The sequence below is a fragment of the Bacteroidota bacterium genome (assembly GCA_016195025.1).
Taxonomy (GTDB): domain Bacteria; phylum Bacteroidota; class Bacteroidia; order Palsa-948; family Palsa-948; genus Palsa-948.
Genome location: JACQAL010000057.1, coordinates 57,672 through 113,563, shown reverse-complemented (window position 1 = coordinate 113,563; position 55,892 = coordinate 57,672). Strand labels below are relative to the sequence as shown.

General features: G+C 41.9%; 52 protein-coding genes, 1 tRNA gene, 1 other RNA gene and 1 pseudogene (1 of these 55 only partly in view). 35 read left to right on the top strand and 20 right to left on the bottom strand.

From position 1 onward, the window contains the following. Nucleotides 1-664: 664 nt before the first annotated feature. Nucleotides 665-982, top strand: a complete 318-nt coding sequence (locus tag HY063_11580; protein MBI3502422.1) for a hypothetical protein — start codon at nt 665-667, stop codon at nt 980-982. 5 nt (nt 983-987) lie between these two features. Continuing rightward, nucleotides 988-2,346 carry a tyrosine-type recombinase/integrase gene (locus HY063_11575; GenBank protein MBI3502421.1) on the top strand — a complete coding sequence of 453 codons (1,359 nt, stop codon included), beginning with the start codon at nt 988-990 and terminating at the stop codon, nt 2,344-2,346. 124 nt (nt 2,347-2,470) lie between these two features. Here HY063_11575 and HY063_11570 read toward each other — a convergent pair. Next, a tRNA-Phe gene (locus tag HY063_11570) sits at nt 2,471-2,543 on the bottom strand. Nucleotides 2,544-2,625: 82 nt separating this feature from the next. On the opposite strand from HY063_11570, the gene HY063_11565 reads away from it, so the two are divergent. The 5 genes from HY063_11565 to HY063_11545 all read left to right on the top strand — a co-directional run bounded on the left by HY063_11565 (nt 2,626) and on the right by HY063_11545 (nt 7,659). Continuing rightward, nucleotides 2,626-3,369, top strand: a complete 744-nt coding sequence (locus HY063_11565) for a type III pantothenate kinase (protein MBI3502420.1) — start codon at nt 2,626-2,628, stop codon at nt 3,367-3,369. Then, a complete protein-coding gene (locus HY063_11560) occupies nt 3,359-4,687 on the top strand; it encodes a hypothetical protein (GenBank protein MBI3502419.1) in 1,329 nt (442 codons plus the stop codon). Before HY063_11565 ends, HY063_11560 begins: the two co-directional genes overlap by 11 nt. Next, nucleotides 4,680-5,291, top strand: coding sequence for an LPS export ABC transporter periplasmic protein LptC (lptC, locus tag HY063_11555; protein ID MBI3502418.1), 612 nt, complete (start codon nt 4,680-4,682; stop codon nt 5,289-5,291). Before HY063_11560 ends, lptC begins: the two co-directional genes overlap by 8 nt. 40 nt (nt 5,292-5,331) lie before the next feature. After that, complete coding sequence (locus HY063_11550) at nt 5,332-6,261, top strand: UDP-3-O-(3-hydroxymyristoyl)glucosamine N-acyltransferase (protein ID MBI3502417.1); 930 nt, start codon at nt 5,332-5,334, stop codon at nt 6,259-6,261. A 135-nt stretch (nt 6,262-6,396) separates the two neighbouring features. Then, entirely contained in the window at nt 6,397-7,659 is a 1,263-nt protein-coding gene (locus tag HY063_11545; protein ID MBI3502416.1) for a PP2C family protein-serine/threonine phosphatase, read from the top strand. 27 nt (nt 7,660-7,686) lie between these two features. Here HY063_11545 and HY063_11540 read toward each other — a convergent pair whose 3' ends face one another. After that, complete coding sequence (locus tag HY063_11540) at nt 7,687-8,571, bottom strand: T9SS type A sorting domain-containing protein (GenBank protein MBI3502415.1); 885 nt, start codon at nt 8,569-8,571, stop codon at nt 7,687-7,689. Nucleotides 8,572-8,761: 190 nt separating this feature from the next. Here HY063_11540 and HY063_11535 point away from each other — a divergent pair, with 190 nt between their 5' ends. From HY063_11535 to HY063_11495, 9 genes are all read left to right on the top strand, one after another. Beyond that, the gene (locus HY063_11535) at nt 8,762-11,212 is read left to right on the top strand and encodes a UvrD-helicase domain-containing protein (protein ID MBI3502414.1); all 2,451 of its coding nucleotides are present in this window, start codon (nt 8,762-8,764) and stop codon (nt 11,210-11,212) included. Between the two features lie 118 nt (nt 11,213-11,330). Continuing rightward, complete coding sequence (locus tag HY063_11530) at nt 11,331-12,005, top strand: DUF4290 domain-containing protein (GenBank protein ID MBI3502413.1); 675 nt, start codon at nt 11,331-11,333, stop codon at nt 12,003-12,005. Between the two features lie 96 nt (nt 12,006-12,101). Then, on the top strand, nt 12,102-13,406 hold the full coding sequence (gene murA / locus HY063_11525) for a UDP-N-acetylglucosamine 1-carboxyvinyltransferase (protein MBI3502412.1): 1,305 nt from the start codon (nt 12,102-12,104) through the stop codon (nt 13,404-13,406). A 20-nt stretch (nt 13,407-13,426) separates the two neighbouring features. After that, complete coding sequence (locus HY063_11520; GenBank protein MBI3502411.1) at nt 13,427-13,969, top strand: TlpA family protein disulfide reductase; 543 nt, start codon at nt 13,427-13,429, stop codon at nt 13,967-13,969. Between the two features lie 149 nt (nt 13,970-14,118). Further along, the gene (locus tag HY063_11515) at nt 14,119-14,670 is read left to right on the top strand and encodes a nucleotide exchange factor GrpE (protein MBI3502410.1); all 552 of its coding nucleotides are present in this window, start codon (nt 14,119-14,121) and stop codon (nt 14,668-14,670) included. A gap of 113 nt (nt 14,671-14,783) precedes the next feature. Continuing rightward, nucleotides 14,784-15,947: a molecular chaperone DnaJ gene (gene dnaJ / locus HY063_11510; GenBank protein ID MBI3502409.1), complete on the top strand. Its 1,164-nt coding sequence runs from the start codon at nt 14,784-14,786 to the stop codon at nt 15,945-15,947. A 34-nt stretch (nt 15,948-15,981) separates the two neighbouring features. Further along, nucleotides 15,982-16,851 (top strand): YicC family protein, encoded by an 870-nt coding sequence (locus HY063_11505; GenBank protein ID MBI3502408.1) that lies wholly within the window; start codon nt 15,982-15,984, stop codon nt 16,849-16,851. Further along, nucleotides 16,848-17,420: a guanylate kinase gene (gene gmk / locus HY063_11500; protein MBI3502407.1), complete on the top strand. Its 573-nt coding sequence runs from the start codon at nt 16,848-16,850 to the stop codon at nt 17,418-17,420. The genes HY063_11505 and gmk overlap by 4 nt, the downstream gene beginning before the upstream one ends. Beyond that, entirely contained in the window at nt 17,417-17,959 is a 543-nt protein-coding gene (locus tag HY063_11495; GenBank protein MBI3502406.1) for a nicotinate-nucleotide adenylyltransferase, read from the top strand. The genes gmk and HY063_11495 overlap by 4 nt, the downstream gene beginning before the upstream one ends. Nucleotide 17,960: 1 nt before the next feature. On the opposite strand, the gene purQ is transcribed toward HY063_11495, so the two are convergent. Then, nucleotides 17,961-18,653, bottom strand: coding sequence for a phosphoribosylformylglycinamidine synthase subunit PurQ (purQ, locus tag HY063_11490; protein MBI3502405.1), 693 nt, complete (start codon nt 18,651-18,653; stop codon nt 17,961-17,963). A gap of 149 nt (nt 18,654-18,802) precedes the next feature. On the opposite strand from purQ, the gene rpsO reads away from it, so the two are divergent. From rpsO to HY063_11470, 4 genes are all read left to right on the top strand, one after another. After that, nucleotides 18,803-19,072: a 30S ribosomal protein S15 gene (gene rpsO / locus HY063_11485; GenBank protein MBI3502404.1), complete on the top strand. Its 270-nt coding sequence runs from the start codon at nt 18,803-18,805 to the stop codon at nt 19,070-19,072. A gap of 114 nt (nt 19,073-19,186) precedes the next feature. Beyond that, the gene (pnp, locus tag HY063_11480; protein ID MBI3502403.1) at nt 19,187-21,334 is read left to right on the top strand and encodes a polyribonucleotide nucleotidyltransferase; all 2,148 of its coding nucleotides are present in this window, start codon (nt 19,187-19,189) and stop codon (nt 21,332-21,334) included. 122 nt (nt 21,335-21,456) lie between these two features. Next, nucleotides 21,457-22,326 (top strand): sigma-70 family RNA polymerase sigma factor, encoded by an 870-nt coding sequence (locus tag HY063_11475; protein ID MBI3502402.1) that lies wholly within the window; start codon nt 21,457-21,459, stop codon nt 22,324-22,326. Nucleotides 22,327-22,506: 180 nt separating this feature from the next. After that, nucleotides 22,507-23,160, top strand: a complete 654-nt coding sequence (locus tag HY063_11470; GenBank protein MBI3502401.1) for a ribulose-phosphate 3-epimerase — start codon at nt 22,507-22,509, stop codon at nt 23,158-23,160. Here HY063_11470 and HY063_11465 read toward each other — a convergent pair. Next, nucleotides 23,161-24,329: pseudogene (locus HY063_11465) on the bottom strand (alanine dehydrogenase). 203 nt (nt 24,330-24,532) lie between these two features. Here HY063_11465 and ssrA point away from each other — a divergent pair. After that, nucleotides 24,533-24,900, top strand: a transfer-messenger RNA (tmRNA) gene (gene ssrA / locus HY063_11460). 67 nt (nt 24,901-24,967) lie between these two features. Beyond that, nucleotides 24,968-25,933 carry a S1/P1 Nuclease gene (locus HY063_11455; GenBank protein MBI3502400.1) on the top strand — a complete coding sequence of 322 codons (966 nt, stop codon included), beginning with the start codon at nt 24,968-24,970 and terminating at the stop codon, nt 25,931-25,933. A gap of 21 nt (nt 25,934-25,954) precedes the next feature. Here the strand turns inward: HY063_11455 and HY063_11450 are convergent, their stop codons facing one another. Next, the gene (locus tag HY063_11450; protein ID MBI3502399.1) at nt 25,955-26,458 is read right to left on the bottom strand and encodes an HAD family hydrolase; all 504 of its coding nucleotides are present in this window, start codon (nt 26,456-26,458) and stop codon (nt 25,955-25,957) included. A gap of 92 nt (nt 26,459-26,550) precedes the next feature. Continuing rightward, nucleotides 26,551-27,168, bottom strand: coding sequence for a rhomboid family intramembrane serine protease (locus tag HY063_11445; protein ID MBI3502398.1), 618 nt, complete (start codon nt 27,166-27,168; stop codon nt 26,551-26,553). 280 nt (nt 27,169-27,448) lie between these two features. On the opposite strand from HY063_11445, the gene HY063_11440 reads away from it, so the two are divergent. From HY063_11440 to HY063_11425, 4 genes are all read left to right on the top strand, one after another. Continuing rightward, the gene (locus tag HY063_11440) at nt 27,449-27,595 is read left to right on the top strand and encodes a hypothetical protein (GenBank protein MBI3502397.1); all 147 of its coding nucleotides are present in this window, start codon (nt 27,449-27,451) and stop codon (nt 27,593-27,595) included. Nucleotides 27,596-27,671: 76 nt separating this feature from the next. Further along, entirely contained in the window at nt 27,672-28,001 is a 330-nt protein-coding gene (locus HY063_11435) for a helix-turn-helix transcriptional regulator (GenBank protein MBI3502396.1), read from the top strand. Between the two features lie 20 nt (nt 28,002-28,021). Further along, nucleotides 28,022-28,681 (top strand): hypothetical protein, encoded by a 660-nt coding sequence (locus HY063_11430; protein ID MBI3502395.1) that lies wholly within the window; start codon nt 28,022-28,024, stop codon nt 28,679-28,681. A gap of 783 nt (nt 28,682-29,464) precedes the next feature. Beyond that, nucleotides 29,465-30,046 (top strand): hypothetical protein, encoded by a 582-nt coding sequence (locus HY063_11425; protein MBI3502394.1) that lies wholly within the window; start codon nt 29,465-29,467, stop codon nt 30,044-30,046. Nucleotides 30,047-30,194: 148 nt separating this feature from the next. Here the strand turns inward: HY063_11425 and HY063_11420 are convergent, their stop codons facing one another. After that, the gene (locus tag HY063_11420) at nt 30,195-32,327 is read right to left on the bottom strand and encodes an OmpA family protein (protein ID MBI3502393.1); all 2,133 of its coding nucleotides are present in this window, start codon (nt 32,325-32,327) and stop codon (nt 30,195-30,197) included. A gap of 27 nt (nt 32,328-32,354) precedes the next feature. Further along, complete coding sequence (locus tag HY063_11415) at nt 32,355-35,135, bottom strand: AsmA family protein (GenBank protein MBI3502392.1); 2,781 nt, start codon at nt 35,133-35,135, stop codon at nt 32,355-32,357. Nucleotides 35,136-35,251: 116 nt separating this feature from the next. On the opposite strand from HY063_11415, the gene HY063_11410 reads away from it, so the two are divergent. The 3 genes from HY063_11410 to HY063_11400 all read left to right on the top strand — a co-directional run bounded on the left by HY063_11410 (nt 35,252) and on the right by HY063_11400 (nt 38,338). Further along, nucleotides 35,252-36,046 (top strand): thymidylate synthase, encoded by a 795-nt coding sequence (locus HY063_11410; GenBank protein ID MBI3502391.1) that lies wholly within the window; start codon nt 35,252-35,254, stop codon nt 36,044-36,046. Between the two features lie 142 nt (nt 36,047-36,188). Continuing rightward, nucleotides 36,189-37,787: an FMN-binding glutamate synthase family protein gene (locus tag HY063_11405; protein MBI3502390.1), complete on the top strand. Its 1,599-nt coding sequence runs from the start codon at nt 36,189-36,191 to the stop codon at nt 37,785-37,787. A 44-nt stretch (nt 37,788-37,831) separates the two neighbouring features. Next, nucleotides 37,832-38,338 carry a dihydrofolate reductase gene (locus HY063_11400; GenBank protein MBI3502389.1) on the top strand — a complete coding sequence of 169 codons (507 nt, stop codon included), beginning with the start codon at nt 37,832-37,834 and terminating at the stop codon, nt 38,336-38,338. Nucleotides 38,339-38,359: 21 nt separating this feature from the next. Here HY063_11400 and HY063_11395 read toward each other — a convergent pair whose 3' ends face one another. After that, complete coding sequence (locus HY063_11395; GenBank protein ID MBI3502388.1) at nt 38,360-38,830, bottom strand: Lrp/AsnC family transcriptional regulator; 471 nt, start codon at nt 38,828-38,830, stop codon at nt 38,360-38,362. A gap of 267 nt (nt 38,831-39,097) precedes the next feature. On the opposite strand from HY063_11395, the gene HY063_11390 reads away from it, so the two are divergent. Further along, nucleotides 39,098-41,716, top strand: coding sequence for a T9SS type A sorting domain-containing protein (locus tag HY063_11390; GenBank protein MBI3502387.1), 2,619 nt, complete (start codon nt 39,098-39,100; stop codon nt 41,714-41,716). A 51-nt stretch (nt 41,717-41,767) separates the two neighbouring features. Here the strand turns inward: HY063_11390 and HY063_11385 are convergent, their stop codons facing one another. Then, entirely contained in the window at nt 41,768-42,127 is a 360-nt protein-coding gene (locus HY063_11385; protein MBI3502386.1) for an MGMT family protein, read from the bottom strand. Between the two features lie 153 nt (nt 42,128-42,280). Here HY063_11385 and HY063_11380 point away from each other — a divergent pair, with 153 nt between their 5' ends. Further along, complete coding sequence (locus HY063_11380; protein ID MBI3502385.1) at nt 42,281-44,089, top strand: gliding motility-associated C-terminal domain-containing protein; 1,809 nt, start codon at nt 42,281-42,283, stop codon at nt 44,087-44,089. Nucleotides 44,090-44,192: 103 nt separating this feature from the next. Here HY063_11380 and HY063_11375 read toward each other — a convergent pair whose 3' ends face one another. Genes HY063_11375 through HY063_11365 form a run of 3 tightly spaced genes read right to left on the bottom strand, consistent with a single transcriptional unit; the run spans nt 44,193 to nt 46,348 of the window. Continuing rightward, on the bottom strand, nt 44,193-44,513 hold the full coding sequence (locus HY063_11375) for a hypothetical protein (GenBank protein MBI3502384.1): 321 nt from the start codon (nt 44,511-44,513) through the stop codon (nt 44,193-44,195). Further along, nucleotides 44,510-44,725 (bottom strand): DUF433 domain-containing protein, encoded by a 216-nt coding sequence (locus HY063_11370; GenBank protein MBI3502383.1) that lies wholly within the window; start codon nt 44,723-44,725, stop codon nt 44,510-44,512. Before HY063_11370 ends, HY063_11375 begins: the two co-directional genes overlap by 4 nt. Nucleotides 44,726-44,752: 27 nt before the next feature. Continuing rightward, nucleotides 44,753-46,348, bottom strand: a complete 1,596-nt coding sequence (locus tag HY063_11365; GenBank protein ID MBI3502382.1) for a T9SS type A sorting domain-containing protein — start codon at nt 46,346-46,348, stop codon at nt 44,753-44,755. A 211-nt stretch (nt 46,349-46,559) separates the two neighbouring features. On the opposite strand from HY063_11365, the gene HY063_11360 reads away from it, so the two are divergent. Further along, nucleotides 46,560-46,889: a LytTR family transcriptional regulator DNA-binding domain-containing protein gene (locus HY063_11360; protein MBI3502381.1), complete on the top strand. Its 330-nt coding sequence runs from the start codon at nt 46,560-46,562 to the stop codon at nt 46,887-46,889. Here the strand turns inward: HY063_11360 and HY063_11355 are convergent. Continuing rightward, a complete protein-coding gene (locus HY063_11355) occupies nt 46,886-47,257 on the bottom strand; it encodes a hypothetical protein (protein MBI3502380.1) in 372 nt (123 codons plus the stop codon). The two genes, HY063_11360 and HY063_11355, sit on opposite strands and share 4 nt — an antisense overlap. 60 nt (nt 47,258-47,317) lie before the next feature. Between HY063_11355 and HY063_11350 the strand changes: the two genes are divergently transcribed. From HY063_11350 to HY063_11340, 3 genes are all read left to right on the top strand, one after another. Beyond that, nucleotides 47,318-48,097 carry a hypothetical protein gene (locus tag HY063_11350; GenBank protein ID MBI3502379.1) on the top strand — a complete coding sequence of 260 codons (780 nt, stop codon included), beginning with the start codon at nt 47,318-47,320 and terminating at the stop codon, nt 48,095-48,097. A gap of 106 nt (nt 48,098-48,203) precedes the next feature. Beyond that, entirely contained in the window at nt 48,204-48,608 is a 405-nt protein-coding gene (locus tag HY063_11345; protein ID MBI3502378.1) for a hypothetical protein, read from the top strand. A 182-nt stretch (nt 48,609-48,790) separates the two neighbouring features. Continuing rightward, nucleotides 48,791-50,506, top strand: coding sequence for a tail fiber domain-containing protein (locus tag HY063_11340; protein ID MBI3502377.1), 1,716 nt, complete (start codon nt 48,791-48,793; stop codon nt 50,504-50,506). Between the two features lie 42 nt (nt 50,507-50,548). Here HY063_11340 and HY063_11335 read toward each other — a convergent pair whose 3' ends face one another. The 6 genes from HY063_11335 to HY063_11310 form a co-directional block, all read right to left on the bottom strand. Next, a complete protein-coding gene (locus HY063_11335) occupies nt 50,549-51,193 on the bottom strand; it encodes a PIN domain-containing protein (GenBank protein MBI3502376.1) in 645 nt (214 codons plus the stop codon). 37 nt (nt 51,194-51,230) lie between these two features. Next, complete coding sequence (locus HY063_11330; GenBank protein ID MBI3502375.1) at nt 51,231-52,631, bottom strand: NAD(P)(+) transhydrogenase (Re/Si-specific) subunit beta; 1,401 nt, start codon at nt 52,629-52,631, stop codon at nt 51,231-51,233. 127 nt (nt 52,632-52,758) lie between these two features. Continuing rightward, nucleotides 52,759-53,067, bottom strand: a complete 309-nt coding sequence (locus tag HY063_11325; protein MBI3502374.1) for an NAD(P) transhydrogenase subunit alpha — start codon at nt 53,065-53,067, stop codon at nt 52,759-52,761. 143 nt (nt 53,068-53,210) lie between these two features. Beyond that, the gene (locus HY063_11320) at nt 53,211-54,341 is read right to left on the bottom strand and encodes a Re/Si-specific NAD(P)(+) transhydrogenase subunit alpha (GenBank protein ID MBI3502373.1); all 1,131 of its coding nucleotides are present in this window, start codon (nt 54,339-54,341) and stop codon (nt 53,211-53,213) included. A 189-nt stretch (nt 54,342-54,530) separates the two neighbouring features. Next, nucleotides 54,531-55,370, bottom strand: coding sequence for a hypothetical protein (locus tag HY063_11315; GenBank protein ID MBI3502372.1), 840 nt, complete (start codon nt 55,368-55,370; stop codon nt 54,531-54,533). Between the two features lie 39 nt (nt 55,371-55,409). Further along, nucleotides 55,410-55,892 carry the 3' portion of a M15 family metallopeptidase gene (locus HY063_11310; protein MBI3502371.1) on the bottom strand. It continues 234 nt past the right edge of the window, so 483 of the gene's 717 nt are visible here — the last part of the coding sequence; the start codon falls outside the window, past its right edge; its stop codon occupies nt 55,410-55,412.

Below are 55,892 nucleotides of genomic sequence, written 5' to 3'. Positions count from 1 at the left end.
TTTTCACGAATTTTTTTTGCTTGCATAGATGTACCCATCAAAACCCTATATGTTCCTTTCCTGCACCCTTGATGCACCCTTCATGTTCCTTTGATGCATGCTTCATACTGCATCCATATAGCTATCACATTCTTTTTGTCCTGCACCGTAATGCATCGCATTGCATCGCAATCCATCGTAATCGAATCACAGAACCATCCTAACCGAATCACATGGACTTTTAAAAAAAAATTATAGACAGTTTTTATTTTTTATAAATTTTTTTATGACAAATTGAAAAAAACATTTTGTCATAAAAGTCATATTATATGACAAACTTTCTCTGGCATCAATTAACCTTAACTAACAAAAAGTTTTCTTAGGTTACTCTAAGTTTCCGAAACTTCCCGAACATTCCCGAATGCTCCCGAATGCTTCATGGCGAACTCTGACAAAAAAATTCCTTGACAGGTTTTTGATAATGGTATGCTATAAATTTTTCACATGTCCAAATTTTATTGCTGAAACTTATTGGCTCCTTTCAAAGAGAAAGCAGACAAACTTCCTTACAAAAGTTTGGGCTGCTGAAAGAATATCCCGAAGTTCAAAGCAAAAAATAAGGGCATGAAAACACCGAAGTTGTATAGTGAATTTACCGATTCCAATATTGAGAATAAAGGAAGCGATGGCTCTGCTCAAAATCAAAGATGCAAGAACCTTCGATGCATGGTGCGAAAAGCATGGAGTAACAATTTTCAGCGATGTGGGAGGCAAATATATTTACGAGCAGGAATTTTATTTCAAAATTATGAAGCCAATCATTGAAGAGATGAAAAAGAAATATCCTGATTGGCATGAACGGTTTTTTTCTGAAGAACTTATCGGAGAAAATCCAACGGCAAAACTTTCAACAGTAAATAATAAATCAAAAAAATATCTTCCTCAAGGAAAAAACGAAGCAAAGTATCTGAATAAACTTTTGGAAATAGCAACTAAAAAATAAACACTATGGTAAAACCGCTTTACATTCCACCCTCAAAAAGTTACAGAGGGCTAACTGTATTCTGCACCAAATGCAATACCAATGTTGCCGAAACATGCAGAGACACCGATAAACCCATTCAGCGTTGCCCGTTTGCCGATAAGCATCGTTTCAAAATCTACCTTCATATTCCCGGCACGAAAAATAAAAGAGTCACCAAGATTTTTGACACGCGGAATCTCGATGAAGCAATTTCACAAGCGATTCAATTCAGAAAGGAAATGGAGGAAAATAATTTCGCTGAAATATCCTCTTCAAAAATTATCAGACAAAATAAAATTACAGAAAGAAAAATTCAAACGGAGAATAATATCCAACCGCAACTTTTACTTCAGATTCAATCAAGGTATCTCGGATTTCTTTCAGGAGATAAAGAAATCTGCCCCTCGTATATGTTTCGACCGCGCAGTAAAGAACATTTGGATGATATTTCACGAGGAATGGCTTGCCTGATTACTGCACTAAAGGAATCAGGATATTTTTTAGAGGAATTAAAAATTACGGATATCGATAAACACGCAGTAGGAGTATTCTATGACTATATGCAGCAGAAAAAATTATCGGGAAGAACAATTAATAAATATCTCGGCTACTTTACAACGATGTATAAATGGCTGATTACACAAGAAGGTTACCAGATTCAGAATATTTTTGAAGGAGTGAGAAGACATTCTGTAAAGGCAATGGATATAGAATCAATTACAGAAGAAGAACTCGAAAAAATATTAGAAGCGGTTCAGAACAAAGAATTAGGAAAAGAAAAACTCAGCACCGGAGAAATAAAATCACTTTGGAAACCCTGGCTCAGGGATGCAATTCTGCTTTCCATATTCAGCGGAAGAAGAGCCGCTGAAATTTTTCACCTGCGTTTTTCTTCCATCACAGAAGAAAAAGAGGAAATGACTTTCATAAAATCAGAAGACATCAAGGTGAATAAAATTAAAAACCTGCAAGGGGATTCTAAAAAATATGTTTCAATCCCGATTACTGCCGAACTGAAAAAACTTTTATTGAAATTGGGGTATAATGAAAACAGGGGAACAGAAAAATATATCATCGCTGATTCAGAAAGAATGAAACGCGATACAATGGCAAGGCATTTATGGAGAGCTTTCGGACATTACGCAAAGCAAATCGGGATCAATAAAACTTTCAAGTCACTCCGTAAAACGCACGCCAGCGCGCTTGCTGCAAGAATTGGCGCAGAGAACGCAAGAATAATCACCGGACACAGCGCATTAAAAGTTTTGGAAGACCATTACTTCGATAAAAAAGTGATTGGAAAAGTGGCGCAGGATTTCAGCGTATTCGGAAAGGCATCCTGAAATTTCCCCACTCCATTCCCCACTTGCCACCCCACTTGAGTCCTTTTTCAAAGTTGAAATTGAAGCCTATTAAAAGCAAAAGACGCTCGATTTCCCCTATGAAAACCGAGCGTCTTGCTGTTTGTGGCACCTGCTGGAGTTGAACCAGCGACACACGGATTTTCAGTCCGTTGCTCTACCAACTGAGCTAAGATGCCATGTCAGAAAAATTTCTTTTTCAAAAAAACGAATGGCAAATGTAAATAAATCTGTGTAATCAGCATTTGCTAATTTCGCTCTGTGAATTTGGTGATTGACATAGGAAATACACTTGCAAAAACGGCTGTGTTTGATGGAAAAGAATTAATTTCTTTTTCTTCTTTCGAAAAGATTTCCATAGACAATTTACAAGAACTTCTTTTGAAAAATTCTTCCGTTAAAAATGTGATTCTTTCCTCGGTTGCGAATTATGACAAAAATATTTTTGAATATATAAAATCAAAATATAATTCTATTGAACTCTCCCACGAAACAAAACTTCCGATTGAAAATATTTATCGAACTCCTGAAACATTAGGCAAAGACCGTTTAGCATGTGCAGTAGGCGCAAATTCTCTCTTCAGAAATCAAAATGTGCTGGCGGTTGATGCCGGCACGTGCATTAAATATGATTTTGTGAACGAGGAGAATCAATATTTAGGCGGAGGAATTTCTCCGGGAATTGAAATGCGTTTCAAAGCGCTGAATCAATTCACCGATAAACTTCCACTTCTCAATTATAAATATTTTGATAAACTCATAGGAGAAAACACCGATGAGTCCATTTTTTCCGGTGTGATGAACGGAGTGGCAGAAGAAGTGAAAGGCATTATTTCGCGTTACAAAGAACAATATCCCGATGTTAAAGTCGTTTGCACGGGTGGTTATATGAAATTCCTTGAAAAGATTTTTAATATCTCTGCGAGCGGAAATTCTAACATCTTTGCAGATTCATTTTTAGTGCTGAAGGGGCTTAACGTAATTCTAAATTATAATGTTGAATAAAAGTTTCAGTTTTCAGTTTTCAGTTTTCAGTTTTAGTATTTTTTTAATTTTTAATTTTTCTTTTTTAATTTCCGTTGGACAATCGTTCACCAATTCTCCTTACTCGCGTTTTGGTTTGGGCGAACTTCAGTACGGAGGTTTTGCCAGCAACATTCCGCTCGGAGGAATTTATAACGCGCTGCGCAATGATACCACTGCGCCTTACTTTATTAATACTTCCAATCCGGCTTCGCATTCTTCGCTGCGGCTCACGGCTTTTGATTTTGGTGTGAGAAGCAATTTCACAAAACTGGAAACCACCGGCAAAAAATTTTCTTCCAATCAAACTGCGCTTTCGCACATGGCGCTTGCGTTTCCGGTTACGAAATGGTGGGGAGCAAGTTTTGGTTTGCTACCGTATAGTTCGGTCGGATATAAAATTCACACCGAGCAATCTCAGGACAGCATCGGCACGGTGAAATATTCTTACCAGGGCGAAGGCGGTTTAAATCAACTTTACTTTGGAAATGGTTTTCGCATAAAAAATTTTTCGCTGGGAGTAAATGCCGCTTATCTTTTTGGCGATTTGGTTTTTTCCAGCCGCGATTCTTTTCCCAGCGGCTCAGGTTTTTATAATACCAGATTTTCGCAGACAACCCGCGTAAGCAATTTTTACTTTACGCTTGGAACACAATATAAAATTCAACTGAAGAAAAACTGGTCGCTCACACTGGGCGCAACGGGCGGAATGAAAAGTTATCTGAAAGCAAAGCGCTCCACTTTTGCCGCAACGTATACAAATTATTTCGGAGTGGAAGTGATGAAAGATACTATCCTCAACGATCAGGATGTAAAAGACACAGTGATTATTCCGATGATGTTTGGCGGAGGTGTTGTTTTGAAGAAAGGAGATAAATGGCTTTTCGGTTTTGATTATTCCCTGCAGCAATGGTCATCCTTCTCTTCGCTTAATCAAGCGGGACTTTTGAAAAACAGCCAGCGAATTTCTTTTGGAGTGCAATATGTTCCGAACAAGTCAGCAGGAACAAAAGAATCCTACGCAAAAAAAATATTTTACCGCGCAGGTTTTCGCTATGCCAGTTCATATCTTGATTTGAATAATGTGCAGTTGAAAGATAGAGCAATTACTTTTGGCGCAGGTTTCCCGCTGAAAAAAATTAAAGTGGGAGATACGTATTCGCAGTCCATCATAAATGTTGCGGTAGAACTCGGGCAATTCGGAACTACAGAAAATAATCTCGTTCGCGAAAAATACGTGAAAGTGATTCTCGGCTTCACGCTGAACGATAAATGGTTTATCAAAAGAAAATATGATTAGAATATACCCCTTCCCTAAAGGGAGTAAAAGCAATTTTTTATTTAATCCCAGAAGTGTAATTATTTTTTTATTTCTCCCTTTAGGGTTGGGGCTTCTTCTTTCCTGCCGCACCGATATTCAAACCATCAACCAGGTTACCATAGACAAAAATGCTCCTTTGGAAACAATGAAGGATGTTGAAATTATGTACAGCGATTCCGGAAAAGTGAAAATGAAACTTTCCGGTCCGCAACTCGACCGCTTCAACAAAGAAAAACCATATGTTGAATTTCCCAAAGGAGTGAATGTTCTTTTTTATGACGACTCCATGAAAGTAAATTCAAAACTAAAAGCCGATTACGGAATCCGCTGGGAGAAGGAAGAAAAAATGGAAGTGAAGCGAAATGTGGAAGTAGTGAATATTAAAGATGAAAAATTAAACACCGAAGATTTAATCTGGGAAGAAGGGAAAGATAAAATTTACACCGATGCGTTTGTGAAAATAACTACCAAAGACGAAGTGATGTACGGTGACGGACTTGAATCGAACCGCGATTTCACAAAATATAAAATCAAAAACATTAAGGGCACAATATCTCTGCAAGATGAAAAAGAAAATAAGTAATTGTAATTCGTAATTTCGTAATGTTTAGTTATCCGTACCTATGAAATTTTCATCACCACAGAAATTAAAAGACATTGCTTCTCTCATCAGCGCTGAAATAACCGGCAATGAAAAAATAATTGTGGAAGGAATAAACGAAATCAATGTGGTGGAAGAAGGCGATATTGTTTTTGTTGACCATCCGAAATATTACGGCAAGGCGCTCGAATCAAAAGCAGCGGTTGTCATCATCAATAAGAAAGTGGATTGCCCCGAAGGAAAAGCGCTGCTTGTTTGTGATGACCCTTTCTCCGCCTTCAACAGAATTACCGCGCAGTTTTCCTCGCGCTCGTTTTCGCAGAAACCCATCAGCGATTCTGCCGTCATCGGTAAAAACACGCGCATCATGCCGAATTGTTTCATAGGAGATAATGTTCGCATAGGCGATAACTGCACCATTCATCCCAACGTAACCATTTATGATAATTGCATCATCGGCAGCAATGTGATTCTTCATTCGGGCGTTGTGATTGGAGCCGATGCTTTTTATTACAAGAAGCGCGCAACCGGGCACGATAAACTTTTCTCCTGCGGAAAGGTAATTATTGAAGACAACGTGGAGATTGGCGCTCTCTCAAGCATTGACCGTGGTGTGACCGGAGAAACAATTATCGGGCGCGGAACAAAAATTGACAATCACGTGCAAGTGGGGCACGATACAAAAGTGGGGAAGAATTGTTTGTTCGCTTCGCAGGTGGGAATTTCGGGTGCGTGCATAATTGAAGATGATGTTGTGTTATGGGGGCAGGTGGGCGTTCCATCAAAAATAAAAATCGGGAAAGGTGCAGTGCTGCTCGGGCAATCGGCACCGGCAAAAAATCTGGAAGGCGGAAAAACCTATCTCGGCAGTCCTGCCGATGAATCCATGAAAAAGTTCCGCGAACTTGCCGCTATGAGAAAACTTCCTGAAATAGTTATAAAACTTTCGTAAATATTTTTTGTACCAAGCAACCATTTACTTTCTTTTGACGTCTTACTTATAAATCAATTTAATTTTATTCTTCAAAATACTTATTGTATATTTACAAAACTTTAGAAAAGAATTTTGAAAAACCCTGTAAAGAAAATGCCTGAAGTCACTACAAAGTCAATATCGAAATCCAAATTGCTGGAGGTGAAACTTGCTTCGCTGCTCGAGGTGACCAAAGCCATTAATTCAAACACCAAAACCCGCGAACTTCTTAAGATTTACGAATCGGTGCTGAGGAACCAGCTCAACGTTGGCAAATTGGTTTTATATGCCTTCGATGGAGAATGGAAAGCCGTTCTCAAATTCGGAATGGAAGCATCCTTCTCACCGAAAGAAGTGGAAAAATTTCTTCTTCCGCTAAAAGATATTACGCTCATGGATTTTGCTCCCGGCACAGGCGAACTCGTTCCCATTGCAAAAGCGCTCAAGCAGCACAACGTGGAAGTGGTGATTCCGGTTTTTCATAAAGACCTTCCGCTTGCTTACGCGCTGGTGGGCGATATTGACGAAGAACAATTGGGAATGAGCGCGAGCGTGAAAGAACTGAACTTCATTCAAACGCTTACCAATATTTTGGTGGTTGCTATTGAAAACAAACGTCTCGCGAAAGACAGCATGAAGCAGGCGGCAATTAAAAAAGAACTGGAAGTCGCTTCGCAGATGCAGCACATGCTTTTTCCGCGCGAACTTCCGAACGATGCGCAACTGGAAATGGATGCGGTCTACATTGCGCACCAGGAAATTGGCGGTGACTATTATGATTTTGTCCGCATCAACGAGCAGGAAGTGGCGTTTTGCATTGCCGATGTGTCGGGTAAAGGAGTTTCTGCCGCGCTGCTCATGAGTAATTTTCAGGCGAACCTCCGCATTCTTCTTCACCGCACCAGTTCGCTTGCCGACCTTGTGCGCGAATTAAATTATAAAGTAAACGAAATTGCGCAGGGTGAGCGCTTCATCACGCTCTTTATTGCAAAATATAATCTCGTTACAAAAAATTTCACCTACGTGAATGCGGGACATAATCCTCCGCTGCTGCTCGACAAAGGCGGCTCCATTGCTTCGCTGAAAATAGGAACCACCGGCTTGGGAATGTTAGAGGATTTGAAAAAAGTAAAAGAAGGAGTGATGAACATTGAGCCGGGCACAGTGCTTTTTTGCTATACCGATGGAGTGGTGGAGCAGGAAAATGAAAACGAAGAAGAGTTTGGCGTGAAGCGCGTGAAAGAAATTTTAGAAAAGCACGGGCACACTTCCAAAATAAAAGAGATTAACAAAAAAATTATTCAGAGCGTGAGCGATTACAAAGGCGCGAAAGAATACGTGGACGATATTGCGCTGCTCACATGCAGGATTTTCTGAAACCTTCAGCCGGGCGTGCATTAAACGCTAACGAATAACTACGAGTTTCTTCCCCTCGCTTGCCTGCGAGTTTGTTTGCAGTTGGTAAAAATAAGTTCCTGCGGGAATATCAGCAGTAGAAATTAAAAGATGATCAAAAGTTTTATCCACTTTGAATCGTTTTATTTCTTTGCCCTGCAGAGTATAAAAAACAATTTCGCCTTCATTTACTCCGCTGGGAAAAGTATAATCAATGCGGGTGGAGTTGATGGCGGGGTTGGGGTAGGGGTTGGAAAGAAATCGATTTGGGTTAGAAATTATGCTGGGATTTCCAGTTGCAATATTTCCATTACCAATAGAACAACCACAGTTTAATTTTGAGGGTAAATTATAAACTTTTGATTGGCTAGGAGTTATTGGGGCAAGATTGTTGTATTTTGTAAGTATCATTTTTGTTCCACTATCTGTATTAAAAATTGGCCCCCTATAATCGAATCCTCCCGGGCTTCCTGTTCCCCAATTTACAGATGCTGAATCTTCAAAAAAAAGCAAAGAACTATTCTCATTATATATTTTCACATATGGTGCAAAAGCAGAGGAAAACATACCATTTGTAATTAAATAATCTATATCTGTACTGTCATTATCAAATAACATTTCTGCTAAATACCAAATTTGATAATTAAACGTATCTACTTGAAGAGGAATCGATATTTGTCTGAAAACTGAATGGTTCAGATTATACAACGTCAATTTATTATTTGCTGCATTATTAGCAATACTCCATTTACAGTATTTATCTCCTGACGATTCTAATCTCACGAAATGTAAATAATCACTATAGTTGCTCATAGGATAACTTGTTTCATAATTAATCTGCGCCTTTGCATTTATTCCAAATGCAATGAGAGTAATAAATAAAAACTTTTTCATTTGATTAAGATTAGAAACAAAAAGTAGTCAATCCGTTTCATCCCCACAATTTTTTCAACAGGATACTTTTCTCTGTTAAATTGAGTTATCTTCGTTGACCTACTAATGTACCAATCTGTACTAATATACTAATTGAAAGAACGGCAGTTATTGGTACATTAGTAATGATTAGTAAATTAGTAGATAAGATATGAGTTACCTGAATGAACTAAACGATTCCCAACGTGACGCTGTGCAATGCACCGATGGTCCGGTAATGATTGTAGCAGGCGCGGGCTCCGGGAAAACCCGTGTTCTCACCTATCGCATTGCTCATCTTCTGCAAAAAGATGTGGATGCGTTCAATATTCTCGCGCTCACATTCACCAACAAAGCCGCGCGCTCGATGAAAGAAAAAATTACAAATCTTGTGGGCGATGGCGAGGCACGCAATTTATGGATGGGAACTTTTCACTCGGTGTTCGCGCGCATTCTCCGCTATGAGCACGAGAAATTAAATTACCCGAACAACTTTACAATTTACGATACGGACGATTCAAAAAATCTCATCAAAGATATTCTCAAGCAGAATAATCTGGATGATAAAGTATACAAGCCCTCGGGCATGCTCGCGCGGATTTCTCAGATGAAGACAAATTTGCTTTCGTTCGAAGCGTATCAGCATAATTCTACATACACCGAGCACGATAGAATGTCGGGTCGCCCGGAGTTTGGAAATATTTTTGAAACCTACTGCAAGCGCTGCTTCAAGGCGGGCGCGATGGATTTTGATGACATACTTTGCAACACCAGCATTCTTCTGCGGGATTTTCCGGATGTGTTGTACAAATACCAGAACAAATTCAAATATATTTTGGTGGACGAGTACCAGGATACAAATTTTGTGCAGTATGTAATCATCAAGCAACTCGCAGCACGCTTTGAAAATATTTGCGTGGTGGGCGATGATGCGCAGAGCATTTACGCTTTCCGCGGAGCGAACATTCAGAACATTCTCAACTTCAAAACGGATTATCCCGATACAAAAACGTTCAAGCTCGAACAAAATCACCGCTCCACAAAAAATATTGTAAACGCGGCAAACACGGTCATTGCGAAAAACAAAGACCAGATTCAAAAAACGGTGTGGACGGATAAAGAAGAAGGCGATAAAATAAAAGTCATCCGTGCGCTTACCGATAACGATGAAGGAATGAAAGTGGCGCAGATGATTTTCGAAAACATGATGCAACATCAGATGCACCCGAAAGAGTTTGCGATTTTATACAGAACAAATGCGCAGTCGCGCGCAATGGAGGAAGCGCTGCGGAAAAAAAATATTCCCTATAGAATTTATGGCGGGCTTTCATTTTACCAGCGGAAAGAAATAAAAGATCTGATCGCATATTTCCGGCTCACAATAAATAATCACGATGAGGAAGCGATGAAGCGCGTGATTAATTATCCTACGCGCGGAATCGGAAACACAACCATAGATAAAATTATTGTTGCCGCGAACGACCACAACATAAGTTTGTTCACCGTGATGGACAACCTGAAAGATTTTCCGCTGGAATTAAATTCGGGCACGCGCGAAAAAATCCAGGACTTCGTGACGATGATAAAAAGTTTTTCTGCGATGCTTCCGATTACGAACGCCTATGATTTAGGAAATCATATTGCCACTTCAACAAGAATTCTGAAAGAACTTTACAACGATAAATCTCCCGAAGGCGTTTCGCGCTATGAAAATATTGAGGAATTATTGGGAGCATTAAAGGAATTTTCTACTGGTGAAAATGAATACAGAGCGATTGATATTCCTGAATTGCAAGAGCCAGTGGTTAGTAGTCAGTCGCCAGTTGTAGAAAAACCATTAACAACTGACAACAAACCACTGACATTGGACAAATTCATGTCCGACATTGCATTGCTCACCGACTCCGATAAAAAAACAGAACCCGAAAACCGAGACCATGTTTCATTGATGACGATTCACCAAGCGAAAGGTTTGGAATTTGCGCATGTGTTCATTGTTGGGTTAGAAGAAAATCTTTTTCCGAATTCGTTTAATGTAAATTCCCGTGAGGATATGGAAGAAGAGCGAAGATTATTTTACGTTGCGCTCACGCGCGCGCAGAAAAAAGCAATGCTCACTTTTGCAGCTACACGTTTCAGCAGAGGTTCTGTTTACAACACAGAACACAGCCGCTTCATAGAGGAAATTGATCCGAAGTATCTGGAGTTTTCTCATTCGCACAGCAGGGAAGATATTTTTAACGAAGAAAGAGAAAAATGGAATCGTAAAGATAACGGGGCGGATACAATTTATGAAGAACCGGTGTTCAAACAAAGTTTCAGGTCCCAAGTTCCAAATTCCAAATCCCATGAAAAGCCAAAACAAAATCCTAATTCCCAATACCTAAATCCTAAACCGAAATTAGTAAATGCTCAAGTAGCAAAATACAAACCCGCCACCGCTTCGCAGGAACATTTAAAAGATTTGCAAATAGGAATGACGGTTTCTCACGAGCGTTTCGGAAATGGAAAAGTGGTGAACATGGAAGGAAGTTTTCCAAATTCAAAAGCCACCGTTGAATTTGAAGAAGCCGGACAAAAACAATTACTGCTCAAGTTCGCACGCCTGCAGATTGTGAAGTAATTCATTCTTCGCTCCTCGAAATATTTCCCTACTTTTGAACCTAATTTAATCCAACATCATGGCACGACCAACTTCGAAAGAAAAAGAAAAAGACCGCGAGCCCGCAAAGCCGCACGACATGGAGTACAACACGCAGCTGGAGCATCTCATCATTCCTGAATACGGGCGCAATATTCAGAAGCTGGTCGAGTACGCCTGCACAATAAAAAACAAGGAAGAAAGAAATAATGTTGCCAACTCAATAATTGCAATCATGGGACGTTTGAATCCCACACTTCGCGATTTGACCGACTTCCGCCATAAACTCTGGGACCATCTTTTCATCATTTCGAATTTCAAACTCGATGTGGATGCTCCTTATCCGAAGCCACCCAAAGAAATTCTTACAGCAAAGCCGGAGAAAGTAGATTATCCTTCGGGAAATATTCGTTTCAAACATTATGGAAAAGGAGTTGAGCGGCTGATTGAAAAAGCATCTGCAATGAAAGCGGGAGAAGAAAAAACTGCGTTCATCGAGGCACTTGCAAATCTCATGAAGAAAAATTATTTAATCTGGAACCGAAACACAGTGAACGATGCAGTGATTCTGCAGGAACTCGAATTGCTTTCAAAGGGAAAATTAAAAGTGCCGGATGATTTTCAAATGACAGGCACGCACGAAATTCTTGCCAAAGCCGGAAAGCGCGATGATAGCAGGGGAAGAGAAGAACGCAGCGGAAGCGGAAGAAATGAAAGGGGAAGAGACCGCGACAGAGGAAGAAGACATAATAACCGTCATCGCAGAGGAAGATAAATTTTATGTAAGATGTAAAATGGCAGATGGCAGATGGAAAACACTCATTCGTAAAAATTCGTAATTAGTACATTGGTACAAATTAGTATTTAGCAGATGTCAAGTTTCGAAGTTACCGGAGGAAAAAAATTAAAAGGAGAAATCACTCCGCAAGGCGCGAAGAATGAAGCGCTGCAAATTCTCTGCGCTGTTCTTCTTACTCCTGAGAAAATTACCATCTCAAATATTCCGAACATTGTTGATGTAAATAAATTAATTGATTTATTAAAATCTCTCGGAGTAAAAGTTGAAAAGAAAAGTGAAGACACGTACGAGTTCAAAGCGGATAATGTAAACGTAGATTACCTTCTCTCGGACGAATACAAAAAGAAAGCCACAGCGCTGCGCGGTTCAATTATGATTTTAGGCCCGCTGCTCGCGCGGTTCGGAAAAGGATACATTCCGAAACCTGGCGGAGATAAAATCGGAAGAAGAAGATTAGACACACACTTCATCGGCTTTCAAAAACTCGGAGCGAGATTCGATTACGATGAGAAGACAAATTTTTTCAAAGTAGATGCGAGTCAGTTGAAAGGAACTTATATGCTGCTCGATGAAGCATCCGTCACCGGAACTGCAAATATTATTTTAGCAGCAGCTCTCGCGAAAGGAAAAACAATTATTTATCATGCTGCCTGTGAGCCATACATTCAGCAACTTTGTAAAATGCTGATGAGCATGGGCGCAAAAATTTCCGGCATCGGTTCGAATCTTCTTACGATTGAAGGAGTGGAGAAGTTGGGCGGCTGCACGCACCGCTTGCTTCCCGATATGATTGAAGTGGGAAGTTTCATAGGGCTTGCAGCAATGACGCAGAGTGAAATCACCATTAAAAATGTCGGTTACGAACATCTCGGAATTATTCCCGATACATTCAAACGACTTGGAATACAAATGGAATTGAAAGGCGATGATATTTTTATTCCTTCGCAAAAAAATTATGAGATAGAAACTTACATTGACGGTTCTATTCTCACAATCGCAGATGCAATCTGGCCCGGCTTAACTCCCGATTTGCTCAGCGTGATTTTAGTTACCGCAACTCAGGCGAAGGGAACAGTTTTGATTCACCAGAAAATGTTTGAGAGCAGATTATTTTTTGTAGATAAATTAATTGACATGGGCGCGCAAATAATTTTATGCGACCCGCACCGCGCAACCGTGATTGGAATTAATCGCCAATATTCACTTCGCGGAATTGAAATGAGTTCTCCTGATATAAGAGCGGGTGTTGCATTATTAATTGCCGCCATGAGCGCTGAAGGGAAAAGTAAAATTCATAATATTGAGCAGATTGACAGAGGGTATCAAAATATTGACATGCGCCTCAATAAGATTGGCGCGGAAATTGTAAGGAAGTAAATAACAAAAAACTTTTCAATATGAAAAAAATAATTTCACTTCTCATTTTAATCGCCACAGCAACTCTTTTTTCTTTTTCGGGAGGGATCCCTTCGGGACAGAAAACAGAACCCGTAGTCGGTTTGGAAATCGGCAACAAAGCGCCCGAACTGAAACTTCCGGGCGTTGACGGAAAATTTATTTTTCTCTCTTCGTTCAAAGGAAAAATTGTGCTGGTAGATTTCTGGGCTTCGTGGTGTGGTCCGTGCCGCTATGAAAATCCGAATGTGGTGGCGGCTTACAATAAATTCAAGGATAAAAAATTTAAAGACGCCAAAGGTTTTGAAATTTATTCCGTGTCGCTCGACAATCAGAAAGAAGCATGGACAAAAGCGATTGAGAAAGATGGTTTGGTTTGGCCGAATCACGTAAGCGATTTGAAATGGTGGAACTCTGATGCCTGCAAGATTTACGGTATTAATGCCATTCCAACAAACTTTCTTATTGACGCAAATGGAATTATTCTCGCTAAAGCTCTTCGTGGTCCGGCACTTGACGCAGAGTTGGAAAAGTATGTGAAATAAATTTCCTTCCTTAATTAATAAGACAGTTCGTCAAAAGGGGGGCTGTCTTTTTTATTTTCTCCTGTCATTTTCCGACACTTTGGCTTTATTATATTTGCTCTCTTTTGGTGGCAGGTTATTTGACATTGCATAAGCACATCTAAAAATCTATGAGCAAGAAAAATAATCAGGAGGAAAAAAATTCTCCGGAAGAAGTGAAAGACGAAAATGTTTCTTCAGAAAAGGAGAACGGAAAAGAATCAGCGGAAATTCCCAAAGAAAAATCCGCTGAAGAAAAACTTGCGGAACTAAACGATAAATATGTCCGGCTCTATGCCGATTTCGAAAATTTTAGAAAAAGAGTTTCAAAAGAAAGAATTGAACTCCTGAAATTTGCCGGAGAAGAAATCTTTGCGAAAATAATTCCTGTGCTCGATGATTTTGAACGCGCGTTTAAATCCATGAAAGAAATTTCCGATATTAATATTTTCAAACAAGGCGAAGAACTTATTTACAACAAACTCAAAAATATTTTAATGCAAAGCGGCTTGCAGGAAATGAAATCTACAGGAGAAATTTTTAATCCTGATTTACACGATGCAGTCACCAATGTTCCCGCTCCTTCGGAAGAACAAAAAGGAAAAGTGATTGAGGAAGTGGAAAAAGGATATTATCTGAATGGAAAAGTGATTCGGCATGCTAAAGTAATTGTTGGACAATAATTTTTCTGGTTACGAAGCAACAAATCTAATAACGAATATTACGAATGAATACAACTCCGATTTGTAAAATTCGCAAACAAATTCGTTATTTCGTTAACAGGAAATAAAATTTTATGGCGAAGCGAGATTATTATGACATATTAGGAGTTCCGAAAGGAGCAAGCGCGGATGAAATAAAAAAAGCATACCGAAAGAAGGCATTGGAATTTCATCCTGACAGAAATCCAAATAACAAAGAAGCCGAAGAAAAATTTAAAGAAGCGGCTGAGGCATACGAAATACTTGGAGATAATGACAAGCGCAAACGATACGACCAGCACGGTCATGCCGGAGTCGGAGGAGGATATAGTGGTGGCAGCTATGGCGGTGGAGGATTTCAGCACATGGACATGGAAGATATTTTTTCGCGCTTCGGAGATATTTTCGGAGGCGAGCATCCGTTTGAAAGTTTTTTCGGAGGCGGACAGAGAAGCAGGAGAAGAGTAAACAAAGGAACCAATCTCCGCATCAAAGTAAAACTTACGCTCGAAGAAATTGCGAAAGGTGTTGAGAAAAAAATTAAAGTTCATAAATATATTTCATGCTCGCATTGTAACGGAACAGGCGCGCAAAAAGGTTCGGGCTTCAGCACTTGCTCCACTTGCCGAGGAACCGGGCAAGTAACGCGTACGCAGCAAACTATTCTTGGCTACATGCAAACTGCTTCCACTTGCCCGCAATGCGGAGGTGAAGGACAAATCATCACTGATAAATGCCGCTATTGCAACGGTGATGGAATCATGCGCGGAGAAGAAGTGATTACCATAAATATTCCGGCAGGAGTTGTGGAAGGAATGCAACTTTCCATGAGCGGAAAAGGAAATGCAGGACCGCGCGGAGGAATTCCTGGAGATTTGATTATCGCGATTGAAGAACAGGAACACGAACATTTCGAAAGAGAAGGAAATAACATTTATTACGAACACCATTTGAATTTTGTAGACGCGGCTATAGGAACTTCAGTGGAAGTGCCAACGCTGGAAGGAAAAGCAAAAGTGAAAATTGATGCCGGAACTCAGCCCGGAAAAATTCTCCGGCTAAAGGGAAAAGGAATCCCCGATGTGAACGGCTACGGCAGGGGAGATTTGCTTATCAGCATCAATGTTTGGACTCCCCAGCATTTATCTTCCGAGGAAAAAAAGGCGCTCGAAAAACTCCGCGAGTCAGAAAACTTCGAACCGCATCCCGATAAAAAAGACAAAAGTTTTTTCGAGCGGATGAAGGAGATGTTTGAGTGATTGTTGTCTTCAATATTTATCTGATATTCGCAGCATGATTAAATCAATGACTGGTTTCGGCAAATCGGCCGGCAAGGTGAAGGATAGAAAAATTTCTGTGGAAGCGCGTTCAGTAAACAGCAAGGGACTGGATACAAATTTCCGGCTTCCCAATTTATTTCGCGACAAAGAGATTGAATTAAAAAATTTTCTTTCTGAAAAACTCAGGCGGGGAAAAATTGATTTGACCGTTATATTTGATTCTTCACTCGAAGAAAGACATGTTTCGCTGAATAAAACCATTGCTAAAAAACATTTTGCGGAATTAAAATCTCTTTGCAGAGAATTAAAACTGCCCGATGAAGAAATGCTTCTTGCCTTGTTGCGAATGCCTGATATTTTTAAACCAGAGAAAGAAGAATTTACTGCGCACGATTGGAAAGTGGTACTCTCTTGTATTGGCAAAGCCGTTTCGGCTCTCGATAAATTCAGAACAAGCGAAGGAAAATCACTTGAAAAAGATTTGCGCAAGCGGATTGATTTTGTTCTGAAATATCTTTTGCAAGTTGATGCTCTTGATAAAGGAAGAATTGAAATCATAAAAGAAAAACTCAGAAAAAATCTTGAAGAATTAATTTCCAAAGATAGAATTGACGAAAATCGTTTTGAGCAGGAATTAATTTACCATATAGAGAAATTAGACATCACAGAAGAAAAAGTCCGCCTGAAAACACACTGTGATTATTTTCTGCAAACCATGAATGAAAATGAATGCGGAAGAAAACTTGGATTTATTTCTCAGGAAATAGGAAGAGAAATAAATACCATCGGCTCGAAAGCGAGTGATGCCGGAATTCAAAAAGTGGTGGTACAAATGAAGGACGAATTGGAAAAAATCAAAGAACAACTCAACAATGTTTTATGAGCAATGGCAAACTCATAATTTTTTCTGCTCCTTCCGGTGCCGGCAAAACAACTATAGTCCACCGTATTCTGCAAAAATTTTCTGACCAGTTAGAGTTTTCCATTTCTGCGTGCACACGCGCAAAACGCCCGAATGAAACTGACGGAAAAGATTATTATTTCATCTCCACAGAAGAGTTCAAAAATAAAATCAAGAAAAATGAATTTGCAGAGTGGGAAGAAGTTTATACCGGACAATTTTATGGAACGCTGCAATCAGAACTGGAAAGAATTTGGAGCAGGGGGAAACACATAATATTTGATTTGGATGTTCAGGGAGGAATTAACTTGAAAAGAAAATTCGGCAGGCGGGCATTTGCAATTTTTGTCATGCCGCCTTCCATAAAAATTCTGGAGCAGCGCCTCAAAGAAAGAAAAACAGAAACGCAGGAAAATATCGCTAAAAGAATTTCAAAAGCGAAAGAAGAAATGAAAGTGGCTGACCAGTTTGATAAAATTCTTGTGAATGAAAATCTAGAGAAGGCAACCGAAGAAGCAGAAAAATTAATTTCCGAATTCCTCGGGAAATGAAAATTGGTTTGCTCTTCGGCTCATTTAATCCCATTCATAATGGCCACATTGCCATAGCAAAGTTTATGGCAGAGCAAACCGATTTAAACCAGGTATGGCTGATAGTTTCTCCTCATAATCCTTTAAAAGAAAAAAAAAATCTTGCAAATGCAAAAAGGAGATTATTGCAAGTTAAAAAAGCAATAGGGAAAAATCCGAAAATAAAAGTCAGCGATATTGAGTTTAAACTTCCACTGCCGTCTTATACTATAAATACGCTAGAAGCATTAAAGAAAAAATTTTCCCAAAAAAAATTTATTCTTATACTTGGATTAGATAACCTGGTTTCTTTTCATAAGTGGAAGGAGCATAAAAAAATTCTAAAGAAGTTTGAAATATATGTTTACCCGCGAAGAACTTATTTAAATAAAAATGTTCTAAAACGTTTGTGGAAATATAAACATGTAACTTATTTCAATGCTCCGCTGATTGATATTTCCTCTACGTTAATCCGGGAAAGAAAGAAAAAGGGAAAGAGCGTAAAATTTTTTTTACCGTAGATTACGCCTGCACCAGATTCAAAATGGATTCGAACAAAAATTTTCCATCTGTATTTCCCAATTCACCATCGGATGCACGTTCGGGATGCGGCATCATTCCAAAAACATTTTTCTTCTCGTTGCACACACCTGCAATGTTTTCAATGGAGCCGTTGGGATTTGCTTCCTCAGTAATATTTCCTTTTTCATCGCAGTAGCGAAAAAGAATTTGCCCTTTCTCATTCATCTTTTTCAGCGATTCAGTATCATTGAAATAATTTCCTTCTCCGTGCGCGATGGGAATTTTCAGCGCTTTATCTTTCGGAATTACTGATGTAATGAGCGTATCGGTATTCTGAACTTTCAGAAAAACATTTTTGCAATGAAATTTTCTGTCGGTGTTGTGAAGCAACGCGCCCGGAGTTAATCCCGCTTCGCATAAAATTTGGAAGCCGTTGCAAACTCCAAAAACAAATCCGCCTTTATCGGCAAACTCGGAGACCTCTTTCATGATAGGAGAAAAGCGGGCGATTGCGCCCGAGCGTAAATAATCTCCATACGAAAATCCTCCGGGAAGAATTATCATATCGCAATTTTGAAGCGAGTGGTCCTTGTGCCAGAGTTCGACCACTTCCTGATTCATGATTTTCCGAAGAACATAAATCATATCATGGTCGCAATTAGAGCCGGGGAAAATTACTACACCGAATTTCATAAATTAAATTTTTTTTCTCTGCCCGAATTTACGAAGAAAATAGTGCCAAAAGACAAACTTATGTTTGAATTATTCTTTTATCTTTGCGCTCCTAAAAACAAAAAGTAAAAAATAACCTCCGCATCGGGCGGAGACAATTTTGAAAACAAATGTCATTAACAAAAGAACTCAAAAAAGATTTAGCTAAGAAACACGGCAAATCTGACAAGGACAGTGGTTCTGCCGAAGTGCAGATTGCCATGTTCACCACCCGCATTAATCATCTTACAGAGCATCTCAACCGCCTGAAAAAAGATAAAGGAACCCAGCGTTCTCTTCTTCTTCTCGTAAGCAAACGCAAACACTTACTCGATTATCTCAAGCGCAAAGATTTGGAAAAGTACCGCGCGCTTTTGAAAACTCTCGAAATCCGTAAGTAATTTGTTAGTGGTTAGTCGTAAGTGGTTAGTTGTATTTAACAACTGGTTACAAGCAACTATCAACTGACCTTTTACATTCATAATCTATAATTCATAATTCATAATTTCTTTATCATGTCAAAACACAGCACACATACATTCGATTTAGGAGACGGCCGCACCGTTGAACTCGAAACAGGAAAACTCGCACGGCAGGCAGACGGCTCTGTTGTTGTAAAAATTGGCGACACAATGCTTCTCGCATCCGTAGTTTCCAATCAAACCCCCAAAGAAGACATTGACTTTTTTCCGCTCTCGGTGGATTACCAGGAAAAATTTGCTTCGGCAGGAAGAATTCCCGGAGGATTTTTCAAACGCGAAGCACGCCCGAGCGAACACGAAATTTTAACCAGCCGTTTAGTTGACCGCGCGCTTCGTCCGCTTTTTCCCGAAGATTACAGAAATGAAACGCAGGTTTTAATTTATCTCATCTCTGCCGACAGAAATACAATGGCTGATTGTTATGCAGGTCTTGCCGCTTCTGCAGCGCTTGCGGTTTCGGATATTCCGTTCAATGGCCCGATTTCCGAAGTTCGCGCTGCGCGCATTGACGGAAAGTTTGTTGTGAACCCATCAATATCCGATTTGGAAAGAGCCGACATTGACATCATTGTTGCTGCTTCCGAGAAAAATATAAATATGGTGGAAGGCGAAATGAAAGAAGTCCAGGAAGCCGATATGCTCGAAGCTATCAAGTTCGCACACGAGGCAATTAAAAAACAAATTCGCGCCATCAATGAACTGGTGAAAAAAGTTGGAGAGAAACAAAAACGCGCCATTGTTGCACCGGTTGAAGACGAAACATTGCGCGAAGAAATCCGCAAAGCCACTTACGATAAAATTTATGCTGTTGCAAAATCAGGAAATCCCAGCAAGCATGAACGCAAAAAACTTTTCGGAGCCATCATAGATGAATTTCTTGCAAGTCATCCTGAACTTGTTTCAGGATCTACGGATAAAGAAACTGAAAAGAAAAAGAAGCTTGCCAAAAAATATTATCACGATTTGGAATACGATGCAATGCGTTCCGCAGTTCTGAATGAAGGAATCCGTTTGGATGGAAGAAAAACTACCGACATCCGGCCGATATGGAGTGAAGTAGGATATCTTCCGATGACACATGGCTCGGCAATTTTCACACGGGGAGAAACTCAGTCGCTCACCACCGTTACACTCGGAACAAAATTAGATTCGCTTACTATTGATGGCGCGCTTTTCCAGGGAGAAAAAACTTTTATGCTTCATTATAATTTTCCTCCGTTCTCAACGGGCGAAGTGAAAATGATGCGCGGAACTTCGCGCAGGGAAACCGGTCACGGAAATCTGGCACACCGTTCTTTAATGCAAGTGATGCCGAAAGAAAATCCTTACACGGTTCGCGTGGTGTCCGACATTCTTGAATCGAACGGTTCGTCTTCGATGGCGACAGTTTGCGCGGGAAGTTTGGCGCTGATGGATGCAGGCGTTCAGATTTCAAAACCTGTTGGAGGAATTGCGATGGGATTAATTACCGATAATAAAAAGTTCGCGGTGCTTTCCGATATTCTCGGAGACGAAGACCATTTGGGCGATATGGATTTCAAAGTTACCGGAACGAAAGATGGAATCACAGCCACGCAGATGGATTTGAAAGTGGACGGACTTCCATACGAAGTGATGGCAAAAGCACTCGACCAGGCAAAGCAAGGACGCTTGCATATTCTCGCGGAAATGGAAAAAACAATTTCTGCTCCACGCACCGATTATAAATCGCACGCGCCAAGAATTGTTCAGCTCATCATTGACAAAGAATTCATCGGTGCGGTTATCGGCCCCGGTGGAAAAATTATTCAGGAGATGCAGCGCGAAACGGGATGCACTATTGTAATTGAAGAAGTGGACGGAAAAGGAGTGGTAGATATTTTCTCCGACAATAAAGAAGGAATTGACAAAGCCGTTGCGAAAATCAAAGGCATCACAACTGTTCCCGAAGAAGGGCAGGAATATCTCGGAAAAGTTACGAGCATTATGCCTTATGGAGCGTTCGTGGAAATTCTTCCAGGCAAGGAAGGACTCCTGCACATTTCAGAAGTTGACCACAAGCGTTTGGAATCTTTGCAGGGAATTTTGAAAGAAGGAGACCCGGTGAAAGTGAAGTTGCTAGAAGTGGATAGAAAATCAGGCAAGCTTCGTCTTTCTCGCAAAGCGCTTCTGCCAAGACCGGAAAAGAAAGAGCAGGCGTAAATTATTGCCCGAGTTTTTTCTTTCTTAAATATTTTGCCATTCCGAATGGACGCATACATTTGTATTCTCTTTTTTCGGGAACAGAATTTTATGTACTTTTAATGCTGAATTAATTTTACCGCATGCGCCAGTTAAAAATCACCAAGCAAATTACTAACCGCGAAACCGCTTCGCTGGAAAAATATCTTCACGAAATTTCACGCGAGAGTTTGATTACTGCCGAAGACGAAGTGGAATTGGCAAAGCGAATTAAAGCGGGCGATGTGAGTGCGCTCGATAAAATGGTGCGCGCGAATCTGCGTTTCGTGGTTTCCGTTTCCAAGCAGTATCAGAATCAGGGATTGAGTTTGCCGGATTTGATTAATGAAGGCAATCTCGGATTGATAAAAGCCGCGCAGCGTTTTGACGAAACCCGCGGATTCAAATTTATTTCTTATGCAGTGTGGTGGATTCGTCAATCTATTTTGCAGGCGTTGGCAGAGCAGGCGAGAATTGTTCGTCTGCCGCTGAATAAAATCGGTTCTATTAATAAGGTAAACAAAGTTTTTTCCAAACTCGAGCAGGCATACGAGCGCGAACCTACTCACGAAGAAATTGCTGAAACACTTGGCGTTCTTCCTGATGATGTAAAAGATTCTATCCGCAACACGGGAAAACATATTTCTATGGATGCTCCGCTTCTCTCGAGCGAAGATGACGCTGGCAACATGTACGAAGTTTTGCAGGATGGAGAAGGGCCAAAACCCGATACAAGTTTGCTCAGTGAATCCCTGAGAAAAGAAATTGAACGCGCACTCGGAACACTTTCCAACCGCGAAGCCGATGTGCTTCGTTTATATTTTGGTTTGCATGGCGGACCTGCACAAACGCTCGAAGAGATTGGAGAAAAATTTGCTCTTACCCGCGAGCGTGTTCGCCAGATAAAAGAAAAAGCAATCCGCAGGCTTAAGCATTCGTCACGCAGTAAACTGCTAAAAGCTTATCTTGGTTAGAATTCCATTTTTCATTTTTATTTTTTAGTTTATGATTTTTGGTTTGAAGTTTCAGTTATTTAGTTTTTAGTTTTGGTTACCTGTGTGCCTATAACCAATAACTGATACACTACAACTTTTAACCAACAACTAATAACTAATTTGTATTTGCGGTTTGTTTATGATGCGTATCTTTGATATATGAAACATTTGGTAGCTCCTTCCATTCTCTCAGCCGATTTTGCAAACCTTCAGCGCGATGTTGAAATGCTCAACAAGAGTGAAGCCGATTGGTTTCACCTCGATGTGATGGACGGAGTTTTTGTTCCTAATATTTCTTTCGGCATTCCGGTTATCAAAGCAATCAAGAAGCACGCGAAGAAACCGCTCGATGTGCATTTGATGATTGTTCAGCCCGATAATTTTTTGCAGGCATTCAAAGACGCGGGCGCGGATAATCTCACCGTGCATTACGAAGCAAGCACGCATCTTCACCGCACCGTTCATGCCATTCGAGATTTGGGAATGAAAGCAGGAGTAGCAATTAATCCGCACACGCCTGTGAATGTACTTCAAGACATCATTTCTGAAATTGATTTGGTGTGCATGATGAGCGTGAATCCCGGTTTTGGCGGACAAAAATTTATCGAGAGCACTTTTCAGAAAGTGAAATATCTCCGACAATTAATTCGCACAAAAAAATCAAAAGCCAAAATTGAAATTGATGGCGGTGTGGATTTGAAAAACACTCCGCAGTTAATAAAAGAAGGAGCAGATGTTTTGGTGGCAGGAAATACGGTGTTCGGTTCGAAGAATCCTTCGGAGACGATTTCTCAGTTGAAGGTGGGAAAATAATTACGAAGCGTAATCTTTCAGGTAAGAAAATCTCTCCATCAGTTTTCCATCCTTAACAATCGTTGCGCGCTCAATCATTTCGTCAGAATCTTTTACCAGCAGAAAAGGAAGAACTTTATCAATTAATTCTTTTCCGAAATCTTCGGAGGCATTGCGCGGAATTTCACAGGGAAGATTATCAATTGCCATCACGGTGATGGCATCTTTTGCAAACGGCTCAACAATTTTTTCCGTCTTCACATCATAGCCGTAAAACGGTTCTTCAATGGTGGATGGTTTTGTGGTGGAAGGAATGGAGCCATTGATATCGCAGGCAACATCGGCAATCACGCTGATGCCGAACTCGGGCGAACGCATTTGTTCTTTTGTAAAAAGTTTTGGCGCGCGCGGATCCCAGTACGAACAATGAATCAGTAAATCGCACCAGCGCGTGTATTTCATAAAAGTTGAACGAAACTTTTCAGGATGATGATAAAAATTTTCCGTGTTCCACTGCGAGCCATCGAGCGGTTCGTTGTAATTGTTGGAATGAAGCTGCGTATAAGTCGGTTCGCGGAAAGTGTAGTGCGTGAATTCGTAAGGAGTGATTCTGCGGATGTGAAGCAAGCCGAGCATTTCAATTGCACCGTTTGCAACTCTTCCGTTTCCGGTTACAATTATTTTTAAGTTCGGAAGATTAATTTTTTTCAGTTCATCTTTCAGTTCGTTCAAATCGTGGCATTCTACAGCACGTTTTGTTTTGAAGAGATTATATTTTGAACCGTAGCCGAGAATTCCATTGTACGCTCCCACAATTCCTGCATAATGCCCGAAGCCGATGATGCGGTTGTGGTCAATATCCGTCATCGTTTCGTAGTCAATCATCTGAATTTTTTTCTCGAGCAATGCTTTGAAAAGTTTTTGATTGTGCGGCTGCTTTTTAATGGTGTGAGAGAAGAATAAATATTTTTTATTCGGAATCAAATTGGCAACCGGAACTTCTTTTATACCCATCAGGATATCGCAATGGCAGAAGTATATTCTTCATTCTTGTAAACCCGCCAATCACTTGGCTGAATAAACATATCAACAGAAAAATTTTCTTTGATGAATTTGCATTGCGCAGGCGTGAACGGCACGCGCTTGTCGTGAGGAATTTTTTCTTCTCTCAGAATGCCAATCTTTGTCATAGATAATTTTCCTGGTTACGAATTACTAATCTTGCTGCGAATTTTACGAATCATTTTTTGAGAGAGCAAATGTAAATTTTATTTTCTGCCGACTGCCAATTGCCAACTGCCAGCTTTTTTTATCTTTATAGATAAGTTCTTTCAAATTGTACATTATTCCGAAGGAGTTCCTTCGGAATAAATCTTACATCGTACTTCTCATTGGGGCCGACAGGTTTTGACAGCGAGGAGGATGAATTTGTAAGCATGCCGTGAGTTGGGAAAGTATCACGTAAATAACAATTCTCAAATTCTAAATGGCGACTATAACTTCGCTATGGCAGCTTAATTGACATAGTCAATTTCGCTCCTGCTTCCCGGAAAGCTTTTTCTTTTCAGCGTTCCGGAACAAGCATCGCAAATGAAAAGATAGTTGTGAAAAGTTTCGGTTCACAGCGAAACTAAAGAAACTAAGTTTGAAGTTGGCCGCTGTTTTGCCGGCTTCATTCCGAAAACTAAAAAACGGCTAAGCATGTAGAAATCTTTTTTGTCCCTTGTTTGGACGGGAGTTCAATTCTCCCCGGCTCCACAGATGCAAACCTCTTATCAGGTAATCATTTTATATTTGCTGAAAATTATTTTCTGTGTCGCGCAAAAGCATTTTTATTTCTTCGCTGCTTACTGCTTACTGCTTACTGCTTACTGCTCCCGCTTTCACATGGGGTTTCTTCGCGCATAAAAAAATAAATCAACTTGCGGTGTTCACGCTTCCGCCTGAAATGATTTCATTTTACAAAACGCATATTGATTATCTCACCGTTCATGCCGTTGACCCCGACAGAAGAAGATATTCCAACCCCGATGAAGCCCCGCGCCATTATCTGGATGCCGACCATTACGGAAAACATCCGTTTGATTCGCTTCCGCATCACTGGAAAGATGCCGTGAAAAAATTTTCGGAAGACACACTGAATGCTTACGGAATTGTTCCGTGGTATATTGAAACCATGATGTACCGGCTCACGCAGGCATTCAAAGATGGAAATGTAGACCGCATACTTTATCTCTCTGCAAACATCGGTCATTACATTGAAGATGCGCATGTGCCGCTTCACACTACGGAAAATTACAACGGACAACTCACCAATCAGGTGGGCATTCACGGTTTTTGGGAATCACGCATTCCCGAACTTTTTGCAGATAACTGGGATTTGTTTACCGGGCGCGCAGAATACGTGGATAAAATAAATGAACGCATCTGGAAAATTGTGAAGGCAAGTTATGCTGAAAAAGATTCGGTGCTGGAGTTTGAAGCCGCACTCACGCAAAAATTTTCTCCCGATAAAAAATATTCCTATGAGAAGAAAGGAAACGGAACCGTGAAAGTTTATTCAGAAGATTTTTCCCGCGCATACAATGATATGCTTGATGGAATGGTAGAACGCAGAATGCGCGCATCCATTTTTGATGTGGGAAGTTTTTGGTACACCGCCTGGATGAATGCAGGAAGTCCTGATTTGAATAAATTGGCGAGCAAAGAAGTTTCTGATTCTCTCAAGCAGGCAGAAAAAGAAAACGAAGAACTATGGAAAACAGGTAAGCCCGTGAAAGGGCATGATGAATAGGTTGCAGATTTTCCTTATACCTTATACCTTATTCCTTATTCCCTGAATTATTATTTCCTCTGCAATTCCGTTCAGCGGGCTGTCGGCTTCAATTAAAAACCCTTTGAGCCCTGCTTTTTCTGCTGCCTGAATATCCCGTTCTTTATCGCCAATGAAAAAGGATTGGGAAGCATCAATGTTGAAACGCGCAATTGCTTTTTCAATCATTCCCGAATCGGGCTTGCGGCAAATGCACGGCTCCACATCGGGATGGTGATGGCAATAATAAATTTCGGCAATCTCAATTCCGTTTGCTTTCATAGCGCCCAGCAGGTGCGAATGAATTTTTGAAACATCTTCGTGCGTGTAAAGTTGTTTTGCAATGCCGCTTTGATTGGTGATGACTATAAAAACAAATCCTGCTTCTTGCAATTTCTTCAGGGAAGAAAAAACATCTGCATTGAAAACAAAATCTTCTATACGGAATACATAGCCGCATTCTTTGTTAATCACTCCGTCTCTGTCGAGGAAAACACATTTATTCATAAATACATTTGGTGCGGATAACTAATTCTTTGCGAATCTACGAATAAGTAAATGAATTTATTCGAAGATTCGTAGTGATCCGTTATCCGTACTTAAAAAATATCTTTGATTGCATCTATCAAATTAAAAATGCTTGAAGGTAAAATCACCAGCGTGAACACAGCACCGAAAAGCGAACCCCAGTAATGCACATCGTGCGCAATGTTATCGCGCGAATGTTTTGCCGCATACCAACAATAGATAAGGTATAAAATTCCGAAGATGGGAGCGGGAATGGGAATGGGAAGGAACATCAGCGATAAACTCATCCACGGATTAAGAAGTATGGCGGAAAACACCACTGCCGACACCGCGCCCGATGCGCCCACCGAATTGTAATACGCATCGTCTTTGTGTTTTTGATACGAAGGAAAAGACGAAGCAACAATGCCGATGAAGTAGAGAAGAAAAAAATAAACTTCGCCTTTTAGTGTTCCGAACACCTGAATCAAACTTTTCTCCACCATGCTGCCGAACAGGTAAAGCACATACATGTTCATGAGCAGGTGCACCCAGTCGGCATGAACAAAGGCATGCGTGAGAAACCGGTGCCATTGTTTATGCGCGTGAATCATAGTGCCGTTGAAAAGAAGTTCGGCAAATAAATTACGGTTGCTGAAAGCCGAAACAGAAACAAGGCAGGTAATGGCGATGATAATGAGAGTGAGCATACTTTTCAATACAAAGGTAATGGTTATACTTCAACATTTCGGAAAGCCGATTTGTTTCAGTATAATAGACATTATTCAGATTATCTTTTTAGTGGGATTTTGTGTCTTTGTGCTTTGGTGGCAAAATATTTTTTTCGCCACAAAAACACCAAAACACCAAATTTGCACCAAAGAAATTTACCCTATAAACTCTTAATCTGAATAATGTCTAATAACGTGAGTTTTGTTTAAGGACTTTATTATTCTATGAGATTCCTCATTCCGCTTCGCTCCATTCGGAATGACATTTTTAATTTTTATAGGGGGAGGAGCGGGCGCGCTCTGCGCGCCCGCTCCCAATCCTCCACTATTTTCTGCTGTCATTCCGAACGAAGTGAGGAATCTCATTAAAAAAGAAGAATGTTTTTTAGTTTCATATATGACTTAAACAAAACTCACGTTAATAGAGATGCCCCTATCTATACATAGGTATCATTTCAGAAAATTGCAAGTTACATTTGCCCATGAGCAATCATGCTGCTGAAGTAATGGAGGAAGAAATGAAACGGTTTTTTATAAGTTTCGGCATCATGGTGAAATACTGGAGAACAAAAAAAAACATTTCGCAGGAAACAATGACCGATGACCTCGGCTTAAACATGTATAAGGTGGAAGCAGGCGATGAAAATCTTACACTCACCAGCATTTTTAAAATAACCAAGTATTTAAACACACCACCGCACCGCCTGCTGCCCTATCCAATGACGGAGGAAAAAATACACATGGTGAAGGAAGGCATTGAAAAAATGCAGCGGCTGAACCGAAAGAGAAAAAAAAACAAACCCCAAACATAAACCTTAAACCCACTTATTTTATGAAAGTACAAATCGCCCTCGACCTTCAGCAATACAGCGATGCTGAGTTGCCTGTATTTTCTTTTCATGTTACCACCAGCATGACCAACAATGCCTATTTTCCAAACCCCGTTCCCGCGCTTTCCACCGTGGATGCCGCGGCAAATGACCTCATCAATTTTTTAGAAAACCATAAAAAAGGCGATAACACCAAAACCAAAGACGACAAGCGCGAAATACTCGAAAACCATTTGAACACCCTTGCGCTTTTTGTTTTAATGCGGGCGAACAACCCCAACCCCAATGAAGACCCGGTTGTGATTGCCCAAAGTTCAGGAATGCCGCTGAAAGGCAAAACGCATAAGCAAAAACGAGTGTTTTCAGTAAAACGCGGAAAAGACCCGGGCACTTTGTTCGCTACTGCCGAAGGAAGCCAGAAAGACGGAGTGGTGGCGCACGAATGGCGCTTTACCTACGACCAAACCCTTCAAGGATGGACACACGCGCCCAGCACTTCCGAAGGAACCACCGTGCTCGATGGGCTGACCAGCGAAAAACGCTGCTTCGTGAGCCATCGCCCCGTTAAGCGCACCCCTAAAAAAAGCACCTCTTCAGTGCATAAAGCCGAAAAAGGAGGACCAGAGCCATGGAGCGAGCCCAAAAGCGAAATTGTTCCCTGAGGAAGGAATAAGAACAGGACTTACGCTCCGACTGCCTTCGGCTGTACGGAGTCCGTATTCCATCTGACAGAAGTTTAGTGAGTATTGTCATTTCGACCAGAGGGAGAAATCTCCTATGTTTGGCACAAAGGAGATTCCTCGCTTCGCTCGGAATGACACCGTTTTGCGTAAGTCCTGAAGAAATAAGGTATGAGGCGTAAGGAAATACCTGAATTCAGTAAAAAACACGCTCTTTACAATAATCCGGGTGAATAGTAGCGTAACTTGACATCAGAGTAGCGTAAGTTGACATCAAAGTAGCGTAAGTTGACATCAGAGTAGCGTAAGTTGACCTCAGAGTAGCGTAAGTTGACATCAAAGTAGCGTAAGTTGACCTCAGAGTAGCGTAAGTTGACATCAAAGTAGCGTAAGTTGACATCAAAGTAGCGTAAGTTGACATCAGAGTAGCGTAAGTAGACCTTAGAGTAGCGTAAGTTGACCTCAGAGTAGCGTAACTTGACATCAAAGCAGCGTAAGTTGACCTCAGAGCAGCGTAAGTTGACCTCAGAGCAGCGTAAGTTGACTGCTGTTTACGATAATGCGAATGCGAGCTCCCGCTTATGCGCTGAAAATAATCAATACCTTTGTGGCTGACCTGCCTGCCGGCAGGCAGGTATAATGAGTTGCGCGTCATTGTATTTTGCGGGCTGCGGGTGGACAAGCAAGTGCGGACAGAAACGATAGAATTTTTAAAACACTTTTGTGACAAGATTACTGACCATATTGACAATTTATTCAGTCGTTTTGACAACTGAAATTACTCTTGGACAGACAATCAATTCGGACTCTTCTTCAAATCAAAACGACACTAATCCAAAATATTTTTGGGGACAAGGGGGAATACTTATGGGTGGACGATTGGGGTATCAACTTGGAGCAAACTACAATCAAGACAAACATTTTTTTTCAGCAAGGTATTATCAAAACAAAGAAATGTTTGTCGGTTTTCCATTTCCTGAACCAGAACTGAATACTATTCAATGGATAAAAAATTTCTCACTTCTTTACGGACAGTCTTTCAGTAACAAGTATTTCAAATTTATTCCAATGGCTGGGCTATCTTTTGGACAAGGAAATTGGAGAAATAGTTATGTTGACACAATTCAACCAAGCAGTAATAGTGGATGGGGTCCAAATTTATTTCCGCAACAGGGATATGTTTATCACTATGACAATTTTCAATACTTAGGAGTTATTGCCGACTTAAATTTCATTTGGACACCGTCAAAATATTTTGGTTTCGCCATTGACATATTTCAAAATTTTCATTTGCATTCGGACAGGGGTTTTGCAGTAAGCATTATTTTAGGACACTTTAAAAAATAGAACAACGAACGCGCAACATCGGGTTTCCCCGCTGGCGCGCGTCTGTGACGCGTGTAAATGGCAAGTCGTCTGAGACGACAAACAACTTCGCACTCGTTTCAAACGAGCGCGAGCGGAGTAGGTAAGTTACCCAGGGCTTGGGGCTTTATCACTTCGCCACAATCATAAACTCTGTTCTGCGGTTTCTGGCTCTGCCTTCTTCGGTGTTGTTATCGGCAAGGGGTTGGGTTGCTCCATAGCCCCTGTGCTCTCTGATTTGCTCTTTGGAAACGTCCGCAACGTTGCGCAAATATTCAAACACGGTGAAAGCGCGGTCTGCCGAAAGGTTCTGATTATCCTGCGCACCGCCTATGTTATCGGTATGCCCGTAAATATCAATTTTAATGTTCGGGTTTTCTTTCAGGTACTGCGCAAATTCATCGAGAACAAATTTTGATTCCTCTTTCAAATCGGCACGGTTGGGCCCGAAATAAATATTGTTGAGGGTGAAGGCGCTTCCTTCTTTCACCGAATCGGTTTTCAGTTCCACCTGCCCCCCCGCCCCCCGAAGGGGGGATGCTGATACTTCTACGGGATTGGAAGGAGCAAGAATTTTTTTTGTTGCGGAATCATTCATGGAAAGCAACTGCGAACTGAAAGCAAATCCGTCTTTCTTCACTTCAACGAGCATGTCATTGCGTTCGCCATTGGCATTCTTCTGCACGTTTGCTGCAATGGCATATTCGCCCGTTGCCGAATCCACCAGCGCCTTCGTAATTTTTTTTGTGACGGCATCTTTCATTTCCACCTGCGCGCCCGCCACTGATTTTCCATCGGGGTTCACCACTTTTCCTTTCACAATCGCAACTTCTTCGGGGCGCACGTGCTGCGGAAGTTCAAAATAATATATATCGTATCCGCCCACGCTTCGTCCTTTTGTTTTCTGGTTATCGTTCGATGCGAAGAAACCGTATTTGCCATCGCTGCTCACAAAAAATCCCACATCGTTCGCCTGCGTGTTAATGGGGTAGCCAATGTTTTTCGGCTTTGCCCATCTGCCCGTGCTGTCCATCTTCGAATAAAATATATCGAAGCCGCCTAATGTGAGATGCGAAGTTTGCGCCTGTTCGTTATCGCCCGAAGAGAAGTAAAGTGTTTTGCTGTCCCAGTGCAGGAAGGGAGATTTTTCATCGCCTTCGGTGTTAATGTTTGAACCCAGATTAACGGGCTTGGTCCAGTTGCCGGCAGAGTCCTTCACCGATTTCCAGAGGTCAACTCCGCCATAACCGCCCGGGCGCGTGCTGGCGAAGTAAAGTGTTTTTCCATCGGCAGAAATGGAGGGCTGCGAATCCCAGTAATCGGGACTGTTAATCACATTGCCCAAACTTTTTGCCTGCTGCCATTCGCCTTTCACAAAATCAGAAGTGTAAATATCGTAGTTGCCGTCCTGCTCCACCACCGTAAAATAAATATGCTTGTTGTCAATGGTGATGGATGCCCCTCCTTCGTTGAAGTGCAGGTTGAAAGGCGGGGTGGGCATGGGCTCGCCTTCGGGAAATTTTCCATCAGCGCCCCGCTCGCTGGAGCAGAAGAATTCTTTCTCGGTGCTCACATCCCAGGCAATTCCAATGGGCTGAACTTTCATTCTGCGCGTGAAAAAAGCAATCTGATTATCGGGCGAAATAAAAGGAAGGTATTCATCTTTCACCGTGCTCACGCCTTCCAGAATTTTCGGGTCATACGCAACCGGGTTGCCGTACATTTCTTTGTTGAACTTTGAAAACTTCATAATGTTTTTTGCATCCACCAGAAACCGTTCGTAGCGGAGTTTGTCGTACTTCTTCAGATTATCTTCTTTGAAATCGAGAAAGAGTTTTGTATACTTCATAGCGGAATCATAATTCCCTTTCTGATAAAACCCATAGCCAAGAAAGAAGTAAGGATTGGAATGATACTGCGGGCAGTTTTTAATCACCGCGCGGAAATACGGCTCGCACTTTTCGCAGGCAGCATCGTTTTCATCTGCGCGCCTTTGCCAGTGCATGCCCAGTTCATAATTCGCGGGAGCATAACTGGGGTCTTCCGCAACTGCTTCTTCCAGAAATTTTATGCGCTCATCGTATTCATACTTTTTCTTGTCGCGCGATTTTAGGTAAAGCGCTTTTGCATCATCAGTTCCGCTACACTCTTCGGCAGGGTCGGGTTCTTGCGGCTTGTTTTTCTGAGCTATTAAAGAAGTAAGAAGTAAGAAGTGAAAAGTGAGAAGTAAAATCCATCGGATGTTATTTTTTTTCGCATTCATAACTTCTGACTTCTAAAATCTAACTTCTTACTTAATCTTATCCGCTTGTTCCAGCGCATTCTTCACAAGGTCATCTGCTTTTTTATTTCCTTCGGCTTCGATGTTTTTTGCTTTGTCTTCGGTTTCTTTTCTTGTTTTCTCAGCAAGTTTTTTGTTGGCGGCTTTCTCTATGAAATTCGCGCCTTTGTTATCGAGTTGGGCTGCCTGAGCATTTCCGTTTGTGCGCACGTCATCGGCAGATTTTTTTGCATCATCGCGGATTTTCTGCGCCTGCGCGTTTGCATCGTCAAGAATTTTTTTCTTCTGCGCTTCAATGTTCTTGCTCACGTCCTGTTTCACCTGCTCCACTTTCTGCTGAACAACTTCTTTCACTTGTTCTTTCGCATTGCCTCCCATATCTTTCATGCTTGTTTTCACCGTGGGGTTTGTGGCAGTCCCTCCGAAGAGCGCATTCATTTTTACTTTCTCCGGAAGTTTTGCATTTGCTCCAAGAGCGCTCAGCGATGAAAGTTCTTTTGTAACAAACGCTTTCGCTCCCGCAGGCATATCCGCAGTAGGAATTTCCATTTTCATAGTGTAATCAATGGTCTGGTCAAGCGCGGTGGAACCGAAAATATTTCCTGCAACGCTTCCGCTCTTGAACGGAAATTCATCGGTAGAAAGTTTTCCGTCTTTAATATGATACGTAATATCAAGATTAGAGAACTCTGCTTTTTTGAATTTATCCATTCCTCCTAATGCTGCCGCTAATTTGTTCAGCGGCTCAAATCCTGCCACGACAATATTTTTTGTCTGCAGTTTGCCGTCACCGTTCATGGTTTTCATGTCGGGCATCATGTGCGCGTCAAGGTTGGAAGTATATTTTAACTGCGTGGAAAATTTTCCTGTAGTGTATTTCGCAACGGGCGCAAGTTTCTGCACCGTGTTGAAATAGTGAAACGTCATGGGAATATCAAAATCGGAAATGTTCAAATCGAAATTCACCTTCGGCAATTTGGGATTTTGTGTACCGTAAATTCCATTCATCACCATGCTTCCTTTCATTAAGTTCATCTTGAGATTATTCATTTTCACTTCGCCTTTATTCACGAGAATGCTTCCTTCCGCATTGGTGATTTCAATTTTATCATAGATAATTTTTCCGAACGAAGATTTCAGAATGAAGTCAATGTTCTTCGGAACTTCAATCACGCTGAGATGAGAAGTGTCCGGTGTTGCGCTCGCAGTTGGAGCAGAGGAGGGCTGCATGAATTCATTCAAATCGAGCAGCGATGACTTCATAGAGAAAGTTCCCTGCAGAAGCGAATCCTGTAAAACATACTGCAAAATATTTTCCACCATTCCGTTCGCTTGTATGTCGCTCTTGCCAATCTTGCTGTCGAAGCCGCGCAGTTCAACAAATTGCGGAGAAAAATTCAGCGTCATGCTTTTGATATTCATTCCCTGCGGGAAATCTTTGCTCTTGTAATGCATATCCATCATAATGATTTGCCCTTCCATCTGGAACTCGTCATACTTTTGTTTTTGAATGCTCGACATTTTTCCTTTGAGTTTCACATCGGCAGTTACGTTTCCATTTAAATCACTTCCTTCCATCGGCACAACATCTTTCACCGTTGCAAGATTTATTTTCCCCATAATTGTTCCTGCAATATTCGGGTCGCTCACGGGAGTTTCAATATGCATTACAATATCAACCGGATTATCCGCCATCTCCATGTGAAATTTTTTTATGTCAGTGACAGTGTGATCGGGAACTCCGTCAGAATTATTCACCGCAACATCAATCGCAATATCTTTCACCGCTTTCGGCAGCGAAGGATACTGGAACATGGCGTCATCAATTTTTAGTTGAGCACCGAAGGCAGGCATTTTCTTTTCTCCATAGATTCCTTTCGCAAAAGCATCGAGAGAAAATTTACCGGAAGTTTTCACAGTAGAAAAATCTTTTGTGTACACAGCGGGAACGAGTGAGAGAATATTTTTGAATTCAGTTTGATATGCTTTGAATTTAAGATCCATATTCATATCTTTTCCAGGCATGGCGAAGAAACCATCTATGCCGAGCGTGAGTTCGTTCAGAGAAATTTTATCCTGATTGAATGTAAATTTGAAATTTGGCATGTCAGCGTTCACATCCGCTATCATAAATATTTTCACTTTGTTCAGGTAAGGAATGCCCGCGTATTTCACAGTGCTTTGGTCAATGCTCAGGTTGTTTTCCATGGTGAAATTATCCTGCGTGAAATCTCCGCTCATGGTGTAATTAAAATTTTCCAGAGCAGAATACATTCCCATTGAAGCATCATCGTAAACAATGTGTGCGTTTTTAATTTCAAGTTTCTTCAAACTCATTTTGAATTTAGTCGGCTCACTTGGTGCAGTAGGCGTTGAAGGTGCAGATGGTTTTGTAATATCCCAGTTTGCTTTTCCGTTGGAGAGAACGATGGCGTGAATGCGGGGATTGTCGAGAAGAACTCCGCGGATTTTATACTGCTCGCCTTTAATCACGCTCATTAAATCCACAGTAGCGGAAAGATTTTTTACTGACATAAGCGTGTCTCCGGCAAACTCTCCAATATTGGCAACGCTGACATTCTCTATGCTCAATGAGAAATAAGGAAAACTTTTGAAAAGTGTTAAATCGAAATTTCCGAAATCAACTTTGGCATTGAGTTGCTTGTTTGCTTCTTCTTTTGCTATGGCAATAATTTTATCCTTGAAAATAAAAGGCGCAACAATAATAAAGATGATGAGCAACAGCAAAACAATGCCGAGCCACTTGAGGATTTTTTTGAGGATTTTCATTTGAGATAGATTAGATATTTTGTTTATGATGCGATGTTAAAATAATTTCATAAGTAGGACAAGGAGCAAAAACATTTTGAGCAAATTTATTTAATTTCGCCTACGAAAGATTAACAATGAAACAGTATCATGGCTTAATGCACTACGTGCTCGCTCACGGCACAAAAAAATCTGACCGCACTGGCACGGGCACCATCAGCATTTTCGGTTACCAGATGAGGTTTGATTTGAACGAAGGATTTCCTCTGCTCACCACAAAAAAGGTTCACACAAAATCTATCATTCACGAGCTGCTTTGGTTTCTGAAAGGCGACACGAACATAAAATATTTGAAAGATAACGGTGTAGGCATTTGGGATGAATGGGCGGATGCGAACGGAAACCTAGGGCCTGTGTATGGTTCTCAATGGAGAAACTGGCCAACGCCTGATGGAAAACATATTGACCAGATAAAAAATGTTATCGAGCAGATAAAAAAGAATCCGGATTCGCGCAGGTTAATCGTGAGCGCGTGGAATGTGGCGGACATTGATAAAATGAAACTCCCGCCTTGTCATACGTTTTTTCAGTTTTATGTTTTAGACGGAAAGTTAAGTTGCCAGCTCTATCAGCGCAGCGCGGATATTTTTCTGGGCGTTCCTTTTAACATTGCTTCGTACGCTTTGCTTACTATGATGGTCGCTCAGGTTTGCGATTTGAAACTAGGGGAATTCATTCACACTTTTGGCGATGCGCATATTTATTCCAACCACATGGAGCAAGTGAATCTTCAGCTCTCGCGGGATTTTCGTCCGCTTCCTCAGATGAAAATAAATCCTGCCGTGAAAGATATTTTCGGATTCAAGTACTGGGATTTTACGATTGAGAATTATAATCCGCATCCGCACATCAAAGGGGCAGTAGCAGTCTAATGCCAATATACGAATGAATACCAATGAAACGAATAATACAAATAACAGCCATTTGTATTATTCGTTATTTGTATCATTAGTATCAATTAGTATATTGGCATTTTAACTTTCCGATTAACTTCGCTTCACAAATTATATTTCTATGAAAACATTTATAAACTGGGCAATCGGAATATTAATTGTATCAGCGGTTGCAACTTATTTCTGGCATCCGTTTGTGTGGTCATTAATTTTCACTGTTCCCTTTATTGTGGTTGGAATAATGGATATCACGCAAACTTCCCATACGCTGAAAAGAAATTACCCTGTCATAGGAAGAATGCGCTGGTGGGCGGAGTGGATGCGCCCGAAAATTTATCAGTACTTTATTGAATCGGACACGGATGGAACTCCTTTCAATCGCCTGAGCAGAAATGTAATTTATCAGCGCGCGAAAAAAGTTAATGACACCACTCCGTTTGGAACGCAGTTGAATGTGTATGAAGTCGGTTACGAATGGCTGAATCATTCCATCATTCCGCTTGACGGACACAAAGCAGATATGGATCCTCGTGTAATTGTTGGCGGACCGGATTGCAAGCAGCCGTACTCAGCAAGCATCCTGAATGTTTCCGCTATGAGTTTTGGTTCGCTGAGTAAAAACGCGATCATGGCTTTGAATGGCGGAGCAAAACTTGGAAACTTCGCTCACAACACGGGCGAAGGAGGATTGAGTCCGTATCATTTGCAGCCGGGCGGAGATATCATCTGGCAAATCGGCACCGGATATTTCGGTTGCAGGAACAGAGATGGAGGATTTAATCCTGAAAAATTTGCCGAGCGCGCTGCGAATCCTAGCGTAAAAATGATTGAGATAAAACTTTCTCAGGGAGCAAAGCCCGGACACGGAGGAATTCTTCCGGCAGCAAAAGTTACAAAAGAGATTGCAGAGATCCGTCACGTTGAAATGGGCAAGGATGTAATTTCTCCGCCATTTCATACTGCTTTCAAAACTCCGATCGAGATGATGCACTTTATAAAACAACTTCGCGAACTTTCAGGAGGAAAACCCATCGGCTTCAAACTTTGCGTTGGAAGAAAATCTCAGTTCATCGCTATTTGCAAAGCGATGGTGAAGACAAATATTTTTCCTGATTTCATTACGGTGGATGGAGGCGAAGGAGGAACAGGCGCTGCTCCGCTTGAGTTTTCCAATTATGTGGGAATGCCGCTGCGCGATGCGCTTGCCTTTGTGCACGATGCGCTGAATGGTTTTGCGTTGAAGCGTCACATTCGAATCATTGCCTCGGGAAAAGTTTCATCGGGTTTTGATATTGTAAAAAATCTTTCGCTCGGTGCGGATATGTGCAACTGCGCGCGCGCGATGATGCTTGCGCTCGGATGCATTCAGGCGCTGGAATGCAACCACAATACTTGTCCGACAGGCGTTGCGACACAAGACCCGAACCTGATGAAAGGGTTGGATGTGAACGATAAAAAAGTTCGCGTGAAAAATTTTCATAACGAAACGGTGAAGAGCGCTGTGGAGTTGATGTCGGCTTCAGGAATTGACCACCCCAAACATTTGCACCGTTCCTTTATATATAGGAGGATCAGCGCGAGCCAGATTCAAACATACGCGGAAATGTATCCGAACATGCTTCGCGGTGCTCTGTTGGAAGCTCCTTTCCCACAAGGATGGGAACTTGATATGATGCACTCGAGTGAAGACACTTTTACTTCCAACATTGCTTACGCATAAATCTTCGAAAAGCGAAACGGTACGAAAAATACGAAAGCTAACCAATGATTATTTCTTTGATAGTTGCTGTTGCAGAGAATGGAGTCATCGGAAAAAATAATGCATTGCCATGGCATTTACCGACTGACATGAAATATTTCCGCGATGTTACGATGGGGCATTGCGTTATCATGGGAAGAAAAAATTATGACTCCATTCCGTTGAAGTACCGTCCGCTCGAAGGAAGAACAAATATTATTGTAACTCGTCAGAAAGATTTTAAAGCGGAAGGTTGCATTGTGGTAAATTCAATCGAGGAAGGATTAAATGAAGCACGAAAGAAAAATGAATCTGAAGTATTTATTATCGGTGGCGCGGAAATTTTCAATCAAGCATTAGATATTGCCGATAAAATTTACTACACAAGAATCTATAATTCATTCGAAGGAGATGTTTATTTCCCCGGGCTGGATGAAACAAAATGGAAACTTGTTTCTAAAAAAGATGTGAACGCAGATGAAAAGAATAAATTTTCATTTTCATTTTGCATATATGAGAAAGCCAATTCTTAATGGCTGAGAGAAATATTTATTCTATTTTTTATCGTCAATAAAAACCCGCGTCTTTTTTATGATGGACATAATCACCATTGTTTGCATGTTTGTGATTTCTTTGATTAGCGAAAGTTTTTCCCGCACTAATACTTCATAGGCATTAATGTCTTTGACAAGGATTCTCAAAATAAAATCCGATGCGCCTGTTACCTGGTAACACTCCACCACCTCGCTGATCTTTCCGATACCTTGTGTAAAATTATCAATTGCATTCTGCTGATTGAAGGCAAGTGAAACAAGCATGAAAGTTTCCGTTCCGAAACCTAATTGATAGGTATCCAGTTCTGCGCGGTACCCTTTTATTATACCAGCCCGCTCCAGTTTTTTTACTCTTTCTAATGTTGGAGCGGGGGAGAGGTTAATCTTATTCGACAAATCAATATTGGCAATCCTGCCGTCTTCCTGCAAGGTCTTAAGAATTTTCAAATCAATTGAATCGAGTTTAATCATAGGCAAATGGTTTTATGCTGCAAACATACACCAAATAAAATATATGTCAAGTTAAAGTTTTCAGAATAAGTGATAAGGAGAAGTAATTTTATGAAATCAGAATATTATTCTGTAATATTATATTTTACGGAATTTACTATTGAATTTTATCAAAGTTAAAAAATAATTAAGAAGTTGCTTGACAAAACATAACACAGGGTATACATTCGCTCAGCGAAATTTAATTCCGTGAAAAATCAAAAACAACAATCTCTAATTCATCTCCCTATGAAAAACAGATTACACTCATTCGCCATGAGAACAATTTTGGTTACAGCGTTATTTGCCTCTTTCCTTTCCGCGCATTCGCAAGCCCGCCTGTCTGACGGACAAGTTGTGCGCAAATGCGGCACGATGGAAAACCTTGAACGGCTGAAAGCGCTTGACCCTGAATTGGAAGTGCGCATGAGCGAAATCGAAAAGCAAACGCGCGATTTGATTTCTTCTTCTTCCATAATGAAAGGCAATGACCCCATTACAAACGGAACGATTTACAAAATTCCTGTGGTGGTACATATAGTATATAATACTTCTTCGCAAAACATTACCGATGCACAAGTTCAATCACAAATTACCGTTTTGAATGAGGACTACAGAAGGTTGAATGCGGACAAATCAAATACTCCCTCTGCGTTTTCTTCCGTTGCTGCCGATGCTGAAATCGAATTTTGCCTTGCAACCGTTTCTCCCAGCGGTGGCGCAACCACCGGTATAATAAGGAAGAGCACTTCGAGCACTTCTTTTATTGATGATGATAAAGTAAAATATTCTTCTTCGGGCGGAGATGATGCATGGCCCGCTTCTTCTTATCTGAATCTTTGGGTTTGTAATCTCGGTGGTGGTTTGCTCGGCTACGCGCAATTTCCAGGAGGAGCGAGTGCAACCGATGGAGTTGTGATTAACTATCAGTATTTCGGAAGAGGCGGAAGCGCGGGCGCTCCGTATGATTTGGGAAGAACCGCCACCCACGAAGTCGGCCACTGGTTCAACCTTCACCACATCTGGGGCGATGCAAATTGCGGAGATGATTTGGTGAGCGATACTCCCACGCAGCAAACTTCAAACTATGGATGCCCTGGATTTCCTCATACAACTTGTTCGAACGGTTCGAACGGTGATATGTTCATGAACTATATGGATTATACCGATGACGGATGCATGAATATGTTTTCACTCGGGCAGAAATCAAGAATGCGCGCGTTGTTTGGAACTTCAGGCGCACGCGTAAGCATTCTTTCTTCTGGCGGATGCGGAGGAAGTTCAACTCCTGCGTATTGTTCCGCAAATGGAAATTCGGTTGCGTATGAATATATAAACAATGTTACGCTGAATACGATTAACAATACAACCGGTGCCACAAGCGGTGGCTATGCAAACTATACAAGCACTTCCACTTCACTTGCGAAAAGTTCTGCTTACACAATTTCTCTGAAGCCGGGTTTTGTTAGTTCATCTTACACCGAATATTTCAAAGTGTATATTGACTACAACAACAACATGGATTTTTCTGATGCAGGCGAGGATGTTTATACTTCTTCGGGAAGTTCTTCCACGGTGAGCGGTTCGTTCACGATTCCTTCCGCTGCGATAACCGGAACGGTTCGCATGAGAGTGATGATGAGCGACAGCCCGATTTCTTCTTCCTGCGGAAGTTATAATTACGGAGAGGTGGAAGATTATTCCATCAACATCACTACAGGAAGTTCTTCTTCCTGCGGACTGCCTTCGGCACTTTCTGCAACTTCCATCACATCTTCCAGCGCAACATTGAACTGGGGAAGCGTGAGCGGTGCAAGTTCTTACAATGTAAAATATAAACCCACTTCATCTTCTACATGGACGAATACAACTTCCACTTCCACTTCAAAAAGCGTGAGCGGGCTTTCTGCTTCCACGCAATATGAATTCCAGGTGCAGGCGGTTTGTTCGGTGACGGGAAGTTTTTCCGCTTCTTCTTACTTCACCACTTCGGGTTCTTCCACTTCCACTTCAAACACCGTTCAGGTTGGAACAGGAACAGGAACAGTTTACGCAAATCCATACGGCACCTATTATATGGATGAAAGAGTGCAATACATTTTAACGCAAAGCGAACTCGCAGCGGCAGGATTTACTTCTTCCAATTCATATATTAAGTCGCTTGCGTTTTATGCAACAAGTTCAAGCGGACAAATCATGAATGGATTTACAATCAGAGTGAGACATACTACGGCAACTTCATTCGGAAGTTCTTCGTTTTTGAGTTCAAGCAACATGACCACAGTTTATTCCGGAAATCCGGTTGTCACTGCGAGCGCATGGAACACCTATAATTTCTCCACCGCGTTTCAGTATAACGGAACGGATAACCTGCTGGTTGAAATTTGCTGGAGCAACAGTTCTTACACTTCCAACTCGTATGTTCAATACACGGCCACTTCTTCTTACAGAACTTTGTATTACAGAGCCGATGCGGGAAGCGCGGGCGTTTGCGGAAATACAACAGGAACTCAATCTTACAACCGCCCGAATATAAAAATGGTTTTCTCTTCCACCGCAGCAAAATCAAGCGGCTCGCGAATGATGGAAGATTTTTCTGCGCCTGAATATTTTATCACGAACCTGGCTGTTTATCCCAACCCTGCTTCAAGCGATGTATCCCTCACATTCTCTGTGGAAGCAGGCGTTGATATGAAAATATCAGTGATGGATATGCTCGGCAGAATGGTGATGGATAAAAAATATTCCGCAGCCGAAGGAGCAAACACTATCAGCATGGATGTTTCTTCTTTCAACGAAGGAATTTACATTCTCACAATTAATGATGATAAGAATAGTGAGAAGAGAAGATTAATAATATCAAGATAAACCCTGGAAGCAAGAAGCCGCTTCAAAAACTGAGGCGGCTTCTTTTTTTCTTTATAGATTCAAATTCTCTGCCGGATCCCAGAAGTGTTTTTTAAAGTTCACAACCGTATCGTTCTTCACTTTTATTCCTTCCTTCTCTAAAAGTTTCTGCATGAGTTTAGGATGTCCGAAATGAATTTTCCCGGTGAGTTCTCCGTTGCGGTTTACAACGCGGTGTGCCGGAACAAATTTTTTCTGCGAGCCGGCAGCATTCATCGCCCAGCCCACCATGCGCGCAGACTTTGCAGAACCAAGATAGTTAGCAATGGCTCCGTAAGATGTCACTTTTCCTCTCGGAATCTCCCTGCAAATATCATATACCAGAGAAAAGAAGTCATTGTTGAATATTTTTTTGGCTTTTAGTGCAACCATATTGCTATCTTTTACGTCTTAATGGTAAATGCAGGTAAAAATAAGGGTTTTACATTGTTCAAATACATCTAAAAATTCTTTATGCGTTCAAAGATATTTTAGTATATCTTTGTTGCTTCATGAAACAAAACAGGCAACTAAAATTTACAGTGAATGAAAATATCTACTCTACTCGCCTTTTTCATCACATCGCCATGTCTGTTGTTCGCGCAGATTTTTTACAACAACGGGGCTACCATCTGGACAGGTCCCACATCTGTTATTCAGATTAATGGTGGATTAGAAAACAACTCATCCACCTCCAACGGAGACCTTGAGCATAACGGGGACATGCGCGTTACGCTTAATTCTACTTTTCCCAGCAAGGGAAATGTAACGCTGAATAATAATTCCGTGATGCACGGAAACGGAACTTACCATGTGGAACAGGATTGGGTGAACAATGCAACCTTCACTGCTAACAACAGCACGGTTGAACTTTACGGAAGCAACCAGGAATACATTACCGGAACCAACGTTACCACTTTTCATAATCTTACCGCAACGGGAACCGGAAGCGGGAACAACCGCAAGAAAACCCAGACACTCGATGCCATTGTAAACGCCACCGGAACGCTTGACATCAACGACCGCGAGTTGGAAACGCAAACCAACACCCTATTTGTGATGAATCCTTCCGTTGCTGCCGTTGATAATGATTCCACTTCGGGTTCAGAAGGTTTTGTAAGCAGCACTGCCCCCGGCTATCTGCACAGGGAAACAAACACTGCCTCCAGTTATGTTTTTCCCGTTGGTTCAAGCAGCAATAATCTTACGCGCTACCGTCCGGTTCGTGTTCAGCCCGCTGCGCCCACTTCTACTTATTACAACGTGCGCTTCATCAATTACGACCCGAACACCGATGGCTTCCTGCGCACTTCCAACGATGGAATCATGTGCCAGACCATTGATACTTTTTATCACGCCATTGACCCGAACACTTCCAATGTGGTTCCTGCCAATATTTCTATTTACTATAAAAGCGCAACCGATGGCGGCAACTGGAACGGAACTGCGCACTGGAAAACTTCAAACATTATGTGGAACGACATGGCAGTAATCAATCAATCCACTTCCAACGGTTTTGATGTTGATACACGCAACAACTGGTTGTTCGCCACTGCCGGCTTTCCTTATTTGCTCACGCGCCTGCGACCGGCTCCGCCTGCCATTATCTGCCAGAACCTTTGCGCCAACACGCAGGGAACATTTACTGCCAGTGGCGGTTCGGGAATTTACGGATGGTCTGCGGGCGGTGGAACCATTACCAGCGGGCAGGGAACTTCCACCATCAATGTAAACTGGGGAAGCAACAGCGGGTGGGTGTATGTGATGGATACTTCCAACGCGCTTTGCAAATCCAATCCCGATTCCTGTTTTGTTACCGCGTATCCGGCTCCTCTTGCCAACTTCGATACCGTTGCTGTGGGCGCATTCAGCACTACCTGGGATTTTCTTGACTCGAGCATGGGCGGAACCACCTGGAGTTGGAATTTCGGAGATGGAAATTCTGCCACCACGCAGAACCCTTCGCACCACTACCTTGCGGCAGGAACTTATACCGTAACTGAAATTGTAACCAGCGCATTCGGCTGCGTGGACACAATTACAAAAGTGATTACCGTGGAAGAAGGCGTGATTGTTCCCAACGTGTTTTCTCCCGATGGCGATGGAACCAACGATGTGTGGTACATTCCCAACAGCGGTGTGAAAAACTTTCACGTGGTAATTTATGACCGATGGGGCGCCAAGGTGTGGGAAACCACTGCCGATGAAATCCGCTGGGACGGGCGCTCGCTGGCAGGGCAGCTGCTCTCCAACGGAACGTACTATTACGCCCTTGATTTTGTTTTCATCCGCGCTGCGGGCGAAGAAACAAAAAACCTTACCGGCTACGTTACCTTGCTTACGAATAAACAGTAAAACGGATTTTCAGGAAAGCCCTCTCGCAATAAACGGGGGGCTTTTTTATTTTGATGCCGCGGTGTGTGCAGTTGAATAAGAATCCGGATTCAACAGGATTCCGTTATTTAATAATATAAACCTTCCCTTTCTGAAGGGTATCTAACATGGAAAAAAATTTAGGAAGCAGGGGTTTAAAAAACTCAACTTTGTTTCTTGCAATATCAAAAACAATCACAGTTATGCGCAATGATTTTATATTTTGCTGGTGATGAATATTTTTGTCAATGGTGAGTAACACATCAAACCCTTCTTTAATTGAAGCTTCAAGAAGTTTTCCATTTTTCAAACTGCTCCATCCCATTTCAGAAGCCGTTTTAACATGATGATTCGCCAGGAATTGTTTGAGCGGAGCGGGAACACACTCGTCAAGAAGAATATTCATGCAGCATGCGTTAAATACTTTTCCGCTTCTTCAAGCACTGCCATTGCCTGCTCTTTTTTTACAGAAGGAAAATCAGCAAGAAATGTTGCAATGGTTTCTCCGGTTTCAATATAATCGAAAAGGTTTTTGACGGGAACACGCGTGCCTTTGAAAACAGGGGTCCCGCTTAATACTTCGGGATGAGTGGTTATATATTTATTGAGCATTTTCATTTCCTATAAACAAAAATACAAAATAATTTACAGCTGCACAATAATTTTCTTCACCGCAGTTCCTTCTGCGGTTTTTACTTGCAGAAAATAAATTCCTTGGGGCTGATTGGAAATGTCAATGGTGAGATTCCTCACTGCGTTCGGAATGACACTTTGTGTCACTTTTTCTCCAAACACATTATAAATTTCTGTTTTGTATTCATTGCCGACTGCCGACTGCTGACTGCCTATTTGTATTGTAAAGATGCCGGATGTTGGATTCGGATAAATGTTTATTACATCTTCCTTTTCAATTTCATCTACTCCCGTATAGCAAAAAGTTTTTTCTGTTGCTCCTCCACTGTCGGTTTGGGTGGCAGGAATTCCGCCAATTCCTCCAGGTGTAACCAGCGTGCCTGCATTTGCAACTATGGTGGAAGGAACGCCTGTCAGGGTAGAAGGATTTGTTTGATTACATCCGGTGTTTCCGTTTGCATCTGTCCGCACTAAATATAAATCTTCATTCTGCGCTGTGTAAAACCATGTTCCGCCTGAAATAAAAAATCCTCCATCGTTTGTCTGGCCATCAACACTTCCCACATCATCATCGTTCGTGCCAAAGGTCTTTGACCATTGCAAACTTCCGTCAGAAGCGGTCTTCACCAAATAAATATCATGATAGCCCGCTCCAAAACTTGTAGTCGATCCCCCAATGATAAATCCTCCGTCATTGGTTTGTTGTGTCCAACTTGCATCCTCTGACTGAATGCCTCCAAAAGTTTTTGACCATTGCAGATTTCCGGTTGAAGTTGTCTTCAGTATATACATATCTGCATAGCCCGCTCCAAAACTTGTAGTCATTCCGCCAATAATAAATCCACCGTCATTGGTTGGCTGAATGGAATAACCTTCATCGTAGCCGCTGCTTCCAAATGTCTTTGACCATTGCAGCGTGCCATTGGAAGATGTTTTCAGTATATAAACATCGTCATATCCCTGGCTGAAACTATAGGTGAAACCGGCAACAATAAATCCCCCGTCATTGGTTTGCTGCGCGAAACTTGCGTAATCATTGGCTGTTCCTCCATACGCTTTCATCCATTGCTGGAATCCGTTGGAATCGGTCTTCACCAGGTAAACATCATTGGCGCCCGCTCCGAAACCGGAAGTAGAACCGGCAATAATAAATCCTCCGTCAGAAGTTTGCTGAACCGAACTTGCATATTCAGCGCCCGTGCCTCCAAAAGTTTTTGACCAGAATAAATTTCCATCCGAATCGGTTTTGAGAAGATAAACATCAATGCTGTCTCCAAAACTGGAAGTATAACCGGTAATCACAAATCCTCCGTCTTTTGTTTGCTGAACAAAGCCAGCATGTTCATCATTTGTTCCTCCGTAAATTTTTTCCCATTGCACAATGCCGCTTGAATCGGTTTTTACAAGGCATACATCCATGCTTCCGAATCCAAAAGTATTTGTGCCGTTGGTACTTCCGGCAACAATAAAACCTCCTTCACTGGTTTGCTGTCCCCACACTGCATAATCTGCTCTCGTTCCTCCGAATGTTCGTTGAAAAGAAATTACCTGCGCCTGCAGCACGGAGCAAAAAAGAGTAGGAAAAAATAAAACGTAAATCTTCTTCATGAATGCTTTTTAGCAAAGATACGGCAATACATTCAAAATGTTTCAGGAAATTAATAAGTGGTCGTTTATAGGAGTAAGTGGTAATTCCGCGCGGCATTTCCCTGTTCACTGCCTTGTTCGTAACAAATCATAGCCGCGCATGAAATATTTTCCGGGTACGGGCGTTGCCTGTAAAAACCCCCGTGAATGAAGTTGAATAAATGCATTCATCATGGCTCCAAAACTTCCGCTCAAAGACCTGAAAGGCGTTACGCATTTTGAACCGCCCGAAGAAATACTTCGCCTCGAAGCGCGCAAGCAATACACCGCTTTTATTTTTAATGACGGCACGGAATGGCTTCAGAACGGCTGCCTCGCTTACTGGTGCGAACGCATACAGCCCACCGGCTTGTTTTGCCGCGTGTACCGCTCGCATGCAGTGCGCGTTTCTGAAATTGAAGGAAAAGATGCCTGCGGAAATCTCCTGCTGAAAAACGGAACAAAAATTCCTCTCTCCGATGAATACAAGGAGGAACTTTCGAAAATGCTTCCCCTTCTTTAATTTTGCTTTCGCCTTCTTCGGAAATAAAAAAGCCCCTTCGGAAAGAAAACAAGCCGCTGGTAAAAATGCGGAAACAAACCGCTGCCCTCAAACGTTATAGCCATAGAAACACAATTCACAACGCAAGAAATGAAAACCGCTGAAGCAGAAACGCAAACAAAGAAAGCAGCAATGCAAACCCGAACGAACAATGAAAGCAGTTGCACTATATAAGGAAGAACTCCCCGCCCGCCCTGCGGCACTCTGTGTGAGCCATACAGCACCGGAAGCGAGCCATACAGCACCGGAGGCGAGCCATACAGCACCGGAGGCGAGCCATACAGCAGCGGTGGTGAGCCATACGGCACCCGTGCAGTGTCATACGGCACCCGTGCAGTGCCATTTAAATTCTGAGCAAAAACAAATAATAACCAATAAAATCTAACACCATGTCAAATTCAAGAATTCCAACCACCATTGATTTGTTTCACAAGTACATCATTGACACCGATGACTTGCAACTATCCATTGACCCCAACACCAACAACCCCGTTTACCAGAACTGGGGATGGACGGCAGCCGAAAGCGCGGCATGGACCGCCTTCCGCACCAAAGACAATGCGCTTTATAAAAAATACAGCGTGAAGAAACTGCGCAACAGCGACATCACCGAAAAACTCAATCTTAACCGGAAGGACTGTTTGAAATACGACCACGATAAAGACACGGGGCATCACCTGCTCGATAAAATCGCCCTCAGCGGAAGCGTGAGTGATTGCGAAACATTCAAAGTGAAACGCGGAACGGTGCTGCAGGATGCAACGCTCACGCGTGTTGCTGAGCCGGGCTCAAAAGAAGCGGGCATTGTGGTTCGCGAAATAGGGCATCTCTTTCATAAATTAGCCATAGTAAATATTGATAAAAGCAAAAAGAAAGGCAGGGAAAAAGGAATTAAGGAAATAGAAATATGGAGAGCCCTTGTGAAGCCGCCCGCTCCGCCTGCCAACCAGAATGCCAACCAGCCGCCACAGCCCATGCCGGTGCAGAACCCAAACGCAGAGCCCGATGATTCGCAATACGTGCACGTGGGCGAAGCCAAACGCGGCTTGTATCTCTCCACTTTTGAATCTTCAGATGTTGGCAGCACCGCCTGGTATAAAGCGCGTATGAAAAACACGCGCGGTGAAAAAGGAAATTTCAGCAAAGCCGTGAGCGCGCCTGTGGGATGAGCGCAGTGAACCCGCGCAACTGAAAAGCCCTTCGCAATAAACGGAGGGCTTTTTTAGTTGGTCAGCGGAAATAATTTACATTTGCTTAAACTAAAATCTTCATCACATGAAAAAACTTTTCTCTCTTCTCGTTTCTGCTGCGCTCTGCGTTTCGCTTTATGCTCAAAGCATTGAAAGCGGCAGCCACAGCACAACAGGATACATTAAATCAGACGGCACCGTGGAAAATTCCAGCCACAGCACTTCGGGCTACATTAAATCGGATGGCACCATTGAAAACTCCAGCCACTCCACCATCGGATACATCCGGGGAGAAACCATTGAGAACTCCAGCCACAGCACGGTGGGCTATGTGAAATCAGACGGCACCGTGGAGAACTCCAGCCATTCTACAATCGGCTATGTGAAGTCAGACGGCACGGTGGAGAATTCCAGCCACAGCACCATTGGCTATGCCAGCGGTGTGAACAGGTCGTGGGCGGCAGTTTGTTTTTTCTTCTTTAAGTTTTAATCATCGGAGAGCGAATCTTTAAGAATAAGTGTTCAAACTTCTGGTAACGAAGTAACGAATCTTGTAACGAATTTTACGAATCAAATTAAGTGTATTCATTCGTTACAAGATTCGTTACTTCGTTACCAGCAAATAGCGCCTCGATGAAATAAAATCATACTTACTCACTAAACTTTTTCATAATGAAAAAAATTATCTCCCTTATTCCCCTTCTTTCCCTTATCCCCCTTATCTCCCTCTCGCAGAATGTGGGAATCAATCCCACCGGTGCAACTCCAAATTCTTCCGCAGGGCTCGATGTGGATTTCACCAACAAAGGAGTTCTCATTCCGCGCGTGGCGCTCACCGGAGTGAATGATGCGGCAACCATTCCATCGCCCGCCACCAGTTTAATCGTGTACAACAACGGCAGCGGTGGATTATCTCCGGCAGGATATTATTACAACAGCAACACTCCGGGTTCTCCTGTGTGGTCGCAACTCCTGAATGGCGGAACAAGTTTTTGTTCGGGTGCGGCTGCCAACTATGTAACCAAGTTTACTTCCGCTTCTGCCATCTGCAATTCCATTATATACGATAACGGAACCAATGTGGGAATATCCACGACAAGCCCGGGTAAAAAATTAGATGTTCAGGGCGGAACTTCTTTCGGTGCCGGCACTTTTCAAAGCGGTGCGGTGACGGATATAGGAAATGCAGGCATAGATTATCCCGGCAATGGCGGTTGGGCGGGTTCTTACAACAGCAACTTATTGCTCTCGGGGCTTGATTACACCACCATTTCTTTTCACGATGCCGGTGCAACCGTTGGCGAACTTGGCCACGTGAGCAACAATTTCTTTTTTGACGGAGGGCAGGCATGGGGTCCTGTAAGTTTGGGAATTAACACAAGAGCGCCAAATTTAAAAATGGAAATATTATCCGGCAACAGCGATGGCATTGTAATGGGGCAGCAATACGATAACACCAATACCATTCAAACGTATATTGACGGGCAATGGACTAACCGCGCCACCTATGCAGGCGGATGCTGCAACAAACTTCTGCTTCAGCCCGATGTGGGTGAAGTGGCAATCGGAACAACAAGCGCAGCAGAAAAACTGGAAGTCAATGGCAACATGAAATTCACAGGATGGGCGCACCTGTATAACGGCTCTTCCAATTTTCACATAGATGCATCTTCAACCGGAAGCATGTACCTGAATTATTATTCGGGCGCAAATGTTTTTTTTGGAACAGGAGCCAGCAACGTTACTGGCGTATGGACATCAGCAGGAAATGTGGGCATTGGAACTACAGGCCCTGCTGTGCGATGTGAAATTGTTTCGGGCAACAACACCGAGTTTCTCCGCATGAACCGCAGTGCAGGAAATCCGTTTCAAATATTATTCGGTGACAACCTTGCCGGAGAAGCAAATGCGGATGGTGTTGTGTATTTCGAAATTGGCGGAAGCGAATCGTATGTGATGGGCGGGCACACCATGCCGGATTCAGATAATGGTCGCCTGCTTGGAACATCAGCGCACCGCTGGCAGGAAGTGTGGGCGGCAAACGGAGTTATTCAAACCTCTGATATAAGAGAAAAGGAAAACATTAAAAGTGCTCCTTATGGGCTCAGCGAAATAATGAAACTTAACCCCATAAGTTTTACATGGAAAAAGTTTCCGCTGCAAAATACTAAACTTGGTTTTTCGGCTCAGGAGTTGCAGCAGGTAATTCCTGAAGTGGTAAGAATTCCCGATAACCCGGATGCCCCGCTTGGAATTATGTACAGCGATTTAATCCCTGTGCTTACAAAAGCAATTCAGCAGCAGCAGAAAATGATTGAGCAACTTCAGCAATCCAATACAAACCTTGCGCAAAGAATGAAATCAATGGAAGAGAAAGCGCAGAAGTAATCTTTGAAAAAAAATGTTGTAAGGAGAAAGAACTCGTTTGAGTTAATCTGAGTGTTTGGTTTTCTGAGCGAAATGTTTTTCAACAAACTCTTTTGTGAATTTGTTTGATTCTTCGATATAAGCAGTTGGATTTTTCCAGTATAATTCACCCAGTTCATCACGTATCGCACGCACCGTTTGCATGGCGGGAATGCTTTTTCCATAATACACCGAAGATTCTTCGGCTTTTGAATTATTTTTTTTCTGTGTCACTTCTTTCGGGCTTCTTATATCTATATTCTGATATCCAAATTTACGATTTATCTCGTTATACTGTTTGATGCGAAAAAAGTTTACCATGTGAGTAAAGTTCCAACTCACCAGCACATCGGCTTTGGTTATAGTGGCGCAGGCAATATGAAGCGCATCGCTGACGTAGCGTTTTGTAAGGGCGCCTTCTTCTACATATTTATTAGCAAGGGAAATGATTCTTTCATCAAACAAAATAACTTCAGTTTTCTTTTCCAGAATCGAAAGTAAAAGCCCGCTCACTCTTTCATGCGCTTTAATTATTTCTCTTATTACTTCAACTGACACAACAGCCGTGTGCTCAGCATTCAATAACTCTTTAAAAAATAATTTTGTCTCTGCTGAAAATTCCGCATCAAAGTATCCGCCAAACACAGAAGTGTCAATGTAAAATTTCATTCGTCAAAGATAGAAGAATGTGTGCCGGAAGCACAACTTACATTGTCTTCAACTCAGCCACTAATTCAGTAAGCGCTTTTTTCGCATCACCGAAAAACATGCTTGACTTTGGGTTGTAGAAAAGTTCATTGTCAATGCCGGCATAGCCCGCGTTCATCGAGCGTTTGTTAATGATGATGTTCTTTGCTTTTTCCGCTTCGAGAATCGGCATTCCGTAAATGGGAGAAGCAGGATTTGTTTTTGCAGCGGGGTTCACTACATCGTTCGCTCCCACAATTAAAACAACATCGGTGGTGTCAAACTGGGGATTGATTTCATCCATCTCAACGAGTTTTCCATAATCCACATTCGCTTCGGCAAGCAGCACATTCATGTGCCCGGGCATTCGCCCTGCTACGGGATGAATGGCATATTTAACTTCCACGCCTCTTTCTTCGAGAAGCATTTCCAGTTCATGAATTACATGCTGCGCCTGAGCAACTGCTAATCCGTAACCGGGAACAATCACCACTTTCTTTGCATAGTTCATCATCACCGCAGCATCTGTTACCGATGCTTCTTTCACACTGCCTCCTGCAGTTGTTGCTCCGGCAGCGGCTGCTTTGCTTCCTTCGCCAAATGCGCCAAAGATTACATTCGAAAGCGGGCGGTTCATGGCGCGGCACATTAATATGGTAAGCAGCGTTCCTGCTGAGCCAACCAGGATTCCACCGGTGAGCATAATTTTATTATCGTATAAAAATCCTCCGAAGCCGGCAGCCATTCCGGTGAATGAGTTGAGCAAGGAAATTACCACGGGCATATCTGCTCCTCCAATGGGAATGGTGAAAAGAATTCCGTAGAGCAGGGCAGAAGCAAAGAGCAGATAAACCAGCGGAAGATTTCCTCCCGAATAAATTAAATATGCGCCAAAGCCGAGCACGCCCACCATCACTGCATTGTTGAGCATATTGTAAGAAGGAAGACGAATTGGTTTTGCCATTGTGCCGTTCAGTTTCAGAAAAGCAATCATGCTTCCTGAAAAAGAAACCGAGCCGATGATGAGTGCGGCAATGATGGCGAGCATGAATCCTGTTTCTGTCGATGCGCCTGTTTCAACATGATGATTGAATTCAATTAGAGAAATTAAAGCTGCGCAGGCGCCTCCCATTCCGTTGAAGAGGGAAACGAGTTCGGGCATTTTCGTCATCAAAACTTTTTTCGCTGTCATCCATCCAATCACTGTTCCAATTGCAATGGCGGCAAAAATTAATCCGTACACAATGGGTTTTACTTCTCCTTCGTGCAAAACAATTGTTCCGACAATGGCAATGGTCATTCCGCAGGCGCCCAAAAGATTTCCGTTGCGCGCGGTCTTCGGATTGCTCATCATTTTTAATCCCATCACAAAAGTTACTGAGCCGAGGAGGTAAACTATTCCGAGGATTGAAGAGTACATAAAATTCTTTATTAATTTAAAATGCCAATATACGCATGAATACTAATGAAACGAATCATACTAATAGCAGCCATTCGTATTATTCGTTATTTGTATCATTAGTATCAATTAGTATATTAGCATTATATTATTTTTTCTTCTTAAACATTTCCAGCATTCTGTCTGTGACCACAAATCCTCCAACAACATTGAGTGTTCCTAAAAGGACAGCGAGAAAACCTAAAGCAAGAGCAAAATAATTTGATGAATCAACATTCAGCATGACGAAGATGGCGCCTACAATCACTACACCGTGAATTGCATTTGCACCTGACATCAGTGGCGTGTGCAGAACGGTTGGAACATTTCCAATCACTTCCACTCCCACGAAGATGGAAAGGATGACGAAGTAAAAAGTCATCTGATGATCTGAAATAAAATTTAGAATTGTGTCCATAATTTTTTTTATTATAATGCCAATATACAAATGAATACTAATGAAACTAATTATACTAATGTGCGAATGGATTATTAGTATTCATTTGTATTATTCGTTTCATTGGTATCAATTAGTATATTAGAATTTGAATTAATGAATGATTAAGTATTAACTGGTTTCGATACGCTGGGATGTACTGCCATTCCTTTATGCACAATCAAACTTCCTTTTGTAATATCTTCTTCCATTTCCCATTTGAATTTGTCTTTGTCGGCAAGATGTAAAAGAAGTTCGCTGATATTTTTTGCGTACATCTGGCTGGCATTCATCGGCAGGCAGCTGGCAAGATTGCTTTCGCCAATAATGGTGACTCCTTCTTTTACAATGGATTTATTTAGTTCGCTGAGTTCACAGTTGCCGCCTTGTTCCACAGCCATATCCACGATTACGGAACCGAGCATCATTGTTTTAACCATTTCGCGCGTAACAAGCACGGGAGATTTTTTTCCGGGGATGAGAGCCGTTGTGATTACTATGTCTGCTTCTGAAATATGTTTGGTAAGAATTTCCCGCTGGCGTTTAAGAAATTCTTCCGATACGGTTTTTACATATCCGCCTTCTGTTTTGATGGATTCATCTTTTCCCACGTCAATAAATTTTGCACCGAGCGACTGAACCTGCTCTTTTGTTTCCGGGCGAATGTCGGTTACTTCCACCACGGCTCCCAGTCGTTTGGCAGTTGCTGCTGCCTGTAGTCCTGCCACTCCCGCTCCGAAAATCATCACCTTCGCGGGGCGGATAGTTCCTGCCGCAGTAGTCATCATCGGAAAAACTTTTCCAAGCGCGTTGGCTCCAAGGAGGACGGCTTTGTATGCAGCAAGATTGGTTTGAGAACTCAACGCATCCATTTTTTGCGCGCGCGAAATGCGCGGAACTGCGTCCATTGAGAATGCGGAGATGCCGGCTTTCACGCATGCACTTACCAAATCAGGATGAGTGGCGGCATACATGAAGGAAATCAGCACTGCTTCTTTCTTCATCCGGGAAATTTCTTCGGGCGTTGGCGCGTTCACCATCAGTATCACATCCGATTCGGAAAAAATTTGTTTGCGGTCCGTAATCATGTTTGCATTCACACTTCGGTACTGACGATTGGAAAAGTTGGAGAGAAAACCTGCGTCTTCTTCCACCAGCACTTCAAAACCTTTTCCGATTAAAGTTTTAGCAACATCGGGTGTTACGGCTACGCGCCTTTCGCGATCTTTTGTTTCTTTCGGAACTCCTATCTTCATAAATAATGGAATAGTGGAATAATGGAATGGTGGAATAATGAAGAAACGGTTAAATGCTCAGATGAATGGATGGCTTTTTTCCAATCTTCCATTCTTCCAGCATTCCATCCTTCCGGTCTTTTCATAAAGGAGAGCGAATTTAGAAAAATTTGGGAACAGGACAAAAATTGGAAAAGAGTTGAACGAAATTTATTCTTGCTTTTCTCCGTTTACATATTTTTCCGTGTCTGTTGGAAGTCCTTCTTCATCGTAGAGAATCAATGTGCCGTTTCCGTTTTTCATAGTTCCTTTATCTGATGAATTTCCCATAGCGTCATAATTGCAGGTTACTTCAACTAATTTTCCTTCTTTATAAATGCGTTCAGACCAAGGTTTCCCATTCGTGTGAAAATATTTATAGTCGCCATCCAATTCATCATTGAAATAAAATCCCTTCGACTTGGTTTTTTTGTTGGGATAAAATGTTTCAAATCCATTTAGTTTCTTTCCGCCTATTATTGTGTCAGTATATTTTGCTTTTATCCAGCCGGCAGGAAAATATTCTTCCCGCAAAATTGCTTTTTCATTTTCTATTTTATAAACACTGGTGAGACGACCGGATTCATATTCTTTTATTATTCCCTGCGGCTTGCCATTTACATAAGTTGCCACCCGCGAGGTGTCGTGACCTCTGAATAAAATTTCATTGCCATTTTTTTTGCCGTGCAAATAATTTGTTTTGGAAAATAATTCCCAGGGCAAATGACCGTATGCCATATGTGCCAGATAAAGCAGCCATGCACCTTCCCGTTGTCCCTTTGAATAATTGCCAATTGCTGCTATGTATATCGTATCTCCTGTTATTGATGTATCGGCATACTCAAACCATTTTCCATCTTTTAATCCGTTAACAAAGCTTCCGCTGTCTTTGAATTGTTTGATAATACTTGCGCCAAGGGAATCTTTCAAATATTCTGAAAAGTCAGTTTTCAATCCCGCATCTTCTCCGCTAAAAATTAATTTATCTTCTTCCTGGTTTTGGCAGGACATGAAAATTGAAATCAAAAATAGCAGCGCATATGATTTCATTTAATCTACAATATGATATTTCTCTCCGGCAATTTTTAATGAACTTCCATTGAAGTGCCACCACTCGGTGGTGATGGGGGTGAAGCCGGCTTCGGTCATCACATCACGAAGAAGTTTTCGGTTTTCAAATTGACGCCACGTGAGTTTGCCTTCGTCAATCATTCTTTGCTCCGCGATGGGATGCCCGAGTTCTCCGAAATAATCGTAAGGAGTTCCCATATCCATTTCCCATCCTTCTTCATTCACAATGCTCACATCCACCGCGCAGCCGAAGTTGTGAAGCGAACCCACTTCGGGATTGGAAACATATTTATCTTTGAGTTTTTCCGGAACCTGAACTTCATCCCACATCATTTGCTGAATGGAAAGGGGGCGAACACCATCGTATATAATTAAGGAATAGAAAGGATATTTTTCTTTCAATAGTTTTTGCGCCTTCACCACTTTTTCTGCTATCTCTTTCTGCAAATAACAATTTTTCAA

Excerpts from the sequence above, each read along its gene's own strand:
- HY063_11330 (MBI3502375.1), bottom strand. The coding sequence starts at position 52,631 with ATGTACTCTTCAATCCTCGGAATAGTTTACCTCCTCGGCTCAGTAACT.
- HY063_11390 (MBI3502387.1), top strand. The coding sequence starts at position 39,098 with ATGAAAAACAGATTACACTCATTCGCCATGAGAACAATTTTGGTTACA.
- HY063_11450 (MBI3502399.1), bottom strand. The coding sequence starts at position 26,458 with ATGAATAAATGTGTTTTCCTCGACAGAGACGGAGTGATTAACAAAGAA.
- HY063_11515 (MBI3502410.1), top strand. The coding sequence starts at position 14,119 with ATGAGCAAGAAAAATAATCAGGAGGAAAAAAATTCTCCGGAAGAAGTG.
- lptC (MBI3502418.1), top strand. The coding sequence starts at position 4,680 with ATGATTAGAATATACCCCTTCCCTAAAGGGAGTAAAAGCAATTTTTTA.
- HY063_11495 (MBI3502406.1), top strand. The coding sequence starts at position 17,417 with ATGAAAATTGGTTTGCTCTTCGGCTCATTTAATCCCATTCATAATGGC.
- dnaJ (MBI3502409.1), top strand. The coding sequence starts at position 14,784 with ATGGCGAAGCGAGATTATTATGACATATTAGGAGTTCCGAAAGGAGCA.
- HY063_11380 (MBI3502385.1), top strand. The coding sequence starts at position 42,281 with ATGAAAATATCTACTCTACTCGCCTTTTTCATCACATCGCCATGTCTG.
- HY063_11440 (MBI3502397.1), top strand. The coding sequence starts at position 27,449 with ATGACATTTTTAATTTTTATAGGGGGAGGAGCGGGCGCGCTCTGCGCG.
- HY063_11315 (MBI3502372.1), bottom strand. The coding sequence starts at position 55,370 with ATGTCCTGCCAAAACCAGGAAGAAGATAAATTAATTTTTAGCGGAGAA.
- HY063_11375 (MBI3502384.1), bottom strand. The coding sequence starts at position 44,513 with ATGAATATTCTTCTTGACGAGTGTGTTCCCGCTCCGCTCAAACAATTC.
- HY063_11405 (MBI3502390.1), top strand. The coding sequence starts at position 36,189 with ATGAAAACATTTATAAACTGGGCAATCGGAATATTAATTGTATCAGCG.
- HY063_11365 (MBI3502382.1), bottom strand. The coding sequence starts at position 46,348 with ATGAAGAAGATTTACGTTTTATTTTTTCCTACTCTTTTTTGCTCCGTG.
- gmk (MBI3502407.1), top strand. The coding sequence starts at position 16,848 with ATGAGCAATGGCAAACTCATAATTTTTTCTGCTCCTTCCGGTGCCGGC.
- HY063_11345 (MBI3502378.1), top strand. The coding sequence starts at position 48,204 with ATGAAAAAACTTTTCTCTCTTCTCGTTTCTGCTGCGCTCTGCGTTTCG.
- HY063_11395 (MBI3502388.1), bottom strand. The coding sequence starts at position 38,830 with ATGATTAAACTCGATTCAATTGATTTGAAAATTCTTAAGACCTTGCAG.
- HY063_11410 (MBI3502391.1), top strand. The coding sequence starts at position 35,252 with ATGAAACAGTATCATGGCTTAATGCACTACGTGCTCGCTCACGGCACA.
- HY063_11475 (MBI3502402.1), top strand. The coding sequence starts at position 21,457 with ATGCGCCAGTTAAAAATCACCAAGCAAATTACTAACCGCGAAACCGCT.
- HY063_11435 (MBI3502396.1), top strand. The coding sequence starts at position 27,672 with ATGAGCAATCATGCTGCTGAAGTAATGGAGGAAGAAATGAAACGGTTT.
- HY063_11430 (MBI3502395.1), top strand. The coding sequence starts at position 28,022 with ATGAAAGTACAAATCGCCCTCGACCTTCAGCAATACAGCGATGCTGAG.
- HY063_11540 (MBI3502415.1), bottom strand. The coding sequence starts at position 8,571 with ATGAAAAAGTTTTTATTTATTACTCTCATTGCATTTGGAATAAATGCA.
- HY063_11415 (MBI3502392.1), bottom strand. The coding sequence starts at position 35,135 with ATGAAAATCCTCAAAAAAATCCTCAAGTGGCTCGGCATTGTTTTGCTG.
- HY063_11520 (MBI3502411.1), top strand. The coding sequence starts at position 13,427 with ATGAAAAAAATAATTTCACTTCTCATTTTAATCGCCACAGCAACTCTT.
- HY063_11545 (MBI3502416.1), top strand. The coding sequence starts at position 6,397 with ATGCCTGAAGTCACTACAAAGTCAATATCGAAATCCAAATTGCTGGAG.
- HY063_11420 (MBI3502393.1), bottom strand. The coding sequence starts at position 32,327 with ATGAATGCGAAAAAAAATAACATCCGATGGATTTTACTTCTCACTTTT.
- HY063_11575 (MBI3502421.1), top strand. The coding sequence starts at position 988 with ATGGTAAAACCGCTTTACATTCCACCCTCAAAAAGTTACAGAGGGCTA.
- HY063_11340 (MBI3502377.1), top strand. The coding sequence starts at position 48,791 with ATGAAAAAAATTATCTCCCTTATTCCCCTTCTTTCCCTTATCCCCCTT.
- HY063_11360 (MBI3502381.1), top strand. The coding sequence starts at position 46,560 with ATGGCTCCAAAACTTCCGCTCAAAGACCTGAAAGGCGTTACGCATTTT.
- HY063_11580 (MBI3502422.1), top strand. The coding sequence starts at position 665 with ATGGCTCTGCTCAAAATCAAAGATGCAAGAACCTTCGATGCATGGTGC.
- pnp (MBI3502403.1), top strand. The coding sequence starts at position 19,187 with ATGTCAAAACACAGCACACATACATTCGATTTAGGAGACGGCCGCACC.
- HY063_11445 (MBI3502398.1), bottom strand. The coding sequence starts at position 27,168 with ATGCTCACTCTCATTATCATCGCCATTACCTGCCTTGTTTCTGTTTCG.
- HY063_11400 (MBI3502389.1), top strand. The coding sequence starts at position 37,832 with ATGATTATTTCTTTGATAGTTGCTGTTGCAGAGAATGGAGTCATCGGA.
- HY063_11335 (MBI3502376.1), bottom strand. The coding sequence starts at position 51,193 with ATGAAATTTTACATTGACACTTCTGTGTTTGGCGGATACTTTGATGCG.
- HY063_11370 (MBI3502383.1), bottom strand. The coding sequence starts at position 44,725 with ATGAAAATGCTCAATAAATATATAACCACTCATCCCGAAGTATTAAGC.
- HY063_11320 (MBI3502373.1), bottom strand. The coding sequence starts at position 54,341 with ATGAAGATAGGAGTTCCGAAAGAAACAAAAGATCGCGAAAGGCGCGTA.
- HY063_11530 (MBI3502413.1), top strand. The coding sequence starts at position 11,331 with ATGGAGTACAACACGCAGCTGGAGCATCTCATCATTCCTGAATACGGG.
- purQ (MBI3502405.1), bottom strand. The coding sequence starts at position 18,653 with ATGAAATTCGGTGTAGTAATTTTCCCCGGCTCTAATTGCGACCATGAT.
- HY063_11385 (MBI3502386.1), bottom strand. The coding sequence starts at position 42,127 with ATGGTTGCACTAAAAGCCAAAAAAATATTCAACAATGACTTCTTTTCT.
- HY063_11550 (MBI3502417.1), top strand. The coding sequence starts at position 5,332 with ATGAAATTTTCATCACCACAGAAATTAAAAGACATTGCTTCTCTCATC.
- rpsO (MBI3502404.1), top strand. The coding sequence starts at position 18,803 with ATGTCATTAACAAAAGAACTCAAAAAAGATTTAGCTAAGAAACACGGC.
- HY063_11325 (MBI3502374.1), bottom strand. The coding sequence starts at position 53,067 with ATGGACACAATTCTAAATTTTATTTCAGATCATCAGATGACTTTTTAC.
- HY063_11505 (MBI3502408.1), top strand. The coding sequence starts at position 15,982 with ATGATTAAATCAATGACTGGTTTCGGCAAATCGGCCGGCAAGGTGAAG.
- murA (MBI3502412.1), top strand. The coding sequence starts at position 12,102 with ATGTCAAGTTTCGAAGTTACCGGAGGAAAAAAATTAAAAGGAGAAATC.
- HY063_11350 (MBI3502379.1), top strand. The coding sequence starts at position 47,318 with ATGTCAAATTCAAGAATTCCAACCACCATTGATTTGTTTCACAAGTAC.
- HY063_11470 (MBI3502401.1), top strand. The coding sequence starts at position 22,507 with ATGAAACATTTGGTAGCTCCTTCCATTCTCTCAGCCGATTTTGCAAAC.
- HY063_11560 (MBI3502419.1), top strand. The coding sequence starts at position 3,359 with ATGTTGAATAAAAGTTTCAGTTTTCAGTTTTCAGTTTTCAGTTTTAGT.
- HY063_11535 (MBI3502414.1), top strand. The coding sequence starts at position 8,762 with ATGAGTTACCTGAATGAACTAAACGATTCCCAACGTGACGCTGTGCAA.